Here is a 57,671-nt window from a genome sequence, read left to right as displayed (position 1 = left end):
ATTGAAATCGCCAGAGCCCTCGCTTTTGATTCCAAGTTGATTGTAATGGACGAACCGACTTCATCCCTATCCGCAGGGGAAGTTGAAAAGCTTTATAAAGTTATACAAAAATTAAAGGATCGCGGAATTTCCATAATCTTTGTCAGCCACAAGTTAAAAGAGTTATTTACTGTTTCCGATCGATTTACAATATTGCGAGATGGGAAATATGTAGGCACTTATGAAACTGAAGAACTTGATGAAGATAAATTAATCACACTAATGGTGGGACGTCAGATTTTATATAACAAGAATATGGTTAAAGGAAAAACAGGAAAAACTCTTTTGGAACTGAATGGTTTATCAAAAGAAGGTAACTTTAAAGATATTTCCTTTGAATTGAAAGCTGGAGAGGTCCTTGGGATTACAGGACTTGTCGGATCAGGAAGAACAGAGCTTGCACAGGCGATATTCGGGGTCAACAGGCCCTACGATGGAAGTATGAAAATAAATGGGGTTTCTACTAAAATCAAGTCTTCTGAACATGCTGTAAAGCAAGGGATTGCATATATTCCAGAAAGCAGAAAAACGCAAGGACTCATCCTTCGCCAGTCCATAATCAATAATATTTCATTACCTGTTTTGAAACAATTGAGAAATAAATTCAAATTGATTAAGCGAAAGGAAGAAGTTAAGCTGGCTGATCATTATATGAAAACGCTAGATGTTAGACCCGCTTTGCCTAAAAGGGCAGCTGGTGACCTGTCAGGCGGAAATCAACAGAAAGTCGTGATCGGCAAGTGGCTTTCTACTAAACCACAAATCCTAATTATTGATGAACCGACGAATGGGATTGATATTGGGGCGAAGTCAGAAATTCATAAGTTAATGAGGGAACTGGCAGCTGAAGGAATGGGCATTATTGTGATTTCTTCAGAGCTTCCAGAAGTACTTGCTGTCAGTGATCGGATTTTGGTCATGAGACATGGAAGAATAGCCGGAGAGCTTGGTATAGAAGAAGCGACACAGGAAAATATCATGAATTATGCTCTGCTTGGTTCTCAATCTCCTTCCAAAAAAGGGCTTCCGCTAAAAGAGGAGGTACGTGCATGAACGCCATTTTGAAGTCGAAGGAAATCAGCATCGCAATGATTGTTTTGCTTCTATGTATTACATTGACATTCTTAAGCCCGTATTTTTTAACTGTAGACAATTTGCTGGATGTACTAAAAGGGAATGCTGTACTTGGAATTCTGGCGGTGGGTATGACACTTGTAATCATCACTGGCGGGATTGACGTATCGGTGGCCGCTGTTACAAGCGCTGTCTGTGTCATCGTTGGAAAAGTAATGATGCTCATGCCTGACCATCCCATCTCTATACTATTACTCTTTTTGATTGGGCCATTTCTTGGGGTTTGTTTAGGTGCACTGAATGGACTGCTTGTTGCAAAGGTTCAAATTCCAGCTATTGTCGTGACACTTGGAATGATGAGTATCATTAATGGGCTCGTGTTGTACATTACGAATGGACAGTATTTGAACAGCAGCAGTTTTCCAACCGTATTCATCAAGTTTGCCAGTTTTGAGATGTTTGGTATATCTATCATCATTCTAATTTTTATCGCCGTAGCACTGTTTACTTGGTATATTTTGAAATACACATTAATCGGTCGCGAAGTATTGGCGATTGGCGGTAATAAAGATTCAGCCATTCGGGTTGGGATAAATTTTGACAAAGTTCAAATATTTGTTTTCTCCTATATGGGGTTTCTTGCAGGAATAGCAGCCATTGCTCAAACAGCATATACAAAGGCTGTGGATCCTAATGGAATGCTTGGTCTGGAGCTGATGGTCATAGCAGCCGTTGTTTTGGGCGGTGCGAACATCATGGGGGGGCGCGGTACCATTTTGGGAACGGTTTTGGGCGTTCTTCTGCTAGGCATTGTACAAAATGGACTTATCTTGGCAAAAATTGATACCTTCTGGCAAAAAGTATTCACTGGATTGATTATATTACTGGCTGTGTCATACGACCACATTCAATATAAGCGCTCAAAAGATAAGTTAGCGAAAATTGAAGTGGAAGCGTAAGAAAGAGGTGAAAAAATGAAACGGCTTTCAATATCAAAAGAAAATACTTTAGGTGTAATTACAGCAGGCTTGTTTGTGTTAATGAGTTTTTCAATACCTGGATTCTTTTCTTCAAATAATTTAACCAATATGATGTTCCAGCTCCCGGAGTTTGGTTTAATCGCATTAGCAATGATGGTCGTGATTGTAACTGGAGGGATTGACCTATCGATTACGTATACAGCTGCCTTGTCTGGCGTGACAATCGCACTTATGGCAAGCAGCGGATACCCAATGCTAGGCGCAATCTTAATCGGTGTTTTAGTCGGGCTGAGCTGCGGATTGATTAACGGCGTACTCATCTCAAAAATCGGTGTTTCGCCAATACTGGTAACACTCGGAACGATGGTGCTTTTTGAAGGTTTGATCTTAAGCATTACGAAAGGAAATTCAATTTCAGGATTCAGTGAGGGTTATAGCTTAATTGGAAACGGCTACTATATGGGGATCGTTCCTCTTTCCATCATTATTTTTGTACTATTTGCAATAATAACAGCTATATTGCTGTCAAAAACCAAATGGGGCAGAAGTGTTTATATGGTGGGTAGCAATCCGATCGCTACATTATTTTCAGGTGTAAATAATAGCAAGGTATTAATGAGAGTTTACTTATATGCGGCACTTCTTGCCACAATTGCTTCCATTATTATGACATCCCGTTACAATACTGCAAAAGTGGATCTGGGATCTTCTTATTTATTACAAAGTGTAGCGGCAGCCGTGCTTGGCGGAACTGAAATTCAAGGTGGTTATGGCAAAGTTATCGGCACAGTTTACGCAGTGGTCATTTTCCAAATGTTATCAAGTGGATTGAACTTAATGGGTGTACCACGATCGATCGTAACTGTAATGATGGGGGTTATTTTAATCACGGTATTGGTCATAAACTTCGTGAAAACGAAATTAGACGAAAAAAGTCAAAAGAAGTTACCTTCAAACTCTGTAGCGTAATTTACATGACCATGTAATCTCTGAAAATACTTTAGTGAAAAACTAGAAAAATTGTAAGGGGGATCATTATGAAGAAAATGACGGGGATATTGGCAACAGCTATTTTAGCTGGGGGACTGTTAGCAGGCTGTGTATCACAAGAAGGAGCATCGGGGAACAGTGAAAAAGAAACAAGTGGCGGAGGTGGTAATGAGAAGTTGAAAATTGCCGTAGTTCCAAAATTAATGGGGATACCATATTTCAATGCTTCTGAAAAAGGAGCGATTCAAGCAGGTAAAGATCTTGGTGTGGAAACCATTTACACAGGACCTACGGAACCGGATGCTGCACAGCAAGTAAAAGTCATTGAAGACTTAATTAGTCAAGATGTGGATGTAATCGCAGTAGCACCAAATGACGCTGCATCACTTTCACCAGTCCTTCAAAAGGCGAAGGATGAAGGAATAATTGTAATGGATTGGGATACACCAGCTGATCAATCCCTTGTAGAATTATCCGTCCACCAAATAGACGATGAAGCATACGGCCGCCATATCGCTAAATCACTCGTAAAACAAATGGGTGTTGAAAAAGGGCAAATCGCTATATTAACTGGAGGGCTTTCAGCTGCAAACTTAAACACCTGGATTGATGCAGCAAAAAAAGAACTGGAAGAGAATTATCCAGGTATTGAATTAGTATCGGATAAAATCGCGACAGATGAAAAACAACAGGTGGCATACCAAAAAACACTGGATTTAATAAAATCAAATCCTGAATTAAAAGGAATCATGGCTTTTTCTACTCCGGCACCTCTTGGGGCAGCCCAAGCTGTTCAGGAAAAAGGACTGCAAGATGATATAACAGTCGTTGGAACTGCTCTACCGAAAGACTCTTCACCATATTTAAATGATGGATCTCTAGATGTAGCCATTCTTTGGGAGCCAGACAAACTAGGTTATTTAACAGTTGCCCTCGCCAAACGTCTAGCTGAAGGGGAGAAACCAGAAGATGGTTTGAAAGTTGAAAATGTAGGTGAAATTGACGTGTGGGAGGATGGAAAAACAATCATCATGGGACCACCGACAGATTTTACGAAAGACAATGCAGCTGATTTTAATTTTTAAGGTTAGATAGACAGAAAAGTCCCCTCTCAACTATCTAGAGGGGCCTTTTTATTAAATATCATTGCGTGACTTGCATGTTAGGAGATGATGAAGGGATGAATGAGAGATATACAATCGGAATTGATTTTGGCACTGAATCAGGAAGAGTGCTGCTAGTAGATATAGAGAACGGAAATGAAATGGCTACACATGTTACACCTTATCGTCATGGAGTATTGTCTAATAGGCTTCCAGACGGATGTAAACTTGAAAAAGATTGGGCTCTCCAGCATCCAGGTGATTATTTGGACGTTTTATACACTTCTGTTCCTGAAGTGATTCGGTTAAGCGGAGTAGATGCGAATGATGTGATAGGCATTGGAATCGATTTTACCTCATGTACCATTTTGCCTGTTGATAAGAAAGGAAATCCCCTTTGTTTTGATGAGAAGTGGAAAAGGGACCCTCACAGTTGGGTCAAATTATGGAAGCATCATGCCGCACAAAAAGAAGCGGATGATATTACACGCATTGCACAGGCAACGAATCAACCATTCCTGCAACGATATGGCGGGAAAATTTCTTCTGAATGGATGTTCCCTAAGATTTTACAAGTGTTACGTGAATCACCTGATATCTATGAAGAAACGGATCTATTTATGGAAGCCGGAGATTGGATTACCTTCCGTCTGACGAATGAGCTGGTACGCAGCAGTAATATGAGCGGTTATAAAGCATTTTGGGATAAAAAAGATGGATATCCGGACCCTGCTTTTTTAGCGGCTATTGATGAACGTCTTCTGGATATACTGGATACAAAAATGCGTGGTGAAGTATTACCCATCGCTGGACGGTCGGGTGGTTTAACAGAAGGGATGGCTAAGAAGATGGGGTTGAAATCTGGTACGGCTGTTTCTGTATCCATAATCGATGCCCATGCAGGTGTTCCAGCTGTAGGAGCTGTCCATCCAGGCCAATTTGTGATGACGATGGGAACCTCTACTTGCCACATGTTAATTTCTGAGAAAAAACAAACAGTAGAAGGTATTTGTGGAGTAGTGGAGGATGGAATAATTCCCGGATCATTCAGTTATGAAACGGGACAGGTGGCTGTTGGCGATTCGTTTGCATGGTATATTGAGCAAACTGCTCCTGAGTATGTAAAGAAAGAAGCTGAGCAAGAAGGTGTCAATCTACATAGCTTACTGGAAAAAAAGGCTTCTTGCTTAAGGCCTGGTCAATCTGGGTTAGTGGCGTTAGATTGGTGGAATGGCAACCGAACAGTCCTTGTAGATGCGAACTTGTCAGGTGTGATAGCAGGGATTACTCTTTCTACGAAGCCGGAAGAAATATACCGTGCACTTTTAGAATCAACAGCCTTTGGAACAAGGAAAATCCTTGAAACCTTTGAGAATGATGGTATAGAGATAAACGATTTGTTTGCCTGTGGCGGATTACCTCAAAAAAATAAACTGTTAATGCAGATATATGCCGATATTTTAAATCGTGAAATTAAAATCGCGGATGGGGAACAAGTTGTTGCATTAGGAGCAGCCATATACGCTGCCACGGCTGCCGGCCGTATAAATGGTGGGTATGATTCCATAGAGGAGGCATCCTCTAAGATGGCAAAAGTAAAAGAAGATACTTTTATACCGGTTAAAGAAAATGTAAGGATTTATCAACAACTGTATGCTTATTATTTAGAACTGCATGACTTCTTTGGCCGCGATCATATTTCCATAATGCATGGTTTAAAGAAATTGAGGAGTGTGGACTAATGATACATATTGCGGTGGATATTGGTGCTTCAAGTGGCCGGCTGGTCTTAGGGAAAATGGAGAACGGGAAATTAGTAATTGAAGAAATCCATCGATTTGCGAATGGTTTCACCACCCAAAATGAAACCTGTTTTTGGGATATTGATCATTTATTGAATGAAATCTTAAAGGGGTTAGAATCAGCAAAAAAGCTTGGATACGACCACTGTACACTTGGAATTGATACGTGGGGAACGGATTACGTATTGTTGGATGATAATGGACACAGAGTGCAAGAAGTTATCTCTTATCGTGATAAGCGCACCGAAAATACAATCGAAAAGGTCACAAGAACACTACCTAAAGAAATCATTTATCAAAAAACGGGGATTCAATTCTTATCATTTAACACGTTATACCAATTGTACGAAGAAGATATAAAGAACCTGAAAGTCACTAGGAATGTCATGACTGTGCCAGATTATTTAGGTTACTGCCTAACGGGGAAAAAGGTCACAGAAGTTACAAGTGCTTCTTCGATGCAATTATTGAATGTAAACACGAAGAAGTTTGATGAAGAGTTACTAAACCTGATTGCATTGTCAAAAGATCAATTCCCGCCTTTTGCTAATCCGGGAGAACGATTAGGGAAACTGATGAAAGAACGTTTTTCTACTTTCGATCTTCCCAATACAGAAGTGATTATCGTTGCTTCACATGATACTGCTTCCGCCATAGTCGGTTCACCTGGTAATGGAGAGAAATGGGCCTATATTAGTAGCGGAACGTGGTCGTTGCTTGGGATTGAAAGCGATAAACCGATAGTGAATGAGTTAGCTCTTAAAAACAATTATACAAATGAATGGGGTGCATACGGAACCTACCGCTTTCTGAAAAATATCATTGGTATGTGGGTTATTCAAGAGGTCAGAAGACATTTAAAGGAAGACTATAACTTCGAGCAGTTTGTATATGAGGCAGAGAAAATAAAGGTGTGCAGGCAGTTCATCAACTTTAATGATAAACGATTTTTAAATCCAGAAAATATGATTCAAGAAATTCAGCAGTATTGTCGGGAGACGAATCAGGAGATTCCACATACAGTGGGCGAATTAGCGAACTGTATATTTACAAATATGTCTATTATTTATGCGATGTCCATTCGGCAAATAGAAGAGATAACCGGGAAAAGTATCGAGCAACTTCATATTGTCGGAGGAGGGGCGAAAAATGAATTCGTTAATCAACTTACGGCAGACCTTAGCGGGAAAACCATATACGCTGGACCAACAGAGGCTACGGCGATTGGGAATATACTAGTACAAATGATTTCAGGCAATGAAATAAGCGATTTACAAACGGCACGTCAGTTAATAGAACACTCGTTCCTTATAAAAAAATATGAGCCAAAAGAAAAAATTGAATCATCATCCCTGATTGAAAAATTCAAACAAGCAATTTCCATGAAAGAAGAATGTAAATAATAGGAGTGATAAAGTATGAATGAAAATCTGCATCCAGCCGAACAAATTGTTTTGATCATGGAACGTGTCTATAAATATGGCATGACAACAATTTCAGGAGGAAACCTTTCTATTCTAGATGAAAATGGTGACCTTTGGATTACTCCATCGGGAATTGATAAAGGGACATTAACCATGGATGATATCATGTGCGTCAAAAAGGACGGTACATTCATAGGGAAACATAAACCATCGGTAGAGCTTCCTTTTCATCAAGGAATTTATGAAGCAAGGCCCGATATAAAAGCTATCGTACATGCACATCCCCCGGCTTTGGTTTCCTTTAGCATGGCTCGTAAAGGACCAAACCCAAAGTTGCTTTTACATGCATATAAGAGTGTAGCAGATTCCCTTCAGGTTGCACCCTATGCGATCCCTGGAAGCGACAAATTAAAGGAAAATATTTCGGCTGAATTTGCAAAAGGAGGGGATGCGGTCATATTGGAGAATCATGGTATTGTGGTAGGGAAACCCACTATATTTGATGCCTTTATGTTGTTTGAAACACTTGAAGATACTGCTTGTATGGAAATAAATGCAAGGAATATAGGGAAACCATTTGAACTGACCGAACAAAATTTACAAGAAATAGATTTATATAAAGCGGATAAATTAACACAGATAGAAATGAAGCACCATTCTGTCGAAGAGGTTTCTTGCCGTCAAGAAATGATCAGGTTATTGGAACGGTTATATGATCGTCAGCTTTTTACAAGTATCTCAGGCAGCTTTTCAACCCGCCTTAAAGATGGCTCTATTTTAATCACGCCTTCTCAACAGGACCGTAAATATATTAAGGAAGATGAATTGGTTCTGATTCATCAGGAGTATAGTGAAGCTGGAAAGGAACCATGTGAGTTTTTTGAGCTTCATCAAAAAATATATGAGTTAAACCCGGAGCTTACATCCGTAATCATTGCGAACCCAAGATTTTTAATGGCCTATGCTGTGACAGATGTTAAATATAATACACATATAATTCCAGAGGCCTACATTGTTCTTCGGGATATAGATAAAGTGCCTTTTGGAATGGGGGAAAATCATAATAGAATGATTGCAGATAAACTAGCAGAGGATAATCCTGTCCTATTAATTGAAAATGGGTATGCAGTTGTCTCAGGAAAAAGTTTACTGAGTGTATTTGATAGGCTAGAAGTAGCTGAATATAGTGCAAAAGCATTGGTGTACGCTAAAAGTATTGGCGAAGTAATCGATATTAGTGATGAAGATATTGAAGAAATTATTGAAGGTTTTAAGCTAATTGCCAAATAACCATATCAATGAAAAAAGGCAGTTCCTAAGCTCTCTATTTATATAGAGGGCTTTATATATGTTACAATACAAAAACAAACAAAAGTAAACAAAGATTATATAGATAGGAGAAAGTTGGTATGCTTGTAGCTCAAAGACACCAAAAAATTGTCGAACTCGTAAATGAACGTTCGAGTATTCGTGTTACAGAATTAAGTGAAATCTTTTCAGTAACAGAGGAAACAATCCGACGTGATCTCGAAAAGCTTGAGAAAGAAACAAAACTAAAACGCAGCCACGGCGGTGCCGTTAGCCTGCAAGAAGATGATTCGGAAATCCATTTTTCCGAAAGAGTGATAACAAATGTCAACGAAAAAAAAGTGATAGCATATGAAGCGGCAAAGCGGATAGTGGAAGGTGACAGGATTATTTTAGATGCAAGTACAACTGCCTGGTATATGTCAAAAGCCTTACCAAACATACCGCTTACGGTTATTACCAATTCCACCAAAGTGGTGATGGAATTGAGTAAAAAAGAAAAAATAGAGGTTATTTCAACCGGGGGAAGATTACTGTCAAAGTCTTTATCATTTGTTGGTCCGATAGCAGAGAAATCATTAACGATGTATCATGTCAACAAAACGTTTTTGTCTTGCAAGGGGATTCACTTAGAAGAAGGACTCAGTGATTCTAATGAAGGGCAGGCTTTATTAAAAAAGAAAATGATCGAAAGGTCGGATGCAGTGATCCTGATGGTGGATTCCTCAAAGTTTGGAAAAAAGGCGTTTTCATTAATCGTTCCGCCTAGTGAAGTGGATGAGGTCATTACGGATAGAGAAATAGATGAAGCATCAAGAAAATTGCTTGAAAAAAGAAATGTAAAAGTAACGATTGTAAAATAAAATAGAATCATTAGCGACAGTTGGGAAATGTGTCCTTTAAAGCGAGCAATCTATTATAGAGGTTGGGTATCTTTACGGTACCCAATCTATTTTTATTATTGCCTCGTTTCCCAAAAAAAGGGCTTTCAGTTTAGTAATATGCTTAGGGAAATGCAGGAGACGTACGAGGATGTGAAAATGTTAACCATGTCATTACCAATAGGAAGGGAAAGGGGGGTTTTGTCTTAAGTTTCGCAGAAAAAATACTATTAGGGTAAAGGGCAAACGTGAAACGTTAATTTTTTCTGGAAATTTGCATATAATCGCAGAGAAGTAGATTTATTTGGTCTTTGGTGATAGTTGAAATTGGAAAACCTTTCCGTTAACATATAATAAGAATCATATTTTAGGAGGTTGTGCATTGGCTTTGCAAATTAAAGAAGTTACGAAAAAATTCGGGGAATTCACAGCTGTAAACCAGCTTGATTTAACTATCCCCGAGAAGGAAATGTTCGGCTTTTTAGGCGGGAACGGGGCGGGGAAAACGACCACGTTCCGGATGATACTTGGCCTGCTTGACCCCACTGAAGGGGAAGTTGTCTGGGATGGTAAGAAAATCGATTATACGACCAGTTCAATGATTGGCTATCTTCCTGAGGAACGCGGACTATATCCAAAACTGAAGGTGCGCGATCAAATTGTGTATTTGGCTAGATTAAGAGGGATGAACAAACGAGATGCTTTGAAAGAATTGGAGTATTGGCTGGACCGCTTTATGGTACCCGAGTATATCGATAAGCGAGTTGAAGAGCTTTCAAAGGGAAATCAGCAAAAAATCCAGCTGATCGCCTCGATGATCCATAAACCTGAATTACTTATCCTTGACGAACCCTTCAGCGGACTGGATCCAGTGAATGTGGAAATCCTGAAGAAAGCTGTCATTGACTTAAAGGACAGCGGCACGACGATCGTTTTCTCGAGCCATCGCATGGAGCATGTCGAGGAGATGTGCGAGCATCTTTGCATCATGCATAAAGGTTCGCCTGTTGTGGCTGGAAAGTTAAAAGAAATCAAGCGTTCTTTTGGTAAAAAGAATGTCTCAATTAAAGCAGATTTTGATCTATCTTTCTTGGATAATTATTCAGGTGTAACAAAAGTCAAGAACACGATGGAAGGGAAAATTCTTCAAGTAACTGGTGAAGATGTGGCTGAGAACATGCTACGTGATCTTGTTCCAAGAGGTTTCGTCCGGAAATTCGAATTGGAAGAACCATCGCTGACGGATATTTTCATTGAAAAAGTAGGTGCCGTCTATGAATAAATTTTGGATTGTCCTTTCCCATACATATCTATCAAAATTAAAGACGAAATCCTTTATCATTTCTACAATCATTATGATGGCACTGATTCTCGTTCTTTCGAATCTTTCGAATCTTATTGATAAATTCGACAGTGATGAACAGGAAAAGGTTGCCGTTATCGATCAGACTGAAGGCAGCTTATTTGATCCTTATAAAAAAGCGATAGCAGGTGTGAACGATGACCTATCGATAATATCCGCCCAGGATGAAAAGGAAGCGGAGGAAATGGTTAGCGCGGAAGAAATCGTTGGGTATTTGTTAATCGAAAAGGATGAAACTCTCGGCTTCAAGGGAACGTATAAAGCGAATCAAATTTCAGATTCTGCGGTAAGTAATGATTTGCTTTTAGCGCTAACCCAATTGAAGGGTCAAATAACCGCGAAGGAATTGAATTTGACAGAGCAGCAAATCGCTCAATTGAATACGCCGCCAGCATTTGATACGATTGCGCTTCAGAAAAATGCAAAGACGGAAGAGGATCTCAATCAAGCACGAGGTCTCGTGTATGTTCTCCTATTCGTGATTTACTTCGGTGTGTTGATGTATGCAACGATGATTGCAATGGAAGTAGCTACTGAGAAAACATCACGAGTCATGGAAATCCTGATTTCAAGTGTCCCGCCAGTCACACAGATGTTTGCCAAAATAATGGGTGTTGCTTTACTTAGTCTTACTCAAATGATTTTATTTTTTGGGGTGGGCTATTTCTCGATTAAACAAAACTTGACGGGTATGGACGAAGGATTCTTTTCATTTTTCGGTTTCGGCAGTACCGATATCTCAACGATCATTTATGCAATCATCTTCGCTTTGCTTGGGTATTTTCTGTACGCGACTCTTGCGGCATGTCTGGGGTCCGTTGTCAGCAAAATTGAAGATGTCCAGCAAATGATTTCACCGATGACCATGTTGGTTGTCATCGCCTTTATGATTGCGATGTTTGGACTGGGGAATCCGTCAGCCAGTTATATTACGATCACATCATTCATTCCATTTTTCACGCCGATGATCATGTTCTTGCGTGTGGGGATGCTTGAAGTTCCATTCTGGGAAATCGCCATCAGCATTGCAGTCTTGATCTTAACGATTGTTTTACTTGGAATAATCGGAGCAAAAATCTATCGGGGTGGAGTCTTGATGTATGGAAGCTCAAAATCACTGAAAAGCATCAAGAATGCCTTGCAATTATCCAAGAAAAATTAACATGAAACCTGGATCCTTCATTTGGAGGCATTCAGGTTTTTTTAAGATAATAATATAGGAACGAAAAGTAGCATAGATATAAGGGAACATAAATTTATTCCATTTATGGAACCGCGATTAGGAGTGAATTATTATGAGCAATCTGGTAACGTTGACGATAGCTTCAGAAGCGTTTCTCTTGCTATCCTTCATCATTATTATTTTATCAACCAAGAATCCGAAAAGAAATGTTCTCTGGGTCATCCTGTTCATCATTGGAGCTGCACCGCTTTTATATTTAGCCATAGATCATGTGAAAAACGACTATATGGATGCAAATATCGGATTGGGCCTTGCCTTTATGTTTACCTGGATATATAGTGCAGTAGCCTTTATCATTGCCATCATTCTTTTAGTGAAAAAGAAAAGGAATAATAATATTTCAAAAGAACAGTAATATTCCCATTATCCAATCAAGTTCCGGTTTTAAATTAGCTTTTTTGGATTTGAGGATATATGGGTTCCACATTTACGTTCTTAAGAGTGGAGTCCAAACTTCTCGATCATGGCAATGACTTAAAAATATGGAGGTACCCCTTAAAGAAGTATCACCAAGCCAATACGAAAAAGGGTTGCCCCTAAAAGTCATTTTACTGACTTTTAGGGGCAACCCCTTTTTTTGTTTTTAAATCCTTTTTAAATCAATGAAAATAAATGTAAAGCAGGTGAGGGTTAATGAACACACTATTGTTCGTAACAGGTTTATACTATGAAGCAAAAGGAAGAAATTATTATGAGGAGGTTTGTTCCTTACTTCGAAGCTTAGAGAAGATTTTAAGTTGGGCATTTGTCATCCTGAAGACACTGAAACGTTTGAAAAAGATTTTGACTTAATAGTATTTCGAAATGCTGGTCCAGTAGCGAATTTTAAGGATACGTATCAAGCATTCCGCAATAGAGTAGTTTCTGGATATTCTGAAAACATACAATTCATTTAACGGAAAGGCTGATATGAACGGGAAGGAATACTTAATTGAACTAACGAATGCTCAATTTCCTGTTATTCCAACTATAGAAACTCTTGATTCTTTAGATAAACTCCCTAATGTAGAGACGTATATTGTAAAGCCGAAAGATGGTGCAGATTCAATCGGTTTGGAATTTGTAACGAAAGATGAATTGATAGATAAATTTGATCCAGAATCAAAAAACACATTAGTACAACCATTTATCAACTTTGAGTATGAGGTTTCATTTTATTTTATCGATAAAGAATTTCAGTATGCTCTTTATGCACCAGATAAAGAGCAAAGATGGGAATTAAAAGAATATTCACCTACTGAAGAAGATTTAACTTTTGCTAACAAATTTATTGAATGGAATAATCTTGATTGGGGGATTCAACGAGTTGATGCTTGTCGGAATGAACAAGGTGAACTTTTATTAGTTGAATTAGAAGATTTAAATCCCTATCTTTCCTTGTTAGAATTATCTGATGAAACACTGAAGAACTTTGTAGAGGCAATGAAAAAGTCATTACTGAAAACTCTTCAGCTTAAATTTGAATTTTTCTTATAGAACTATCAGGTGCGTAGTAGTAAAAGAAGGAGCAATCCCAAAAAAATTTTATAAGGAAAAAAGTCGTTCATGAACAAATCTAAAGATATATAAATGTGATTCTTAGCCATACTAATAAAGATTAAAATATAGTTAGGAGGCAATATTATGGGAAGATCAAACAATCAAAAATCATCTAGCAGAAAAAAATCATTAGCTCAAACTCCCAATAACTTAAAAATCGAACCGGATCGTGTGAATGAAGAGTTTTCACGTGAGCTAGGTGAAAGTGCGAAAATAAGAGCTACAAGACCTAAATGATACTACAAAAAAAGTGAAAGATACGGATTGATTACACTCTTTTTTAAAATTTTAGTAAAACAAATCGCGCTGTTTTTTTATAATTTCTATATAACCAACCTTGCGTTTGTTGAAGAAGATGTTTCACAAGGACCCTATTAATATGGTCCTTTTTTCTTTGTGAAAAATCAACAGCATTTAACCAGTGCCTTTAAATAAAAAAATGTGGCTATATTGGTTATTATAATGGAAGTGCAAAAGCTGCCGAGGAGGTAGCTTTTTTTCCTTTCCAATAAGGTCGTTTATGTAATTACTATTTTTGCTAAGGTTCTGATGATTATAGATTTCCATTTCTTCTTTTTACTAAGGATTTGTAAACGGTGATATATCTACTCCATCTCAATTTTCTTTAGTAAACTAAAATATCAAATTAGACTAAGGTTTATAGCAAAAGCTTGTCTCCATTCATAGGATAAAGAAAGGCTGTAATCAATGTTATTGGATTCAGCGTTCCTAAACGGGTTTTAAGTGTGGATTCCCCTCAATGGTTATTACAAAAGGAGGTGTTTCTGCCCGTCTTAGGGTTAATATGAAGGGAGAGGCTAGAATTGCCAAATGTTCAATTAGTACCCTTCCAAGTAGAAGGAATAACAGAAAATACCTTGGAAGTTCCACGAGGTATTAGAATGATTCGTGCACGCTCTATTTGGAGAGAAGGGTTTAAGGGTGAGAACATAGTAGTAGCCGTAATCGATACAGGATGCCAGTCAGATCACCCTGATTTGATTGATCAAATTATTGGTGGATATAATTTCACGGACGACTATTATGGTAATCCTGTCAAATTTGCCGATAATAACGGACATGGGACTCATGTTTGCGGAACCATTGCATCAGCAGAAAATGGTTTTGGAGTTGTAGGTGCAGCACCTAAAGCGAAGTTGCTGGTACTTAAGGTTTTAAATGGATCAGGAGAAGGAACAACAGAAAACATTGCGTCAGCTATTAATTACGCTGTCAATTGGACAGGTCCTAATGGCGAAAAAGTACGGGTTATCTCGATGTCATTAGGGGGACCGGATAATGATCCGGCCTTACATTCGTCGATTATAAACGCCGTTCAATCTAATATAATGGTCGTGTGTGCCGCGGGAAATGAAGGCGATGGTAAGTCCGAAACAAACGAGTACAGTTATCCAGCTGCATATCCGGAAGTTGTGGCAGTAGGCTCAGTTGACCGGCGTGAACGAATTTCCAGATTTAGTAATTCTAATGGTGAGGTGGATTTAGTGGCCCCTGGGGAGAAAGTTGTATCAACCTTTCCTGGTAACCAATTTGCCGTCTTATCAGGTACATCCATGGCTGCCCCACATGTGTCAGGGGCTGTTGCGCTTTTGATAAATAAATTTGAAACAATACTTGGCCGTAAATTAACAGAGTTAGAAGAATTTAATGAACTCATAAATAATACAGTTTCGCTGGGCAAACCAAAGACTCAAGAAGGGCATGGAATGCTGAAACTAAATCACCAGAAATTAGAAAATATAAAAAAAGTTTTAAGGGAGTTTAGGTTGCCTTAAGATAGAGAACAGAAAAGTATATGATCCTAATTTCATTGCATATTGTGTTAGGAACTCGGATACAAAGTGATACAAACCCTCTGGGAGTTAAAGGTTTTTTTTTGTAAATTTATTGCTTATTAAACTACTATGAAAATAAAACTCTAGGTCTAACAAGCTGAAATATTATTAAACCCAAAAAGCTTCTTCAAAGTTTGAACTCTGCAGTAGCCGCCTACTTATAACTTTCTATATTTCTCTGGCACTCTGGAATCGAATAAAGGAACGCAGTGGCAGTTACGTATCTCACCACTTTTGCCAATTTCAGTACAGTTGGCATGATTTGATTTATGGTACGTTCAATTCTATCTTCGATGATGAAAAATCGCACATTATCGGAAGGAATGTTTGGAAGCTGTTGCTTAGCGGCATGGCTGTCTCCTTGTTAAGTGCTATGATTGTTGGATTATTTGTTTGATAACCAATAAAAAATATATTACTTTTTTGTGTATTCAACTAAAAGGTGTGGAGTAAGAACATCCTTTATTTGAAAACAAACATATCTATTAATTTCGGTGTGTTAACTATGCAATTTTAAAACAGACAACCAACTAAAAAATTGAAATCCGTTAAACTTTATCGGGATTATGCCAGCGTAGGGCATTAAGATCCAAAAACACTCATTTCTCCGGAGATGAGTGTTTTTATTTGCATCCTTAGTAGACTCATGTAGTTCATCCTTTTTTGTTTAGCTTCGCATGGGGTATTTTGTGTGTAGTTTTGTTAAACAGACTAAGGAATAGATATACTTAAAAAGCAAAGAATAAAGAAATATTGACACAATAGCTTTTCTCTTTTCATAGGATAGGAGGGTATGGTATATTAATTTCAAGGAGGGATGGGAAATGGATGAAATGTTGAATGATAAAGATTCTGTGAATGAAGAAGAATGCTGTACGACCTCTTCCCACGGCCGAAGAAGTCATCACTCAGAAGCAGTAAAAAAGAATTTAACGACCCGGTTAAATCGAATTGAAGGTCAAATTCGCGGTATAAAGGGTCTTATTGAAAAAGATACGTATTGTGATGATGTGATTACCCAAATAGCAGCTACACAAAGCGCGATGAATAGTGTAGCCAAGATATTATTGGAAGGGCATCTTAGGAATTGTGTGGTCGAACGCCTGAATGAAGGGGATACAGAAGTTATAGATGAAGTGCTTGTAACGATACAAAAATTAATGAAAAAATAAAGGAGTAGATGTTGAAATGGAAAATGTAACATTGAGTGTAAGTGGAATGTCTTGTGGTCATTGTGTGAATGCAGTTGAAGGGAATGTAGGAAAACTTGCAGGTGTTGAAAGCGTAAAAGTACATTTGGACGCAGGAAAAGTAGATGTAGCGTTTGATAAGGAAAAAGTATCACTTGAGAAAATAAAAGAAACAATCGATGATCAAGGCTACGATGTCGAATAAGTCATGGGAGTGCTGTTAAGCACTTTTTTACAAAAAAATATACCCCATAGCGGTATGGGAAGGCGGGGATGATGTGAGCGGCCAAATAAAAGAAACAACAATGCAGATTACCGGAATGACTTGCGCTGCCTGTGCTAACCGAATTGAAAAAGGGTTAAACAAAATGGAAGGCGTTGAGGAAGCCACCGTTAATTTGGCTCTTGAGAAATCGGTCATTAAATATGATACGGAAAAATTAAGCAACAAGGACTTTGAAAAGAAAATTCAAGATCTTGGCTATGATGTAGTAAAAGAGAAAAAGGAATTTACGATTACGGGCATGACCTGTGCTGCCTGTGCTAACCGAATTGAAAAAGGGTTAAATAAGCTGGATGGAGTAAGCATGGCCAATGTGAACCTTGCGCTTGAAAATGCGACAGTCGAATATGATCCTTCCGAAGCCTCCCCAGTTGACATCATTCAACGGGTGGAGAAGTTAGGGTATGGGGCGATCATCAAGGAAGATAACACGGAATCCGTGGATTTCCGTCAAAAAGAAATTCAAAAACAAAAGAATACATTCATTCTTTCGGTCATATTATCATTTCCATTGTTATGGGCGATGGTAAGTCATTTTAGTTTTACTTCGTTTATTTATATGCCTGATTTCCTCATGAATCCTTGGGTGCAAATGGCATTCGCCACCCCAGTGCAATTTCTGATTGGAAAGCAGTTTTATGTTGGGGCTTATAAAGCCTTGAAAAATAAAAGTGCCAATATGGATGTATTAGTCGCAATGGGAACATCCGCTGCCTATTTTTACAGTGTTTATCAGGCGATCATATCGATGGGATCCCATCACAATACGGCACAGCTTTATTTCGAAACTAGTTCGATTCTTATCACCCTCATTCTATTAGGGAAGCTTTTTGAAGCAAAAGCAAAAGGACGTTCTTCCGAGGCCATCAAAAAATTAATGGGACTTCAGGCCAAAACGGCACTGGTGTTAAGGAACGGGGAAGAACGCGAAATACCACTTGAGGAAGTCATCGTGGGAGATACGATATTGGTGAAGCCGGGTGAAAAGATCCCTGTCGATGGAGAAGTAGTCGAAGGGAACTCTGCCGTTGATGAATCCATGTTAACGGGTGAGAGCATTCCGGTGGATAAAACAAACGGGGATACTGTGATCGGTTCAACATTGAATAAGAATGGTTTTCTCAAAATGAAAGCGACAAAGATCGGAAGGGATACAGCTCTTTCTCAAATCATAAAAGTGGTTGAAGATGCTCAAGGGTCCAAAGCCCCGATTCAACGTCTTTCTGACCAAATTTCCGGTGTCTTCGTTCCCATTGTTGTCGGAATCGCCCTTTTAACTTTTCTGGTTTGGATGATATGGGTTAACCCTGGAGAATTCACCCCGGCTTTTGAAGCGATGATTGCAGTGCTAGTCATAGCCTGTCCATGTGCTTTAGGTCTGGCCACTCCAACATCCATCATGGCAGGATCAGGTCGGGCCGCTGAATTCGGTATTTTATTTAAAGGCGGGGAACACTTGGAAACCACACACCATATAGATACGGTCATTTTGGATAAAACGGGAACAGTGACAAATGGTACCCCAGTGTTGACCGATGTTCTCATCGAGAACGGTATGGAAGAAGAACAGTTTTTATCTCTAATCGGCGCAGCTGAAAAACAATCTGAACACCCTCTTGCGCAATCAATCGTTCAAGGAATTCAAGCAAGACAGATATCACTTGCTGCGATTGAGGAATTTGAAGCGATTCCTGGATACGGCGTGAGAGCTGTAGTGGATCAAAAAGTGTTATACGTCGGAACGCGTAAATTGATGAAGCAAAATAACGTGGATATTACTAATGCCCTAACAGCGATGGAAGCTTTTGAAGAGCAAGGGAAGACAGCAATGCTCGCTAGCATTGAAGGTGAATATGCAGGCCTCATTGCCGTTGCCGATACGATAAAAGATACCTCGCTAACGGCGATTAAAAGGTTGAAAGCAATGGATATCCAGGTCATCATGATAACCGGGGATAATCAAAGGACAGCAAATGCCATCGGCAATCAAGTGGGCATTGACCAAGTGATTGCAGAAGTCCTTCCTGAAGGGAAAGCGGAAGAAGTGAAAAAACTGCAGGCAGCCGGTAAAAGAGTGGCAATGGTCGGAGATGGTATAAATGATGCTCCCGCGCTGGCACTAGCCGATATAGGAATGGCCATAGGAACCGGGACGGACGTAGCCATGGAAGCTGCCGATATCACTTTGATCCGGGGTGATTTGAACAGTATTGCAGATGCAATCCTCATGAGCAGGAAAACGATGCGGAATATCAAACAAAACCTATTCTGGGCTTTTGCCTACAACGTAATCGGGATACCAATTGCGGCAATCGGACTGCTTGCCCCCTGGTTAGCTGGTGCTGCCATGGCTTTCAGCTCTGTATCAGTCGTATTGAATGCACTTCGCCTTCAACGGGTAAAGCTCTGAAGATCATGTAACATATAATGAAGGCTATGGTACTGACTGAATATGAACATATCACGAACGTTTGGATTTTCATATAATAAAAGCCGATGATTCCTTGGCAAGAGGATCATCGGCTTTCATCTGGAATGAGCGGTGCTTTAGTATGTTTACAGAGATCATGTTCCGTCGAGCTTGCCATGCCGAGTTTATTTTAAACAGTAAAATACATAATCTGTAGGTGCGCCACGCTCGCCTTGTTGATGGAGCATCGCTGACACGTTACCGCGATGATAGGTCCCATGATTCACTACATGATGGATGAGGTCGGCAAGTACAAACTCACAAGCCCCCATTTTGGGATGTTCGGTTACAATGGTCCGTTCAAAATCAGGCTGTGAAGTAAAAAAAATATCATAATCCTTTGCAAGTTCATCATAGGAGGATTCAAGTTCACTTATTGAGACTCCGTCCACTTCTTTCCGCCGCTGTTCAACTTTCTTAAAAGTATCTTGAATTGTGCATCCTTTCATTATTTCCAACCAGGTAATATCTGTTGCGTAAAGGTGAACAAGGACTTCCTTGATGGATGGAAAGACACTTTTTATCGTGTCGCCATAGACTCCGTCCGGTAATTGTTTTAGGTTTTGGAACACTTGCTGATTAGCCCACACGTGGTAATCATACATTTTCCTTGCACGGTTCATTTCCATTTTTTCACTCCTTCAATTGTTACATATCCTTTTCGACATAATTTAAAGAATACCTTTTTCAAAAGTTGCTTCCTAATCTGATAATTTGTCCATGCAAAACTTCGTTTTAGACATACCATGTTAATAGATGCTATCCTACTATTGTTTTTACGTTTATTACCATCAAAGTTGCGTTAAGGGAGTCTAACACCTTTTAATAATATTGCAGTAGAGCCTGTGTAAATGATTAATGGTTTCTCAAGTAGAGAGTCCAAAGACATGTAATAATAAAAGTTGTAAAAAAAAGTAAAAATGATAGATATGCAACCAATTGATCGAGGTTGAAGAGCATAAACATAGACTAGAAGTGCGGTTAATCATGCGAACAACCTGAAAAGCTGGCAAGGTCAAAGAACATGATATTACGGAAGTTGTGTTGGAGATTGAAAAACACAACCATGAGAATCTAGATACTGTTAGCAAATTAATTTATTAGAAAAATAGAACCGTCTTCCATCGATGTCAAGCACTTTTAATCTTCAACTGACGGGGATGATTTTTGGATTTCAAGAGTGTGAAAATTCGCTTTATTTGAAAGTATTGTTAATAATTATAATAACTCTTATCGAGGGGTGGAAAAAAATGAAAGCAGATGCCGTTTTTGAAGGTGGGGGGGTCAGGGGAATTGCTTTTATTGGAGCGATTCAAGCAATGGAAGAGGAAAAAGTAGAATGGGAAAGACTCGCTGGGACATCAGCAGGAGCAGTAATCGCAGCTCTTTTGGCCAGTGGCTATAAAAGCCATGAAATTAGAGAACGGTATAGTGAAATCAACTACTCAAAGATGCGAGGCAGGACAATTCTAAATCGAATTCCCGTTTTTGGCTCCTTTTTGGAACTTATGGTTCACCTTGGGATTTATAAAAACGACTATTTGGAAACGTGGGTGGATTCTCTTCTTTCAGAAAAAGGGATTAGGACATTCGCGGATCTTCCAGATGGAAAGTTGAAGATAATTGCGTCTGATGTTTCGAATGGTCAGATGCTTATTTTGCCAGATGATTTGGAACGCTATGGGATGTCTCCTGCTGATTTAAAAGTTTCAACTGCCGTAATGATGAGTGCCTCTCTACCATTTTTCTTCCGTCCGGTTATTTGGAAATCAAAAGACCGGAAAAAATCCTACATTTTAGATGGTGGTTTACTTAGTAACTTCCCAATTTGGATTTTCGATACAGACAATCCTCGCTTTCCAACATTCGGATTCCATTTTGTGAAAGATGAAGTTAACATAGATCCGGTAATACCAACGCCAATCCACCTTTTCAAAAATATATTTAAAACGATGCTTCAAGCCCATGATTTACGACATATGAACGAAGAAACGATTGAACGCACGATTCAAATTCCTACTGGCGGCATCAACGCAACGGACTTTGAACTGAATGAGGATGAAATCGACTTTCTCTATAAATCAGGCTATACTTCTGCAAAAGAATTTTTGTCTGAGTGGGATTTTGAACAATATAAGCAAAAACGGATGCAAAGAGTAAAAAATAAGTAGGAGAAACATTACCCTATCGTTTCAAAAGGGTGAAAGAGTGGGACAAGGAGCTGTTACAACGGCTCTTTTTCTTATTGAACTAACGATCAATAGTTTAATATTATTCTTTTATTTCCGTTTATTCATTTAAAAAATTCAAAAATAATATCACATGTTAATCTTTTATGATTTCGTATTTCCACTTATTTCTTTTAAGCTCAAGACAGCTATGACTCGATCCTAAAAGGAGAAGAGATAGGTGTAACCTAATGTCACTGTAAGGAACGGATGATGAGCCAAGTCTTTCAGTCCTCTTTTAAAAATGCTGTTAAAAAATATAGTAGTAGTAAATGTGCATAGAGATGGAATCTTCACAATAAATGAAAACATTATTCCGGTGCTTATCAGTAAGTTGTGGAAACTCCATTAACCATCCCAGCTTCCATTAAGATTTAATACTAATAGAAAAGTGAATACAGCAAGGCTAAGCGAACAATTAATGTCCCACTTATCTGGTAAACTACATACTTCTTTATCAGGTAAGTCTATGGACGTACCGCATGTATCAGGAGCGCTTGCTTACCTTATAGAAAAATAATAAAAAACGTTTCTAAGCCTGTCCGGAGAGATGGAAATGGATCTAGCGCTAAAAGTTGTTATGATTTTTATTCTAAAAAAAAGCGGTCTATCAATTTTCCCCACTTGGCATAAAACGTTTCCTAGGAATATAATCCCAAAAATAAGAATAAAGATTGACAATCCCACATCCTCATAATACGATACTTTACAGAATAAATAGAATTTTCTATTTATTTTTTTACCACAAAACAAAAACCGAGTTTTATATTATAAAACAATAGCCTCCTTGTATATACATATTCTTCAAGCGTAACTCTGTCTTTTTCTTATTTTGGAAGCGCTGCCAATTATGGCGTTTTATATAACAAGGGGGGATAAGGTATGGAAGCAAGAATGGAAACAAAGCAAGAAAAGCCATTAAATATTGGCCGGAAATTTCGCTGGACCGTCGTCATCTGGTTATTGATTGGGGGTATAATCAACTATCTAGATCGGGCCAACCTCTCCATTGCAGCTCCCGAAATGATGAAGGATCTCGGACTGAGCGTGACCGAAATCGGATTATTGGGAACCTTTTTTTCTTGGAGTTATGCATTAATGCAGCTTCCTTCCGGCTGGCTGATTGATCGGTTCGGGACCAAAAAGGTGTATACAATTGCGCTTATTTGGTGGAGTGGTGCGACCATTTTAACCGGAGCCGTTCATAAAATGAGTTCATTTATTGCTGCACGGATTTTACTTGGAGTGGGAGAAGCACCGTGTTTTCCGACAATGGCTAAGATCACTTCGTATTGGTTTCCTAAAAAGGAACGAGGCTTGGCAACTGGAATTTGGGATTCTTCGTCCAAATGGGGACCAGCCATTGCACCGCCAATACTCGTTTTCATCATGGTGACTTTTGGATGGAGAGCGCTGTTTTATATAACGGGTGTGATCGGCATCATCTTCGCAATCGGTTTTGTTATTTTTTATAAAAATCCTGAAAAAAGCCAAAAACTTTCCAAGGAGGAATTTGATTACATTAAGTCGGAAGGTGGTGGAGTGGAGCAAGGCATTCAATCATCAAAAATAAAATGGGGTTCGTTATTTAAATATCGAAGCGTGTGGGGGATGATTTTGGGCTTCTTCTGTACCATTTGGATCTGGAACATTTTCCTTGTCTTCCTTCCCCTTTATTTGTTTGATGTCCATCATGTTTCAATTAAAGAAATGGGTATATATGCTGGTATTCCTTGGCTTGGCGGAATCTTTGGCAATATTTTCGGAGGATATCTTACTAAAAAATGGGTTGACAAGGGAATTACTACACCTATTAAAGCAAAGCGAGCTTTAATTAGTATATGTGCCATCTCGGCCGCTATTGTTGTATGTGCAGTTCCACTTGCCAAAGGGCTCGCAATTACCTTAACATTACTGACTCTTGCACTTTGTTTTATTTCTGCCATTACTGGAAGCGCGTGGGCACTTGCCGGTGACATTGCTCCTCCTTCCATGGTTGCTTCCGTAGGTGCAATTCAGAATTTTGGCGGTTATTTTGGTGGAGCCTTTTCCCCTGTCGTGGCAGGCATGATAGTGGATGCAACTGGTTCTTACTCTCTTGCCTTTATATCTGGTGGTTTAATCGCCGGATGCGCCGCAATCTGTTATTGGTTTATTGTAAAACATCCTATTCAAGAATAGGATAATCGAGGAGGACATAAATTGAAGCCAAAAGTGTATATAGCAAGACCAGTACCGGCCGAGGTAAAGGCATTTATTTCGAAGTATTGCCAGTATGAAAAATGGAACGGCCCTGAACCCATTACCAGAAGTAAACTATTAAAGCAAATTTCTGATGCGGAGGGACTGCTCATCACCGGAGAAAAAATAGATGATGAATTTCTGGACCATGCACCACGTCTAAAGGCTGTCAGCAATATCTCGGTAGGCTACAACAACTTTGATCTAGAGGCAATGAAAAAGAGAAGCATAATCGGTACAAATACACCTGGTGTTCTCGATGAAACCGTGGCAGATTTAGCTTTAGCCTTAATGCTCTCAGCAGCCCGTCGTATACCGGAAATGGACAAGCTTGTAAAGGATGGCAAGTGGGGAAATAAAGGCGATGAACCCCTCTACGGCGTTGATGTTCATGGGAAAACATTGGGCATCATCGGTATGGGGAGAATTGGGGAGTCAATTGCAAGACGAGGAAAATTCGGTTTTAACATGGAAGTTTTGTATCATAATCGGCGAAGAAAATCCGAAGTGGAGGAAACGCTCAATACAACCTACTCCTCTTTAGAGCACCTTTTACGAGAATCAGATTTTGTTCTATTAATGGTCCCGTATACTCCGGAGACGAGGCATCTTATGGGACGGGAGCAATTCGCGCTGATGAAAAAATCTGCGATCTTTATCAATACATCCCGCGGTCAGACGGTGGATGAAAAGGCCCTCATTGAAGCATTGCGAAATAAGGAAATCCTTGCAGCCGGTTTGGATGTATTTGAAGAGGAACCCGTATCGCCTGACAATCCGCTTTTAGCCATGCCGAACGTGGTTACCCTGCCGCATATAGGTTCGGCTACTCACCAAACAAGATTTGATATGGCCATGCTTGCGGCGGAGAATCTCGTTGCAGCGGTTACCGGAAGGAAGGTAAGCAATGTTGTCCCTGAATTGAAAGGCCTTAAGACACTAAAATATTAGGTTGTCCATGACAATTTAAAAGAATCGTTGATAAAAAAGGCATCCATTTATTTTGGATGCTTTTTAATGGGGAGAAAGAAAACGAGTTGTTTAAGTAATAGAAATATGCTGCATGACCTACAAAGTGACGATTATCTGCAGTTGTAATGATTCCCTGAAGTATTACTAGAAGTATCAAATCAGGTTTTATTCCTGTTTTTAAACATATTCTAAACCAATCGGTTCTTTTTGAACCCCGAGTAAATTCAACAGTTTATCTAATTCCTGGCTTTTATGTAATGTTTTTGGGGTAGTAAATCCATAGATCAATCCAGTGGTTATTAGTTCTTTCCTCAAAATCTCAATTTTTTCATATAATGCTTCCATACTTTCCAATCCAGAATCCCTCAAGTACTTTCATATTTTGTTATGAAACTATTATTACATAAATTAGGATGTTTTTAAACAAAAAGTGAGTATTCACTTATAAATTTTTATTCAAGCATTCGAACAAGTTGGGAATTTAAGTTCCCGGAGAATGTATAAGGAATCATAAATGATGATTGGCTTTCTATAAGATTATTAAAATTTTTTTAATTGTAAAAATAGCCCATGGAAGTTATTTGTAACGATTAAATAAATGATTCATTAAGAGAACTAGGCTGAAAGACTGTCGTTATATGTAAATCTTTGTAGGGCTATGTAAATGTATGAGTGAATTTAAACTTTCTTTGTTTTCAATATGTGCCATTAGTTCTGCTTAAAAATTCCTAATTGGAAATTTATTGATTTACACATCTTCATACACCTTTAAAAATGGCCTTCTATACTTGAACCAGATTCAAATAATAGGAGGGAAAGATCAATGAATAATGAAAGAGCAATGGATGATTTAATTAAGAATTGGAGCGAATTAGGTAAGAATATGGACCGCCGAAACTTTATCCAGGGAGCAAGTAAGCTTGCCGGACTTTCATTAGGTCTTGCCCTTGCCCAATCAATGGGCGGGATTGAAGTGAATGCTGCCCCGAAATTCAGTGATTATCCATTTACTCTCGGTGTAGCTTCAGGTGATCCACTCTCGGACAGTGTAGTTTTATGGACAAGGTTGGCACCTGACCCGTTGAATGGCGGAGGAATGCCAAACGAAGCCATTTCCGTTAAATGGGAAGTGGCAAAGGATGAGAATTTCCGAAAGATTGTCCAGCAAGGCAAGGAAATAGCCAGGCCGGAACTTGGCCATTCCGTTCATGTGGAAGTAAGCGGGTTGAAACCTGATAAGGTTTATTTTTACCGTTTTAAAAGCGGAGGGGAAGTAAGTCAGACTGGGAAAACGAAAACTCTTCCCCCAGTAGGTTCAAGTGTTTCGAGCTTGTCATTCGCGTTTGTTTCATGCCAGCAATTTGAGCATGGGTATTATACGGCCTATAAACATTTGGCAAAAGAAGATCTGGATATTGTCTTTCACCTTGGCGATTACATATATGAATATGGACCAAATGAATATGTTTCTTCTTCAGGTAATGTCCGTGTACATAGTGGTCCGGAAATCATCACGCTTGAGGATTATCGAAATAGATACGCACAATACCGCTCTGATACCCATTTAAAGGCGGCACACGCAGCTTTCCCATGGGTAGTGACTTGGGATGACCATGAAGTTGAAAACAATTATGCAAATGTCATCCCGGAAAAAGGACAATCGGTAGAAGCATTCATCAAGAGAAGGGCTGCCGCCTATCAGGCTTATTATGAGCATATGCCCCTTCGTAAATCATCTTTGCCTAAGGGAGCGGATATGCGGTTATACCGAAATTTCACATATGGCGACCTGGCTTCTTTCTTTGTATTGGATTCGCGCCAATACAGGGATGATCAGGCAAACGGTGATGGAAGTTCACCGCAAACGTCTGAATCTCTTGATCCGAAACGGACATTGCTAGGTCCAGAGCAGGAACTGTGGTTAACTGACAATCTATCAAAATCAAAAACGAAGTGGAACGTTCTGCCTCAGCAGATTTTCTTTGCACAAAGGAATTATGGAACACCAGCAGCTCCCAAATTCAGCATGGATTCCTGGGATGGTTACCCGGCTGCACGCGATCGTTTAATTGAAGTAATCAAAAGAAGCAATCTGGAAAATCTAGTCGTGTTGACTGGTGATGTACACGCAAGCTGGGCAGCCAATTTAAAGGCGGATTTCGATGATCCAAATTCAAAGATTTTCGGTGTGGAGTTTGTCGGCACATCCATCACATCTGGTGGAAATGGAGCGGATAAGCGTGCGGATACGGATAAAATACTAAGTCAGAATCCACATATAAAGTTCTTTAATGATTACCGGGGATATGTCCGATGCAAAGTAACACCAGAACAATGGAAGGCTGACTATCGTGTAGTCCCATTCGTGACAGAACCAGGTGCGGATATATCGACAAGAGCATCCTTTGTTTTTGATAAAGATCAATCAGGGTTGCGAAAGGTTGCATCAGCAGCGGTTATGGAAGGTGTACAAAAAACGAACGAAGTCGAGGAAGATCGGACACGTGCCCATAATCGCGCACATGAAAAACAAAGAATGAAAAGTCAGGGGAAAGTGACTAATTGATAGGGAACCATTATGATGCTTGAAAAGGATATAGCTAAGAAAAATGAGAAGATCAGAGGAGTGAATAAGAATGCTTTCAAATATAGGAATACCTGGTTTGGTGATTGTACTCGTGATTGCACTGATTATTTTTGGACCGTCCAAACTGCCGGAAATAGGCCGTGCATTTGGCCGGACATTGTCCGAATTCAAAAGTGCAACAAAAGGATTAGTGAATGATACAGAAAAAGAGGATGAAAACGAGAATAAAGCTGCGTTAAGAGCTGTTAAAAAAGAGGGATGAAGTAAATGAGATATAGCGGGCGGAAAGACTCGCCTGCTTCTTTTCATGAAAAGAGTTCGAGGGGAAGTGCCTTTTGCTATAGTGCAAGAAAATGTCTTAGAAGGAGGAGTGAAAGTGGAGAGTAAGGATTTACACGTTATTGAGCATATGGAGGAACTCCGAAGCAGAATCATTAAAACACTGATAGGTTTTGTGGCTTTTTTCATAGTGAGTTTCATATTCGTACAGGATATTTATGAACTGCTCATTAAGGATTTGGAAGGAAAGCTTGCCGTGCTCGGTCCGAGTGAGATCCTATGGGTTTATATGATAATCGCTGGGGTTTGCGCAATAGCTGCAACGATTCCGCTGGCAGCCTATCAGTTATGGCGCTTTGTGGCTCCAGCTTTGAAACCGGAAGAAAGAAGAGTTACATTTCGTTTCATACCTGGGCTGTTCATTTTATTCATCACAGGTATCTCATTTGGATATTTTGTGTTGTTTCCAATAGTGTTGGGTTTCCTCACTTCCCTATCGGCCGGGCAGTTCGAGATGATGTTCACTGCGGAAAAGTATTTTCGGTTCATGATTAATTTGATCTTACCTTTCGGAATTTTATTCGAGATGCCGCTTGTGGTCATGTTCCTGACCAGATTAGGGATCATCAATCCAGCCGTGTTGAAAAAGTCTCGTAAGATTTCTTATTTCGTCCTGGTCATAATCTCGATCCTGATTACGCCTCCAGATATAATTTCGGACATTTTGGTTATCGTCCCTTTGCTTGTGCTTTATGAAGTGAGTGTACAGCTGTCCAATATGGTTTATCGAAAAAGGCTTATGAAAGATGAGTCAGCATTACCTGTAACATGAAAATGATAATCACGACCTATTGAATAAATCATTTCTTAGGAAATAGTTAATGGAACACTAAAAAGTTGAGGGGCATATCCCTCAACTTTTTTATTGCGGAATAATATTTGTTGGAAATAATCGGGAAATTTTCTTTTCATTTGCCTCCTTACATTAATGCTTTTCCTATCTATTTTGTTAGGATTTTTGGGGTGTCATCTTCGAACTATGTCCATTGAAGCGAGCATTATAAGATGACTTCTCGATGTACTACCTGTGCAAATTTAGTTCATTCATTCAGATAACTTTGTACAGAACCTCTACAATGTCTAAATGGTGTTGTGGTGAACAAGGAAATCTTCAACTTTTAAGGGGGATGTTTTATTTTATTTATTAGAAGGAGAGAGGATTCTGGTTAGCGAATTCTTCTAATCACTTGAACAAAAATATGCACCCTACGTAAAATCATTCAAAAAATATCGAAAGGGATAAGGGTCGAACAAATTGGTGTAAGAGATGAATGTGTATCTTATGGTTCAAGTATAAATATATATTTAGGGGGGAAAGCATTATCAAAAAACAAATGGGATGGTGAGAAGTTTATGAAGGATTTGATGAAAATCATCGCAGGAAACATTTCCATGACCTTTGCCTATGCTTATTTAATCGTTCCAAATGAAATTATCAATGGCGGGGTAACTAGTTCGGCATTATTATTGAATGCATTATCGGGTTATAACATTGCCATGCTAGCCAATTTCGTTACAGGGCTACTGTTAATCATTTGTTTAGTTTTTCTAGGGAAAGAGTACTTTTTTAAGTCGATCGTAAGTTCCCTTAGCTATATGGTTTTTTTTAATTTTTTTTATTCATTGAAGATTAATTTCGATATGAATATCGCTTTAGTGATTATCATTTCGTCGATTTTGATAGCGATAGGATATTATTTATGTATAACAGCAAATGCCTCCACTGTTGGTTTTGACGTGATCGCCTTAATTTTGCATCATAAAAATGAAAAAATTGATATTGCAGCGACAATCAGGATCATTAATCTTATAGTACTCATACTGGGCCTTCTTGTTTACGGATTTACTTCGATTGTTAAGGGAATAGCGTTTACATTGTTTTTTTCATTTCTTCTAAAGAAAATGCTGGATAGAAAGCAGAAGGCCGTAAAGTCAGCAGTGGAAAGTGTGTTGGATGAAACCTCCAAGGTTAAAGAATTAAAATGAAAAAAGTGCCGACTAACTGGAGACCGTTTGTTGTATTTAATAATTTTCATTTTGTTATCTAAATATTCTGATTTTTAAATTGACTTTAAAAAAATGAGAGTGTATTATACACATAGAAAGTGGTACTAACATCATGACGTAGTGATGTTATATCTGCTTCGAATTTCAAAATAGCACTAAGGAAGGAGGAACAGTGATATAGAATCTTAATTTCATAGTCATCTCCTGTGTTGTTTTTAAAATGCCATGTTTCCAAGTTCCCACTATCTTTGTGAAATTGTAAAGGACAGGCAGCAGAAAAGCCTTGTTTTTACATTCAAGTAGCGATTATGTTAGTTGATTCCCCAAAATATTGAAAGTTGGGTGAGGGTATGAAACATCAACAGGAAGAACTGAAACCAGGTCTGAAACAAAGACATTTAACGATGATATCTTTGAGTGGAGTCATAGGCGCTGGTTTATTCGTAGGAAGCGGTATCATAATTGGTCAAACGGGCCCCGGGGCGATATTATCATATGTTTTGGCGGGCTTGATCGTTGTTTTAGTCATGAGGATGCTTGGGGAAATGGCCACAGTTAATCCCAATACTGGATCTTTTGCCGTTTATGCAAGAGAGGGGATAGGTGAATGGGCCGGTTTTACAACAGGTTGGTTATATTGGTTCTTTTGGGTTATCGTAATTGCTTTGGAAGCAACAGCTGGAGCAGCAATCATACACAGCTGGCTTCCTTCCGTCCCCGTCTGGGTCATAAGTCTATCATTGATCATCCTATTGAAAATGACGAATATTTTTTCCGTAAAATCGTTTGGTGAATTCGAATACTGGTTTTCAATCATTAAAATAATCAGTATCATACTATTTTTGTGCCTGGGTGTGGCAGTGATATTAGGGTTTATTCCAACGATAAAACCACCTGGCACTTCGAATCTTTTAAATTTTGGCGGTTTTATTCCGAACGGGCTAAGTTCTGTGCTTGTTGGCGTTGCCATTGTTTTTCATGCATTTGTTGGAGTGGAGATTCCAGCGATTGCCGCGGGTGAGACCAGTGACCCGGTAAAATCAGTTAGAAGTGCATTGAATAGTGTCGTTTGGCGAATCCTGATTTTCTATATTGGATCCATCGCGATACTAGTGACGCTATTACCCTGGAATTCGGCTTCTTTGCTGAAAAGTCCATTTGTTGCCGTCCTTGAATTACTGGGAATCCCTTCTGCTGCACTGATCATGAATATAGTGATTCTCATTGCATTGCTATCCTGTTTGAATTCGGGATTATATACGAGTTCACGCATGTTATTTTCACTTGCACAAAAGGGCGACGCTCCAAAGGTATTTTCAAAAGTGAGCAAGAACGGCGTTCCTATATTTGCTGTAGTCGGCTCTACTTTATTTGCCTTTATCAGCACCATTTTCAGTTATGTTTCACCTGATAAAATCTTTTTCTTTTTAGTGAATTCCTCAGGTGGAGTCGGAATTCTTGTTTATCTGGCCATTGCGGTTTCCCATCTCCGATTAAGGAAGAGAATGGAGAAAGAGAATCCCGGAATTTTCAAGATCAAGATGTGGTTATTCCCTTATTTGACTTATGCAACCATAATTTCCATGATCTCCGTGTTGATATTAATGGCCTTTATCGATTCGCAGCGCCCACAGTTTATCTTTACCATGCTATTTAGCTTGATCGTTATCTGTTCATTCTTTTTCATTCGAAGAAAAAAAGCGAAGTCCATGGAGAATGAATTGAATATTGTTTCTGGTTCCCCTAATTCTGAAAAGTTATAGATTTGGCTCTATACATTATAAGGCAATTCTTCTTTTGCTTCTAAGGAACTCCTCAGACAGAATTCTTCAATCACTAATCAGCTAGAATATGATTCCCATAGAAAAAGAGAGTTGTGCCATTAAGTGCTTGGTGCCATCTGTCCTTTAAATCGTGAAGGAGGGATTATGTTGAATGGTTTCCGTGTAATAACTTATGGGGCTGTCCTTGGAGCCATATTGCTGTCAGGCTGCAACAATTCGGCTGAACCGGACGAGGCTCAACAGGAAAATAGTCCAGTCATGAATGAAAATCCCGATTCAAATACGGGTGAAACCCAGGTTATTAAAAATGGTGTCGGCGATGTGATTCGATCCATAAAAGGATTGGATTCTGAAATAAGTATGGAGGCGGATTCAGAGAAAATTCAAGAATTGGGAAAAGAGATCAGTTCTAATTGGGATTCGATAGAAAAGCAAGTGGAGGATGAATACCCAAATTGGTATGAACGGATTGAGAAAAACCTTTACCCATTAATTGGGGAGTCAGGGAATCCGGATAAGGACCTTGAAAAGATGAAACGACTCTCTGAAGCTACTAAAAAAGATCTTCAGTTATTTTTGGAAGAAGTTAACTGAATTTTTTCTATAGCCGGGTTTAGCATGTTTGGTGATTTTTGAGGAGGTAAGGATAAGGAGGGGAGCATAGATTGGAAATTGCAAAAGAATGCAAAGAGGTTCAGGCAGTCATATTTGATTGGGCAGGAACGACGGTGGATTATGGTTGTTTTGCGCCGGTCCAAGCATTTGTCGAGATATTCAGGATAAGGGGGATAGATATTACCATTAGGGAAGCAAGGGAACCTATGGGTTTATTGAAAATGGATCATATAATGGAACTCCTGAAAATGAAACGAATCTCCAATTTATGGATTGCTAAATTCGGGAAAGAACCGGACGAAAGAGATCTAAAATCATTATATAAGGACTTTGAGGCTTTGCTTTTTAAGGTTCTCAAGGAGAACGCCAAGCCAATACCAGGCGTAATTGAATTAGTCAGCCGATTAAGGAAGCAAGGAATAAAAATCGGTTCGACAACAGGGTATACTAGTGAAATGATTGATGTTGTTAAAGAAGAGGCAGAAAAATGGGGCTATCAACCAGATTCCATCGTTGCGTCTACCGAAGTGCCGGCAGGAAGGCCTGCCCCTTGGATGTGCTTTAAGACGGCGATGAATCTCCAAGTGTATCCACTCAGCAAAATCGTTAAAGTCGGCGATACGATCAGTGACATCAAAGAAGGCATTTCTGCGGGAATGTGGACTGTTGCCGTATTGAAGGGCGGCAGTGAAATCGGCCTTTCAGAAGCAGAAATCAACGAAATGGACCCATATGATCTGCAAAAACGGATGAAGCATGCAGAAAATCGTTTTTGGAATGCAGGTGCCGATTTCGTAATTGATGAAATAGGTGATTTATTGGAAATCATCGATAGGATCAACTACAGATTGACAGAAAAAAAGGATACATTCATTGGTTAAAAAGATTCTTATATATGAGTTAGTGACTATAATGGTAAGATACTTTAAATAAATTCAAAATATTCAATTTATTTATTGACTGTTTCATCCAATGGTAGTATTATACATCTTATAACTGGTACGGACGTCGCAACGTCATTATCAGAAATAACTATAATTAAGGAGAATGTGCTATGGTCGAAACAAAAATGTTAAGAGGTACGAAAGTTAAAATGACACCAAGTGAAGCCATCGTTGAGACATTAGTGGCCGAGGGAGTTAAACATATCTCGGGAATTCTGGGATCTGCTTTCATGGATATGCTTGATTTATTGCCAACTGCAGGCATTCGTTTCATTGGTGTCCGCCATGAACAAAGTGCAGCACATATGGAAGATGCATATTGTCGTGTCTCCGGGGTTGCAGGAGTTGTCATCGGGCAAAACGGGCCTGGAATGACGAATATGGTCACCTCTGTTGCAGCGGCCAATCAAGCTCATACTCCTATGGTGGTCATATCACCTTCAGCTGGTACACCAACGGTTGGATGGGATGGTTTTCAAGAATGTGATCAGGTTTCCATCTTCAAGGCCATCACGAAAGAAACGGTTAGAGTGACACACCCTGGCCGGGTCGCTGATTGCCTCAGGACAGCATTTCGGATTGCCTATGCCGAGAGGGGGCCGGTTTTATTCGATATTCCCCGTGATTACTTCTATGGTGAAGTGGAAGATCAAATACTTCAACCACATCAATATCGCGTAGATGAACGGGGATGCGGATCATCTGCATCATTGGATAGAGCAGCTGAAATTTTAGCTGAAGCTGAGTATCCTGTCATCATTTCCGGTAGGGGAACAGTTGATTCGGATGGCATTGAAGAAATTAAGAATATTGCAGAATATTTAACAGCTCCAGTAGCTGTCTCCTATATGCATAATGATGCCTTTCCTGCTGATCATCCATTATCAGTCGGCCCAATCGGTTACATGGGTTCAAAGGCTGCCATGAATACGCTTAAGAAGGCGGACGTCATATTGGCGGTCGGTACTAGATTATCGGTATTTGGAACGCTACCATGCTATGACATTGATTATTTCCCTAAAGATGCGCAAATCATCCAAATAGATATTAACCCGAGGCAAATAGCGAGGACGCACCCTGTGGAAGTTGGGATCATCGGAGATGCCCGTGAAGCTAGCCATGAAATCTTGAAACGGTTGAAGGCTAGTAAACCTAACCTGAAACAAGAAAAAAAGCGGATGGTCGAAGTAACGAATGAAAAACAAAAATGGGAAGAAGAATTGGTGAGACTTGCGATGATCGATGGAACGCCAATCAATCCGCGTCGAGCCCTATTGGAATTGACTAAAGTGTTGCCTGAAAATGCCATCGTTACTACAGATATCGGTAATGTATCGTCAACTGCAAACGCTTACTTAAAGTTCAACCAGAGCCGCAGGCATATCGCTGCCCTTACATTCGGGAACACGGGATTTGCTTACCCATCCGCACTTGGTGCCAAGTTAGCTGAGCCGAATACGCCTGTTTTAGCCATTGTTGGAGATGGAGCGTGGGGCATGAGCTTACATGAAGTGAGTACGGCCGTTGAAGAAAATATACCGGTCATAGCATGTGTCTTCAATAATAATGCATGGTGTGCAGAGAAAAAGAATCAGGTCGACTTTTATAATAACCGTTTTGTAGGGGCGGATATCCAAAATCCTGATTTCGCAGAAGTTGCCCGATCAATGGGTGCTGTTGGTATAAGAGTCGAAAAAGCTGACGAGTTAGGGGCTGTCATTGAAGAAGCAATAAAATCAAATAAACCGACTGTCATTGATATACAAGTCGATGGAACACAATTAGCTCCGCCATTTAGAAAAGATGCATTAAAAATGCCTACTAGATTATTAGAAAAGTATTCTCATTTAGATCATAAAAACTGGGATAAATAATGGTATGAAAATAGAGTGATATGACAGGTGCGATGACTTGAATTTTGGGTCATTGCACCATCACCCATTCGCTCTATAAAGGTCAGTAACAACATGGGAACTCAACTTAATTGCATTCGATGAATAATAAGGGGGTTTCAAAAGTGAAGATGGAAACTGAAACGAAAGACCTTGTTCAAATGGATAAAGACCATTTATGGCATGCGATGCATCGCTATAATGAAAAGGATGCTCCCATGATGGCTACAGAAGGCTCCGGCTCATGGTTCACAGATGCTAAAGGGGATAAATATTTAGATGGGGTTTCCGGTTTGTGGTGCTTGAACCTGGGCCATGGAAGAAAAGAGATTGCCCAGGCAGCGTATGAACAAATGGTTAACTTATCTTACTTCCCTTTAACGTTAAGCCATAAGCCGGCAATCGAATTATCTGCAAAAATAAGTGAGCATTTAAAGGGCTCCTATACAACGTTTTTTACGAACAGCGGCTCTGAGGCGAATGAGACAGCTTTTAAAATAGCCAGGCAATATCATTCCCAAAATGGCAATCAGGGTAAATACAAATTCATCTCTAGGTACAGAGCTTATCATGGCAATACTTTTGGCGCGCTAAGCGCGACCGCACAGGCAAACCGGAGAGTGAAATATGATCCGGCGGTTCCAGGCTTCCTGCATGTGCCACCGCCGTACAATTATCGAAGCCCATTTGGGGAAAACGTTGAAAACTCCGATTTGCTTGCAGCTGAATATATCGATCAGGTCATTAATTTTGAAGGAGCTGAAACGGTAGCGGGTGTTATTCTTGAACCATTCATCTCTGGTGGCGGGGTCCTTATTCCTTCAAAAGAATACTTAACGAGGGTTTCGGAAATCTGTAAGAAGCATGATGTTCTTTTAATTGTGGATGAAGTGGTTTCAGGTTTTGGAAGAACCGGAAAAATGTTTGGGTTCATGCACTCCGATGGCGTTCAACCGGATATTGTAACAATGGCAAAGGGTTTGACCAGCGGTTATCTTCCACTTGGAGCAACGGCAGTGAATTCAAGGATTTATGAGAAATTCAAAGAGAACGGAAAATTAAATCATTTCAGGCATGTGTCAACATATGGAGGTCACCCTGCATCTTGCGCAGTTGCCCTTAAGAACATTGAAATCTTGGAAAATGAAAAAATCGTTCAGCGAGTATCTGAACTTAGTGAGTCGACACTAAGTGAGCTATTTGAATTGACAGCCCTTGATAAAGTAGGGGAAGTTCGGGGAGTAGGGTTTTTATACGGCATTGAATTAGTGGAAGATAAAAAGGCAAAAACACCAGTTTCCGATGAGTTCATGGGTAAAATAATCGGAGCTTGCAAGGAAAAGGGCCTTATCATCGGCCGGAATGGTGATACAGTTCCTGGATATGGCAATGTACTGATCATTGCGCCGCCTTTATCTTCGACCGTTGAAGATTTACGCTTTGTCATAGAAACCGTTAAAACCGTTTTATATGAATTATGCTAACAAAAAAGATGATTAACTTTAGGGTGCTATATTTATAGACAAAAATGAAGATGGGCATGATATGTCTAGCAGCTTTGACATCCATGTCCATTTTTTCATATTGGGTCTAACAGTGTGGGAAAACTGGAGAATCCGGAGTGGGAGGAAATATGCAATCACAACAAAGATTATTGGTGGTTCTGGCACATCCCGATGATGAGTCATTCCTGTGTGGCGGAACCATTGCTAAAATGTCTGAGCAAGGTGTTCATATAACCTTACTATGTGCGACAAAAGGCGAAATGGGCAGGCGCATGGGAAATCCCATTCTTACAACAAGGGAGGCATTGCCTGGACTAAGGGTAAAGGAGTTAAAAAACGCTTGTGAAGAATTGGGGATCAGCGACCTGCGATTTTTAAACGTGAGGGATAAAACGATAGAATTTGAGAGCTTCGATCTATTGGCGGAGAGAATCGTAAAGGTGATACGTGAAGTTCAGCCAGAGGCACTAGTAACATTCCATGAGAAATATGGGGGGCATCCAGACCATTGTGCGATTGGCCGTGCTGCCGAATTTGCTTATCTAAATTCCGGTGATCCCGATTTTTATCCAGATCCAGTATTTCCAGCTTTTAAGGTTCATAGTCTGTACTTTGTCCTTTGGCATGCTTTTTATGATGAATGGTTTAAGGAATACGGGCTGAGCAGGATCACAGAAGTGGATATAGCAGGGACTTTACAGAAAAAGATCCGTGCCTTAAGGGCCCATCGCTCCCAGACTCTAGCAGTTCCTGAATTATGGGGGAATCAAAATCCAAGCTTGCCTTTTTTAAAGGAATCCGAGTATTTTATCAAAGGGAATTCGCCTACCAATATAGAAGAAATCGATTTTTTTAAAACGATTGAAAGGTTGGGATGATTCGTAATTTGGGCATTAGTTTATCTGGAAAGGGGGAAGGAATGTATGGAATTAGAAAAATATGAGCCACTGGAAGAAATACCTCAGGCACAGCAAAAACCGCTTCAAAATAAGGTGCTTTTGTGGCTGAGCGGTATCGCTTTCACCTTTTTTATTGCCCTCTTAGGCTTGGGGCTGTCCAAGATTTCGGGATTCAATCGAATCGGCCCTCTTGCATGCTCGATCATCATTGCCGTGATTTATCGTCAAATTGCGGGATATCCAGAAAAGTTCCGGACGGGAATTGAATTTTCCGCAAAAAAACTTTTGCGTTTTGCCATCATTTTATACGGGTTGAAATTAAATATCGATGTTATTTTCAATCAAGGACTGCCATTGTTGGTACGTGACATAGGGACAGTAACATTTGCCATAGTCGTGATGGTCCTGATTGCAAAGTGGTTTAAGGCAGATGCTTCCATTTCGCTTCTTCTTGCTGTAGGAACCGGTATATGCGGGGCAGCAGCCATCGCAGCCATATCTCCAATCGTGAAAGCGAAGGAAGAGGATACAGCCATCGGCGTTGGGATAATCGCTTTAATGGGAACACTTTTCTCGATTATATATACCCTTTTACGTCCGATTCTTCCGCTGTCTGCTTTGGATTATGGAATCTGGTCTGGGATCAGCCTTCATGAAATCGCCCATGTTGCATTGGCAGGAGCACCGGCTGGTGAAGATGCGCTAGCGATTGCACTACTCGCAAAATTAGGCCGTGTCTTTTTACTTATCCCATTATGTTTCATTTTTATGTATTGGATGAAAAAACGCACATCCGGGAAGATGGGCCATGATGCTAAAATCGATTTTCCATGGTTCCTCGTTGGTTTTATAATCATGAGTTTAATAGGAAGTTATGTGTTTGGAACTTATATTACGGTGTCTCCTCTTGTAATGGATGGCATTTCCAAAACGACTACATTTATATTGACAATGGCAATGATAGGTCTTGGACTGAATGTAAGCCTGCAGGCACTGCGGACAAAAGCCATGCGTCCTCTTTTAGCCATGACCATTACCTCTTTGCTGCTTTCCATCATCTCGTACTTTATCGTTTAATATATAAGCTTTCCATTGATGTCCCAGTTAGATAAGCCTGAAAATGTGATGAATAATGCATATGGATAGCCCTGAATATATTAATCTATTCAGGTTTTTTTTATTCGTCGAAGAAAACGTTTTTGGAAATGTAGGAGTGGAAATTTGATAAAATCCTAATTTAAGGAAAAAAATAAGTGTTGACATGTTTGAATATTATAACTATTTGGTTTACAATATAAGAAATATAAGAACTGATACGAACATTACGATGTCTTTTTCTGTTTGGAGGAAATTTTATGGAGTTAGACTTTAAAAATCCAATCCCTTTACATGCTCAATTGAAAACCATATTGGAAAATCAGATTTTGGAAGGTTATTATAAAGACAAAATCCCTAGTGAAAGGGAACTCATGGATATGTATTCTGTCAGCAGGAGTACTGTACGGGAAGCCGTATCCATCCTGGTTCGTGAGGGAATATTGGAAAAGAGGCATGGAAAGGGAACGTTCGTTTCCCTTAAACCTGTACAAGAATGGCTAAAGATGATAAGTTTCACTGAAACCACTAAAAGCATGGGAATTAAATTACTAGATCATGGCCGTGTAATGACACCTGAAAATATTGCTGATGCAAATGGGTTCGAAGATGAATCTTACCATATTAAAAGGCTGCGGTTACAGGGGGATGTCCCCATAGCCATTGAATTGCATTATTATTCTTTGGACCTAGGAAAAAAATTGACGAAATTCGATTTAAGTACAACCGTATTGTATGATGCACTCGAAGGTGATCTAAACATTGACTTTTGTGAGGCGGAACAAATCATAACCTGCGGCTTTCCAACAAAAGAAGATGCAGAACATTTAGGTATAGCCGAAACGATGTGCTTGTTGATTACAGAACGAATGATTTTTGATTCTGATGGTAATTTAGTAGAGTATTATAAAGGATTATTCCGATCTGATATGTACTCATTCGCAATGAAAATGTCCCGGAAGAATTGATTTTGGGGACATGATATAACCTAAGCCTTTCTAAGAAGTAGAGAGGCTTAGGTTATTTTCGGTTCTAAAGTCATTGTTTTAGTCGGTTTTGAACCGTTTAAAAACTCTAGTCAAAATATTCTAATAAACCCTATTAGCTACAAAATGATGTCCAACGGGTTCAACGTAGTTTTAAGGTAGAAAAATGGCTGATTTTTAACTTAGTAGAGACAATATCTAAGTAATATAGTATTCAACGTACACATTGATAGGACTTTATTTGAAGAAGTGGTTATACACATAACACCACAAAGGAAATGTTCACGAATGAAAAGTTTAGAGATAAAATTAAAGAAATAATCCAGGCGAAAAATGCGAACTAAATGAAGAGGTAATTTTAGATTAACAATAGTATATAAGGGTGAAAGGAGTTAATTCCTTGAAAGAGCAATCAAATTATAAAAACACTGCTTCAATAAGTGAAAATAGCATAGGCTGGTTGAAAGCAATTTTAGAGTCAATCAATGACGGTGTTCTAGTAATTGATCATTATGGGTATGTAAAAATGATAAATCCTGAATATACACGTATTACTGGTGTTACCGCTGATATCATAGGGAAGCCACTGGTTAAATATCGGCCCGGAGCGCAACTTACAAAAACACTAAAAGATTGTCAGTGTCGTGTTGGGGTCTACCGAAAGACAAAAGATCGGGAATATGTGGTCGATATGGCTCCAATTATTCTCAATGAACAGGTGGTTGGCGCTGTGTCCGTCTGTAAAAGCTTAACTGAAGTTCATAAATTGTCACTTGAACTTCAAAAACAAAACGAGAAAGTCCGGCAGCTTAAAAAGCAGATGAGTGCGCTATATAAAGTAAAATACACTTTTGATGACATTATTGGAAAAGATGGCGGGTTGAAGGACGTTGTGTATGTGGCAAAACGGGTATCCGATTCCAACTTTCCAGTTTTAATTATCGGGGAGAGTGGGACAGGAAAAGAATTATTCGCGCAGGCTATTCATCATGAAAGCCATCGTGGTAATAAGCCTTTTATTCCAGTTAATTGTGCATCTATTCCACCTTCTTTATTAGAAAGTGAGTTATTCGGTTATGGAGATGGGGCTTTTACCAATGCAAAAAAGGGCGGTAAAATCGGTTTATTTGAAATGGCAGACCAGGGTACGCTCTTTTTGGATGAAATTGGTGATATGTCATATGATCTCCAAGCTAAGTTACTCAGGGTGTTACAAGAAAGTAAGATCAGAAGAGTAGGAGAAACAGAAGAGCGAGATATTGATGTCAGGATTATTGCCGCTACACACCGTGATTTACAACAGCTTGTAAATAAAAATCATTTTCGCGGAGATTTGTTTTATAGACTTAATGTTATAAGCTTAAAGATAGCACCTCTTCGGGAACGAAGAGAGGATATCCCTGAACTGGTTCATTCATTGCTTCGTTCGTCATTAACTCCATCAGCAAGGGATGGTTCTATGTACACGATTGACGAACAAACTTTAGAATTTATACGGTCATATGATTGGCCTGGCAATGTTCGAGAATTGAGGAATGTTATCGACTATGCAACTTGTATGGCGGAAGGAATGGAAATTAAGTTCCACCACTTACCCGATGTAATGATGAAGCTTGAATTGAATGGCTTAGATTTTTCTTTAAAACCAAACGGTCATACACTAAAAGACATAACAGAAGAAGCAGAATCAAAATACATTCAAGAAATTTTGGGGAAGTTCGGAAATGATATGGAAGGAAGAAAAAAAACAGCAAATTCTTTAGGGGTGTCTTTGGCCACCTTATATAATAAAATGAAAAAATACCATATTATTTAAAGGGATTTCTAAAAAATTAGAATAATATCAATAGGTTTCTAAAAAATTAGAAATCCACCAAGGCCATAGAATCAGGGGATAAAATAATTTATTTGAGAATGATTAGTTATAATTTCTAAAAAATTAGAAATTGAATTAACTATAAAGGAAAGCGCTATCAATAAAGTGCTTTCTTTTTTTGTTTTTTAATTTTCTTAGTGAGTATATAAATAACTGATAAATCAGCTTAGCGTGAACAAACATCTAAGAAAATCTAACTTAATTCAATCAAACTTTCTTTGTTTAGGCATGGTTCTTGCAATGAGTAAGGTACACAGCAAAATTCTTATAGAAAGGGCAATGGAATCTTTAGTAAATATGCCTCGTGGGGGATTTTTTTCAGCTGAAGTATATAAGTAAACATTCAGTTCACGACACAGTGGGGGGATTTTATGTTAGCTATTTTAGGTTGCTTGACAATAGGAGTTTTCCTGTACCTTATTATGACAAAACGTTTATCGGTCTTAATTGCTCTGGTGTTGGTGCCGATCGTATTTGCTTTGATTGGCGGATTTGGCTTGGGGATAGGAGAAATGATGCTAGCGGGTATCGAAAAGGTTGCTCCTACCGGAATTATGGTGGCTTTTGCTGTTTTATATTTTGGTCTGATGATGGACACGGGTTTGTTTGATCCAATCGTATCTAAGATGCTTCTTATCGTGAAAGGAGATCCCTTAAAAGTGGTGGTGGGCACGGCTGTTATCACGATGCTTGTATCGTTAGATGGGGATGGTGCTTCAACTTTTATGATTACTGTTTCGGCCTTACTACCTCTCTATAAGAGATTGAAGATGAACCCTCTGATTTTAGCAGGTGTAGTGGCTCTGGGAGCCGGTGTCATGAATCTTGCACCATGGGGCGGTCCAACAGCAAGGGCGATGGCAACATTAAATGTCACTTCTGCTCAACTATTTAATCCTATTCTACCTGCTATGGTTGCAGGTATCCTATGGGTGTTGTTTTCATCCTATTTGCTTGGAAAAAGAGAAAGGGAAAGATTAGGGATTATAGATTTGGAGGAAAAGGACAACATAGCTTTTCAAGAATTAGCGGTAACGACATTAGAATTTAAACGCCCCCAACTTTTTTGGTTCAATCTTATTTTGACACTGATTCTTCTCATCGCTTTAATCAAAGTATGGCTGCCACTTCCTACCTTGTTTATTATTGCTTTTACAATTGCTTTATTGGTGAATTACCCAAACCAAAAACAACAGCTGGAGCGTATTACAAGTCACGCAAATAACGTTGTTATGGTTTCGACCATGATTTTTGCGGCGGGGATTTTTACCGGTATTTTGACCGGGACAAAAATGATTGATGCTATGGCGCTTTCAATGGTTTCGGTTATTCCTGAAGCGATGGCGGGCTACTTACCAATTTTGACAGCGATCACAAGCATGCCACTTAGTTTAGTTTTTACACCGGATGCTTACTATTTTGGAGTTTTACCTATCATAAGTCAAACCGCTTCTACTTTTGGAATTGATCCCATTGAAGTTGGCCGGGCAGCTATATTGGGGCAAATGACAACCGGCTTCCCATTAAGTCCATTAACTGCCTCTACGTTTATTCTTATCGGAATGACAGGCGTTGATTTAGGGGATCATCAGCGTTTTATTTTTAAATGGGCATTTGGAACAACGATTATCATGACTATCGTAGCCCTGCTAACAGGAGCTATTACTATTATTTGAGGTGATTATGTTGATTAGAATAGGTTCAGGTGCAGGATTTTCAGGTGATCGGTTGGAACCCGCATTACTTCTTGCAGAAAAAGGGAATTTGGATTATCTAGTTTTGGAATGTTTGGCTGAACGGACAATCGCGCTGGCACACAAGCGAAAAAAAGAGAATTCTTCATTAGGATATGATCCGCTGCTTGAAAAGAGGATGGAGATATTACTTCCAACACTCATTCAAAATGGTGTGCGGTTAATTACAAATATGGGAGCAGCCAACCCGGTCAGTGGCGCTGAAAAGGTAATTGAAATTGCCCAACGACTAGGTCTTTCTATTAAAGTCGCGGCTGTGACAGGAGATGATGTATCGTCATTCCTAGATACAGATGCACTGTCTATGGAAACAAATATGCCTCTACATTCATGTGGCCCAATTTTATCGGCAAATGCCTATCTCGGTGTGGAAGCTATTTTACCTGCGTTAGAAAAAGAAGCAGACATTATTCTGACGGGGAGAGTGGCGGATCCATCCTTATTTTTAGCTCCAATGGTTCACCACTTCGGGTGGTCGGTTGACGATACAGATTTGATTGCACAGGGAACCATTATTGGCCACCTTTTGGAATGCGGTGGTCAAATTGCTGGAGGTTATTACGCAGATCCGGGAAAAAAGGATGTTCCACACCTGGAGAACTTAGGATTTCCGTATGCGGAGGTACGAGCAGACGGTTCTGCCTTGATTACAAAAATTTCAAATACAGGTGGAGTTATCAATCTAATGACGGCGAAAGAACAGCTTTTATATGAAGTCACAAATCCGAACGAATACATTACACCTGATGTAATTGCCGACTTTATGTCAGTAAAGCTTCGCGAGGCAGGGAAGGATCGAATTGAAGTAACAGGAGGGAAAGGAAAGAAACGGCCGGAAACGTTAAAAGTAAGCGTCGGTTACCATGCAGGGTTTATTGGAGAAGGAGAAATTTCATATGCAGGTTCAAATGCATGGGGACGAGCCCAACTAGCTGGAGACGTTATGAGAAAGAGACTTGAGAAGAGTTTTGATGAGTTGCGGATTGATTATATCGGTGTTTCATCCACACACCGGAATACCTTTGGACGATGGAATGAACCATACGAAGTCCGTCTAAGGGTAGCAGCTAAAGCACAAAGTCTAAGCGAAGCCGCTAAAATTGGTGAAGAGGTTGAATCTCTTTACACAAACGGGCCAGCCGGTGGAGGAGGAGCAAGAAAGTATACACACGAAGTTTTAGGAATTGTTTCTTCACTGCTTCCTCGTGAAGAAATTGAAGTGAGTGTTGTAATAAAGGAGAGTGTACTGCATGAAGAAAAAACTATATGAGCTTGCCCACAGTCGCGCTGGTGATAAAGGGAATATTTTGATGCTTTCGCTTATTCCATATCAGGAAAAAGACTATTCCCTTTTATGCAAAGAAGTAACAATAGACAGAGTAAAACAACATTTTAAGGACATTGTTGATGGTGAAATTTTTCGATACGAGGTTCCAAATATCGCTGCTCTTCAGTTCGTTTGCCATCAAGCTTTGCTTGGCGGAGTTACAATATCACTCGGTATGGATACGCATGGGAAAAGTTTGAGTTACGCCTTATTGGAGATGGAAATAGAGGTACAGGAAGCTTTATAGAAGGAGGATGAAAAAATGGCGAAATTTATAAATAGTATTTTGATGTTACTGCTTATTTTAACATTATTTACTGTGCCTGTTTTTGCAAAAAGCAATCATATAAACAGTAAAGTGGCAGAACCAACGGCTTCTTCTGAATCGGGTAACTATTATGGGGAACAAAAGGTAGTCTTGAATTCAACGTCGCCTGGAGCAAAGATTTATTACTCGACAGATGGAAGTATTCCTACAGATAAAAGCACTTTATATATAGAGGCGATTCGCATTAATAACGATTCGATAATTAAAGCTATCGCGATAAGGGGAAAAGTAAAAAGTAAAGGGTCAACTGTAAAGACTAAGAAACATCAAAGCGATGTCGCTGAGTTTACTTACACATTCGAGACCAGGGGCTCGATCGCTGAAAAGTTTTTAGAATTCACCTATAAATCGATGCCGTACCGTCTATACGTACCTGAAAATTATAATCCAAATACATCTTATCCGCTCGTTTTGTTCTTACACGGGGGTGGGGAACGAGGAAATGATAATGAGAAGCAATTGATGGCTAACGACGGTGCCGTTATCTGGGCGGCACCTGAAAATCAAGCTAAGCATCCATCTTTTATTTTAGCTCCTCAATCGCGTAATGTTCCTGATGGTGGATTCACGATTACCAGAGATGTTAATAACATTGTTAATTTAAGCAGAGTATTCGAAGTGTCCGAGGATCTTAAAATGGCATACGAAGTTTTGCAACACGTAAGAGGAGAATATAATATCGATCCAAACCGACTTTATTCCACAGGGGTGTCTCAGGGTGGTTTTGGTACATTCAATATGAATATGGAACATCCTGATACATTTGCAGCGATGGTCCCAATAGCGGGAGGGGCTGATCCTGCTAAGGCCCATCTAATCAAACACGTACCAATCTGGGCATTTCATGCAAAAGACGATTCAGTCATCCCTGTTTCATATTCAAGAAATATTATAGATGCTATTAAAAGTAATGGAGGAGAACCAATATACACTGAATATAAATCAAAAATGAATTATGACCATGCATCATGGATACCCGCCTATGAAAATGAAAAAATGATAGAGTGGGTATTCCAGCAGGTAAAGTCTTCGAATTGAATTTTGTGTAAAAAGGATTTAATAACTATCTACAAATGATTAAAGTTAACGAAAAAGCCTCTAACACTTAGAGGTTTTTCTGTTTTAACGGCCGCAAGAAGGACAAGATATGACGCGTTTTTTATTGATTTATCGAATTAATAAAAATGATGTCGTCTAGTTTTCTGCAAAAAACCTTCAAGTTATCTTAAGAAATCGATTTTATAGTTAATGCAAAAAGGATCTTCGATGTGGAGATCCTTTTATACTGCTTCTTCAACGTTAATTTTAGTAGTTGAAGAAACAGCGTTACTTTAATAAATATCATAGTACATCTATGAGAGCTTAGTTGACACTCCTATTCGTTAAGCAGGTTAAATTATTAGTAATGTCTATGTTAATAACCTAGACATTTTTTTTTATTTTCATGCTAAAAATATCTATATATGTTGGAAATTTAAAAATCTTGACGATCTTTTTTTTTAGACTCTTCCTTATCTTGTACCTTACATACCTTATTTCAAGATCTAGAATATCTATGCTTGCCCAACGTTTTCAGCCGTTTGGTTTTTGAGGGCTTGTCATCCTCCAATTTAGCTGAGATAAGCCCAAGTACCACTCCAAGCAACGCACCTGCCCCCACTTCCACAGGCTGATGTCCGAGCAGTTCATTCAGTTCCTTCTCACGCTCCACAAACTCAAAGCTCGGAAACTCTCCCGAAAATTTCGCCATATTATCTTCAAGATCATTCACAAGCTTAGCAATTTCACCTGTATGGCGCCGAATCCCCTGAGCATCATACATCACAATCACGCCAAACACTGTCGCAAGAGCTGTTTCCGTATGCAGCCATCCTTTATTAGCTGCCACATAGGATGCCAGTGCGGCCACACCGGCAGAGTGCGAACTAGGCATGCCACCTGTTGTGAAAGCCTGCTTCAAGTCCCACTTTCCCGTCAGCTTATAATGCGTTAAAATTTTCAGTCCTTGCGCAATGCCGATCGCCGAAAGCGCCGTTAAAATTCCCCGATTCATCTTTTCCATGAGCAACTCCTCCACTCCAGACCAGTCCAACCCAATCCAGGATTTTATCTTCCCTCTTTTGATACCCCAATAATAATTTTTATATGCAGCAGTTCCATGATTATCGGCATTTAATAACAGCCTGCTTAATTTCCGACCTAGGGGGTTCTGACTTGCTTTTTTCGGAGAAGGTCACCATTTTATAATAATATTTATAGGATGGGTCACTTAAGGAAAATATATAACGGAAGATTATTAACAGGTGTTAAGGTGGCAATGGGATGAACAAGATCAAGGATATGAATCCGGAAGAGTTAAAAAAGATCATGACGGTAACCGAGCGAATGTCTTTCACAAAAAACTTCAGGTCTGCTACTGCTGAAGAATGGTTTGTTTTCATTCCCGGCTTTAATGATCCAGTTACTGGAGGAGCTGCTGGAAAGGCTATAGTTCACTACAATCTATATGGAAACAAAGATATGTTCATTAACACGACGGTCATTCTGGATGACCCTGTTTTATTTGAGGTGAAAAACTTTCAGCTGGTTTACTCTATTTGTGATGAACTTATAAATCGTCTCGTGGGATACGCTGATACTTTACTTTCCGTTCACGCAGGTTCAAATTCTTACAATGCTGAGTATAAACGATAATGTTCGTAAGAGAACAAGGAGGAAAAACAGTGCATCATAATCTGGTTCAGTCAATAATCGAACAATCAGTCATGCTTAAAAGTGAAGCGGATTGGGATAAACTCGTTGAACAAGTCAATAAATCCAAATTTGTTTTGCTGGGTGAGGCATCACATGGAACATCCGAGTTTTACACGGCCCGAGTTGAAATTACAAAAAAACTGATTCAAGAAAAAGGGTTCACCTTTGTAGCCGTTGAAGGCGATTGGCCCGCATGCCAGGCAATCAATAGGTATGTTAAAGGCTATGACCTAGTGACTAAATCGGCAAGGGATGTGCTTAAAAGTTTTAACCGCTGGCCGACATGGATGTGGGCAAACGAGGAAATGATCGACCTGATTGAATGGATGAAAGAATACAATGAGTCCGGACAAAATCAAACGAAAGTTGGATTTTATGGGATAGATATTTATAGTCTTTGGGAATCCATGGATGAAGTTATCCATTACTTAAAACAAATTGATTCACCTGACCTCGAGGCTGCCAGACAGGCGTTCACATGTTTTGAGCCATTCAATCGGAATAATGAGGAGTACGCAGTTTCCGCAGGCATTTTTTCAGAAGACTGTATAGATGAGGTTGCCAAATTGCTGACGACTATTCAACGAAAAAAAGAAAAATACCCTCATCATGAAGAATTGAATTTGAACCTTCAAGTGAATGCATTGGTAGCGTATAATGCAGAAAATTATTACAGGACGATGGTGGTTCATGATGATAAATCATGGAATATTCGAGATATGCATATGGTGGATGCGCTTAATGAAATTATGGATTTTTACGGTTCTGAAGGCAAGGCGATTGTATGGGAACATAATACCCATGTTGGCGATGCCAGCGCTACAGATATGAGAGATTCCGGGATGATTAACGTCGGCCAGGTCATTCGTGAACAAAACTCAACTGAAGATGTATTTATCACAGGTTTCGGAACCTATAGGGGAACCGTTATTGCAGCAGATGAATGGGGCAAGGATTTTGAAATAAAAACAGTACCACCGGCTATGAATGGAAGTTGGGAGGAGGCTATGCACCTTTCAGGCGCGTATGATAAGTTGCTCATTTTCACCGATGAAAATCGTCAGCTATTCCAAGATAGAATTGGACATCGGGCTATCGGGGTTGTATACCGACCGGAATATGAACAATACGGAAACTATGTACCTTCTGTAATGTCAGATAGATATGATGCTTTTGTTTACATTGATGAAACGCAGGCCCTTCACCCGCTTGTTCATGAAAAAGCACCCGTTATGTAAAATAGACAAAGCCATATATAACTTTCGTGTTATAAATGGCTTTATCTTTTGTTCGTGCTTATTCTTAACAACGCTGCCTTTTATTTTAAGACTTATGAAAAGCTAATGAAATCGTTGCGTGCAAAGCGATTTAATATTTAAATTAAAAACCATTCTTTTAAGGAAGGTTTTTAACTTGATATCTATTTGCAGAAGGGCATCCTAAACAGACGGTGTAATAAAGAAAGAGGTAAAATGACAAAGACAGTGCGAGATGACTACACCTGAAAAGACTGATACATCAGCTTTTTTTCTTTGTTTGAAAATTAACTAGTACCAATTATGTAGAAAACAATTGACCTAGACCATATTAAATGGAACAGGTGTGCCAGACTCCTGCGGGAAAAGCGCGTCAAAGGGGAGACCCAGCAGGCGCAAAGGCGCCGAGGAGGCCCCGGTTTTACGAACACATAAAACTGTAGACAAACTTGATTTTCATCGAGTTTGTCTACAGATTGAGAAGACTAAAAATAGTCTTTTTTTATATTTACAAATTATTCAACGTAAGTATATTTTATGGTTAAAGAACATCCAAGTGTAAATAATATGATCCCAATCAAATTAGGTTAATGTTTGTTTTACCCACATTTAGCACACTTTTCATTCATTAATTCTTTTTATCATTAAAAGATGTGGACCGCCATCTTCCATAAAGACATCGGATGAAGTCTGATAGCCGAGTTTTTTATAAAAACCCTCTGCCTGTGTTTGCCCATGTAATTTCACCTGGGATATTTCCTTTTTCTTTGCGATTTCTTCCAACGTTTTAATTATTATTTTTCCAAGACCAAACTTACGGTAGGGCTCTAAGATGCAAATTCTCTCCAATTTTCCTAAACCATCAACAACTCTTAACCTACCAGTTCCGACTGGTTTTTCATTATAATAGACTAATATGTGTTCAGATAAAGCATTAAGTGTATCGTATTCATCAAATTCACTTTCTAAAGCGAAGCCTTGTTCCTCAACAAATACCTCTTTTCTGATTTGAAAGGCTACTTTTAAATCACTTTCTGTAGTTATTCTCTTTGAATCCAATGTTCTTCATCCCTTTTCTAGATTTATTCAGTAAGACAAGTCATAATATATGTATAACTTTTTTATAGTATATACGAAATTAATTTTGTTGTAAATACAACAAAAAAAGTCAGGGGCTTTTTGAATGAAGGAAATACTCCGTGAAATTGGAATGATAGCAAGGGCATTGGACTCTATAAGTAATATCGAATTTAAAGAATTTGACCTAACAAAAGGGCAGTATTTGTATCTTGTTCGAATATGTGAAAATCCAGGAATCATTCAGGAAAAGTTAGCAGAGATGATTAAGGTTGACCGGACGACAGCAGCTCGGGCCATTAAAAAACTTGAAATTCAAGGGTTTATTGAAAAGAAAAATGATGAGGAAAACAAAAAAATTAAAAAGTTATATGCTACCGATAAAGGTGAGAAGGTTTATCCCTTTTTGAAAAAAGAAGGAGAGTACACCGACAAGGTTGCATTATCGGGATTTTCTTTGGAAGAGACGGAAACGATGTTTCATCTTCTTCAAAGGGTCAGAAAAAATATTGAGGTAGATTGGGAATTTGTGAAAAAGGGCAATAAAAGGGGGTATTGATACGCTTATAAGTTATTACAGATTCATGAATGGAATGGTATTGGATAAGAATTTTATAAAGAGAGGCTCGATTCCGATTGGGAAATGAGCCTCTTTCTAATTATCCAGCTACATTTTCAGTGAACTGACTATTGTATAGCTCTGCATAGAAACCATTCTCCCTTAAAAGGTCTGAATGCGTTCCCTTCTCTATCACTTTCCCTTGATCCATAACAAGAATCAAATCTGCATCCTTAATTGTTGAGAGACGATGGGCAATGACAAAGCTAGTTCGTCCTTCCATGAGTCGGTTCATGGCCTTTTGGATAAAGACTTCTGTCCGAGTGTCCACACTAGACGTCGCTTCATCCAATATCATGATTGGTGGATCTGCTAGAACCGCTCGGGCGATTGTCAAAAGCTGCTTTTGGCCTTGTGATATGTTCGAAGCTTCTTCGTTTAAGATTGTCTCATAACCATCTGGCAGTGTCCGAATGAAATGGTCGGCATGTGCCGTTCGAGCAGCTGCAAAAATTTCTTCATCAGTTGCTCCATTTTTGCCATAAGCGATATTTTCTTTAATCGTACCATTAAAGAGCCAGGTATCTTGAAGTACCATTCCAAAATTCTTTCGAAGGTCATTCCGTGACATATTCCGTGTATCAAGACCATCAATATTAATTTTTCCGCCATTGAGTTCATAAAATCTCATCAATAGATTTATCATAGTTGTTTTTCCAGCACCAGTCGGTCCAACAATTGCGACCGTTTGTCCAGGTAAGACATCGATGTTCATATCTTCAATTAACATTTCTTCCCCATATCCAAAGTCCACATGTTCGAAAGAGACAGCACCATTTGCCCTTTTAATATTAGCTGTGGTTTGTTCTTTCATTTCCTCTTCTTCATCTAGTAGTTCAAAAACACGCTCAGCTGCTGCCACCGTCGACTGAATAATGTTAGCGATGTTAGCCGTTTGTGTGATTGGCTGGGTGAACTGCTTTGAATAAGTGATGAATGCTTGAATGTCACCAATTGAAATCGAACGTTGCGTTACTAATATTCCCCCGACAACGCTGATGAGGACATAGCTCAAATTTCCGATAAAGAACATTATGGGCATGATGATACCCGATATAAACTGGGCTTTGCTTCCCGCTTTATACAATTCTTCATTAACCGCAGTAAACTGGGCACTCGCCTTTTTTTCATATCCGAATGCTTTAACGACTTGATGGCCGGTATATATCTCTTCAATGTGACCATTTAATTGTCCGAGTTTACGCTGTTGATCGGCAAAATATTTTTGGGATCTTTTTAAAATAGGCCGGATTGCAAATATTGACAAAGGTAAGCTGACTATCGAGATTAATGTCAATAACGGGCTTATCGAAAGCATCATGATGATAATCCCCAAAATCGTTACGATTGATGTGATGAACTGCGTTAAGCTTTGCTGAAGGGTGCTACCGATTGTATCAATATCATTTGTCATTCGGCTAAGTGTTTCTCCGTTTGGACGTCCTTCAAAATATTTGAGTGGAAGTTTCTCGAGCTTTTCGTTCACATCTTGTCGAAGATCATATACCGTTTCTTGAGCAACACTTGACATAATGTATTGTTGTACATAGTTGAAAAGGCTGCTTAAAGCATAAAGTCCGGCAAGGAGTAGAAGGATCTGGCCAATTTTATCAAAGTTAATAGCTGCTCCTGGTATTCCCTGGAATTTCCCGTAAGCTCCTTCGAATAATTCTGTAATTGCATTTCCAATGATCTTTGGTCCAACAATCATAAAAATCGTACTCATGATTGCAGCGAAAAACACGGAAATCAATTTGTTGCGCCGCGGTTTTAAATAGGTTAATAGACGTTTTAGAGTTCCTTTAAAATCTTTTGCTTTTTGACCCATCATCATCATGTTACCGCCACCAGGACCATGCCCAACCTGACCGCCGCCTTGAGGTTTTTTTTGATTACTCATGCGATTTCCTCCTCTGTGAGCTGTGATAAGGCGATTTCACGGTAAATGTCGTTTGTACTAAGCAACTCTTGGTGTGTTCCCATACCTACAATGTGGCCTTCGTCCAACACGATGATTCGATCAGCGTCCACGACCGTACTGACACGCTGTGCAACGAGTAGTACCGTCGAATTTTTCGTTTCATCTTTCAGGGCTGCGCGAAGGTTGGCATCCGTCTTGTAGTCAAGTGCAGAAAAACTATCGTCGAATATATATATATCCGGTTTTCGAATTAGTGCCCGTGCAATCGAAAGCCGTTGTTTTTGCCCTCCTGATAGGTTTGAACCGCCTTGATCGATTTCTGCCTCATAGCCGCCTTTCATGTTGCTGATAAAATCCTCCGCTTGCGCGATCCGAGCCGCATGCTCAACTTCATTTTGTGTGGCTGTTTGTTTTCCAAAGCGAATGTTTTCAGCGATAGTACCTGTAAAGAGGAAGGCCTTTTGTGGTACAAAGCCAATTTTTGAACGAACTTCATCTTGTGATGACTTACGAATATCAACACCATTGACGCGAATCGTTCCACTTGAAATATCATAGAAGCGAGGGATCAAATTGACGAGCGTCGTTTTCCCTGAACCTGTTCCACCAATTATTGCGGTGATTTCACCAGGACTTGCAGTAAAACTAATATCCGATAATGCAGGTTCTTCTGCTCCTGGGTAACTGAACGTCACATGTTCAAATTCAAGAGTACCGTGTACACGATCTGCCTTTTCTGTACCCTCATCCAGGAATGATGGTTTCATGTCAAGGACTTCGTTTATCCTTGTTGCCGACACGGCCGCTCGTGGAACCATAACGAACATCATGGATGCCATAACGAGAGCGAACATGATTTGCATAACATATTGGATAAATGCCATTAAGTCCCCGATCTGCATACCACCGTTATCAATACGAACTCCACCAAACCAAATGATGCCAACAACCGTCAAGTTCATTACAAGCATCATTACAGGCATCATGAAGGCCATGATTTTATTGACTTTGATTGAGACATCCGTCAATTCCTTATTCGCTTTCTTTAGACGTTCTTTCTCTTGTGTTTCACGATTGAAGGCACGAATGACGCGAATACCAGTTAAATTTTCCCGTAATACAAGGTTCAACCGGTCTAATCGTTTTTGCACCGTTTGAAAGAGAGGGACACCTTTATATAGAATAAGCAAGATCGAGCCAATCAACAAAGGCATTGTGACAACAATGACAAGGGATAATTTTGCATCCATGGATACAGCCATGATCACGCCGCCGATTAACATGATGGGTGCACTGATAACCATACGAAGCATCATGATAACCACTTGCTGGACTTGTGTTATATCATTGGTCGTCCTTGTAATCAATGACGCCGTACCGACTTCATCAAATTCTTGTAACGAAAATTTTTCAACATGGTTAAAGACTCTCAGGCGGAGATCTCGTCCCATCCCCATTGCCGCTTTGGACGAATAATAGCTTGCGATTATGGATGCACAAGCGCCAAGTGCGGAAACCAACAGCATCAAACCACCGATTTTCCAAATATAAGGAGTGTCTCCTCGAACGACGCCTTTGTCAATAATATCGGCCATTAGTGTAGGCAGAAAGAGGTCGGACATGGACTGAATAAAAACCAGACCGATAACTGCTGAAATAATCCACTTATAAACGGATAAATTTTTCAGTATTTTTATCATTTTGTACACTCTCCCTGTTCGGTTGCTTGTGCTTCTAAAAAGTTTGTAATTTGAAGATGTGTTTCTAGCAACTCTTCAAACTGTTCTTCAGAAAGCATTTCAATGGCCATTTGAAAGACTTGGTGAATGCTTCCTTCGTGAAAATGAATCGTTTTTAATAAATCTTTTCCCTGATCTGTGATTGACAACTGAATCTCACGCCGATTGCCCTCCACATGCTCTCGATGGAGCATGCCTGCGCGAACGAGACCATCGACCGCTTGGCTCAAGGTGCTTTTTGGAAGAAATGTTTTCTCCCCGACATTTTTTTGAGTGGTCTCTTTGTAAAGGGTAATGGTCATCAAAATGGAATATTGAGGAACTGTTAATCCATTTTCTGCGGCAGTCTTTTGAACGAATCGCATTATATTTTTCTGCACGTTCCAAAATGAACGCAATAGTTGTACGGAACGCATTAATTGTTTTTCATTCTCCATTCAGCTTCACCATTCTTTCTGTTTTGAACTGTTCCATTACGAACATTTAATTTTATGAATCAATTTAATTTACAGCTATATATCCGCTTAGTCAACAAAAAAATAACTTCAACCTCCCAGTGTTTAGTCTTTGGTGCATGTATGGAAATGAGTTTTCAAGTCAGGTAAGGCTTTCGCGTGAAAACAACCCATACAAAGTGAAATTAACTTGAAAATGTGAGATGAAAAGTGTTAGGATAATATTGAGTTAGTACCAGGTAATAATACTAGATGATAACGCAAATGAGAATGTACGGGTGTTAAGTGGAAAGCGCATGTATACATATAAGAATTTTTCTTCCGTTGATACATAACAGGATTTAAGTTTGCGAGACAAACTAACAGCTAATTAGAAAGATTGGTATTTGTGATACAGGGCCCCATTAAAACAGGGAAATGTATTAATTATTAGGTATTGGGAGGGATGATGAGATATGGATAAAAATCGTCATCTAAAGGCAGGTCTGAGTGATGAGCAGGTGCTTGAGATGTATAGAGTTATGTTGTTGGCAAGACGAATTGATGAACGTATGTGGCTGTTGAACAGATCTGGAAAAATTCCATTTGTCGTTTCTTGTCAAGGGCAAGAAGCAGCTCAAGTGGGGGCTGCATTTGCATTGAATCGTGAAAAGGATTATGTACTTCCTTATTATCGGGATCTCGGAGTGGTGCTCGCGTTTGGGATGACCGCCAGGGATTTAATGTTATCCAGTTTTGCCAAAGCAGAAGATCCTAATTCAGGCGGGCGTCAAATGCCTGGACATTTTGGGCAAAAAAAGAATCGCATCGTGACGGGATCTTCGCCAGTTACCACTCAAGTGCCACATGCAGTGGGGATTGCACTCGCTGCCAAAATGGAAGGAAAAGATATTGTTTCATTCGTTACATTCGGAGAGGGTTCATCAAACCAGGGTGACTTCCATGAAGGAGCGAATTTTGCAGGTGTACATAAACTTCCGGTTATCTTGATGTGCGAGAATAATCAGTATGCCATTTCCGTCCCTATTGAAAAGCAATTGGCTTGCGGAAAAGTGTCCGACAGGGCCATTGGTTATGGAATGCCCGGGGTGACAGTTGATGGAAATGATCCGATCGAAGTATACCGGGTGGTGAAAGAAGCGGCTGAGAGAGGAAGGCGCGGTGAAGGCCCAAGCTTAATCGAAACGGTTTCATACAGGCTTACACCACACTCAAGCGATGATGATGATAGTCAATACAGGTCGCCTGATGAAGTATCGGAGGCAAAAAAAATAGATTCGATCATTACTTTTGGCGCCTATTTAAAAGCAACAGGAATAATGGATGATCTCATGGAGAAACAAATGAATGAGGAAATAATGAAAGTTGTGAACGAAGCGACGGATTATGCGGAAAATGCTCCATTTGCAAATGAAGACACGCTCTCAAAATATGTTTACGCAGAAAGGTAAGGAGGAAAGAAAATGGCAGTGATATCTTATATAGATGCGGTGATAATGGCGATGCGGGAAGAAATGGAACGTGATTCCCGTGTATTTGTATTAGGTGAGGACGTAGGGATAAAAGGCGGCGTTTTTAAAGCGACCTCAGGGTTATACGAACAATTCGGTGAACAGCGTGTCATTGATACACCGCTTGCTGAATCCGCAATCGCAGGAGTTGGCATCGGCGCGGCCATGTATGGAATGAGGCCGATTGCGGAAATGCAGTTCGCCGATTTTATCATGCCTGCAATCAACCAAATCATTTCAGAAGCTGCAAAAATCCGTTATCGCTCCAATAATGACTGGCATTGCCCCATCGTCATCAGAGCTCCATATGGTGGGGGCGTACATGGGGCGTTATACCATTCACAATCCGTTGAAGCCATTTTTGCCAATCAACCGGGACTTAAAATTGTCATGCCCTCTACACCCTATGACGTGAAAGGTTTATTGAAAGCAGCCATTCGTGATGATGACCCGGTCCTCTTCTTTGAACATAAGCGAGCCTATCGTCTAATTAAAGAAGAAGTGCCGAATGATGATTATGTTTTACCCATTGGTAAAGCGGATATAAAACGTGTAGGCGAGGACGTTACAGTGATTACTTACGGCCTTTGTGTTCATTTTGCGCTTCAGGCAGCTGAAAAGCTGGCCAGTGATGGCATATCTGTTCATATACTTGATTTACGAACCGTTTATCCATTAGATCAAGAAGCCATTATGGAAGCTGCATCTAAAACGGGAAAAGTTCTATTGATTACTGAAGATAATAAGGAAGGGAGCATCATTAGTGAAGTATCGGCGATCATTGCAGAAAACTGCCTTTTCGATCTTGATGCCCCAATCATGAGACTCGCGGGTCCGGATGTTCCAGCAATGCCATATTCACCATCATTAGAGAAATCATTCATGGTGAATCCAGAAAAAGTGGAAAAGGCACTGCGTGACCTGGCTGCCTATTAAATGATCGGCATGGAGGAACGAACCTTGCGCATCCGTATAAATTGTTGTTTATAATGGGAGTGATCTTAAAATAAACTTAAGTCTAGCAACTATAAAAAAGGTTGCCAGGCTTTTTTTTGCGCTAAATAAATCATTTATAGTGAAAAAAACCCGTTGGATTATGATAGAGAGGGCATATAAAACTCAGTGATTTTCAGGGAATTTTCAATTGTAAATATATATTGAATAAATTGCGTGGTATTATATGGTAAAGTGTTCTAGGTAAAGGGGAAATGTCGATAGTCACGTAAAAATTCAATATATTAGCAATAAAGATTGTGAATTTTTAAATGTTGAACGCAATACAGTGATTGGCAAACATTGAAAGTAGCAAGGGGGAACATCATGCTTCGATTATACGGGGCTTTAATCGGCCTTAGTTTGATATGGGGTTTATCGTTTGTTTTTATGAAGTGGCTGCTACCGCCTGCGGGCATTTG

General features: G+C 39.5%; 51 protein-coding genes and 1 pseudogene (2 of these 52 cut by a window edge). 45 read left to right on the top strand and 7 right to left on the bottom strand.

What is annotated here, in order from left to right:
• The 19 genes and pseudogenes from LQ188_RS07810 to LQ188_RS07720 all read left to right on the top strand — a co-directional run.
• Positions 1-1,092, top strand: partial view of a sugar ABC transporter ATP-binding protein gene (locus tag LQ188_RS07810; protein ID WP_230176472.1) — the 3' portion only. It extends 456 nt beyond the left edge of the window; 1,092 of the gene's 1,548 nt are visible here — the last part of the coding sequence; its start codon lies off the left edge, out of view; the stop codon is at positions 1,090-1,092.
• Positions 1,089-2,072: an ABC transporter permease gene (locus tag LQ188_RS07805; protein ID WP_098186552.1), complete on the top strand. Its 984-nt coding sequence runs from the start codon at positions 1,089-1,091 to the stop codon at positions 2,070-2,072. The genes LQ188_RS07810 and LQ188_RS07805 overlap by 4 nt, the downstream gene beginning before the upstream one ends.
• Positions 2,073-2,087: 15 nt before the next feature.
• The gene (locus LQ188_RS07800; protein WP_101221776.1) at positions 2,088-3,062 is read left to right on the top strand and encodes an ABC transporter permease; all 975 of its coding nucleotides are present in this window, start codon (positions 2,088-2,090) and stop codon (positions 3,060-3,062) included.
• A 68-nt stretch (positions 3,063-3,130) separates the two neighbouring features.
• Entirely contained in the window at positions 3,131-4,168 is a 1,038-nt protein-coding gene (locus LQ188_RS07795; protein WP_048677830.1) for an autoinducer 2 ABC transporter substrate-binding protein, read from the top strand.
• Positions 4,169-4,263: 95 nt separating this feature from the next.
• Positions 4,264-5,928 (top strand): ribulokinase, encoded by a 1,665-nt coding sequence (locus LQ188_RS07790; protein WP_230176471.1) that lies wholly within the window; start codon positions 4,264-4,266, stop codon positions 5,926-5,928.
• Positions 5,928-7,391 (top strand): rhamnulokinase, encoded by a 1,464-nt coding sequence (gene rhaB, locus LQ188_RS07785; RefSeq protein WP_101221777.1) that lies wholly within the window; start codon positions 5,928-5,930, stop codon positions 7,389-7,391. Before LQ188_RS07790 ends, rhaB begins: the two co-directional genes overlap by 1 nt.
• Before the next feature lie 15 nt (positions 7,392-7,406).
• Positions 7,407-8,702, top strand: coding sequence for a class II aldolase/adducin family protein (locus LQ188_RS07780; protein ID WP_230176470.1), 1,296 nt, complete (start codon positions 7,407-7,409; stop codon positions 8,700-8,702).
• 119 nt (positions 8,703-8,821) lie between these two features.
• Positions 8,822-9,583 (top strand): DeoR/GlpR family DNA-binding transcription regulator, encoded by a 762-nt coding sequence (locus LQ188_RS07775; protein ID WP_101221779.1) that lies wholly within the window; start codon positions 8,822-8,824, stop codon positions 9,581-9,583.
• A 400-nt stretch (positions 9,584-9,983) separates the two neighbouring features.
• Complete coding sequence (locus LQ188_RS07770) at positions 9,984-10,883, top strand: ABC transporter ATP-binding protein (RefSeq protein WP_230176469.1); 900 nt, start codon at positions 9,984-9,986, stop codon at positions 10,881-10,883.
• On the top strand, positions 10,876-12,126 hold the full coding sequence (locus LQ188_RS07765) for an ABC transporter permease (RefSeq protein ID WP_230176468.1): 1,251 nt from the start codon (positions 10,876-10,878) through the stop codon (positions 12,124-12,126). Before LQ188_RS07770 ends, LQ188_RS07765 begins: the two co-directional genes overlap by 8 nt.
• 133 nt (positions 12,127-12,259) lie before the next feature.
• A complete protein-coding gene (locus LQ188_RS07760) occupies positions 12,260-12,562 on the top strand; it encodes a hypothetical protein (RefSeq protein WP_101221782.1) in 303 nt (100 codons plus the stop codon).
• A gap of 278 nt (positions 12,563-12,840) precedes the next feature.
• Positions 12,841-12,999: a hypothetical protein gene (locus tag LQ188_RS07755; RefSeq protein WP_230176467.1), complete on the top strand. Its 159-nt coding sequence runs from the start codon at positions 12,841-12,843 to the stop codon at positions 12,997-12,999.
• A gap of 117 nt (positions 13,000-13,116) precedes the next feature.
• Positions 13,117-13,683 carry a hypothetical protein gene (locus LQ188_RS07750; protein ID WP_230176466.1) on the top strand — a complete coding sequence of 189 codons (567 nt, stop codon included), beginning with the start codon at positions 13,117-13,119 and terminating at the stop codon, positions 13,681-13,683.
• A 147-nt stretch (positions 13,684-13,830) separates the two neighbouring features.
• Complete coding sequence (locus LQ188_RS07745) at positions 13,831-13,983, top strand: YfhD family protein (protein WP_098373080.1); 153 nt, start codon at positions 13,831-13,833, stop codon at positions 13,981-13,983.
• Between the two features lie 587 nt (positions 13,984-14,570).
• A complete protein-coding gene (locus LQ188_RS07740; protein ID WP_230176465.1) occupies positions 14,571-15,542 on the top strand; it encodes a S8 family peptidase in 972 nt (323 codons plus the stop codon).
• A 266-nt stretch (positions 15,543-15,808) separates the two neighbouring features.
• Positions 15,809-15,999: pseudogene (locus LQ188_RS07735) on the top strand (nucleoside transporter C-terminal domain-containing protein); the annotation flags it as partial.
• Between the two features lie 436 nt (positions 16,000-16,435).
• Positions 16,436-16,774, top strand: a complete 339-nt coding sequence (locus tag LQ188_RS07730; RefSeq protein ID WP_230176591.1) for a metal-sensitive transcriptional regulator — start codon at positions 16,436-16,438, stop codon at positions 16,772-16,774.
• Positions 16,775-16,790: 16 nt separating this feature from the next.
• Positions 16,791-16,997 (top strand): copper chaperone CopZ, encoded by a 207-nt coding sequence (gene copZ, locus LQ188_RS07725; protein ID WP_076368959.1) that lies wholly within the window; start codon positions 16,791-16,793, stop codon positions 16,995-16,997.
• A gap of 73 nt (positions 16,998-17,070) precedes the next feature.
• Positions 17,071-19,485, top strand: a complete 2,415-nt coding sequence (locus tag LQ188_RS07720; RefSeq protein WP_290370105.1) for a heavy metal translocating P-type ATPase — start codon at positions 17,071-17,073, stop codon at positions 19,483-19,485.
• Positions 19,486-19,670: 185 nt separating this feature from the next.
• Here LQ188_RS07720 and LQ188_RS07715 read toward each other — a convergent pair whose 3' ends face one another.
• Positions 19,671-20,174 carry a DinB family protein gene (locus tag LQ188_RS07715; protein WP_230176464.1) on the bottom strand — a complete coding sequence of 168 codons (504 nt, stop codon included), beginning with the start codon at positions 20,172-20,174 and terminating at the stop codon, positions 19,671-19,673.
• A 621-nt stretch (positions 20,175-20,795) separates the two neighbouring features.
• Between LQ188_RS07715 and LQ188_RS07710 the strand changes: the two genes are divergently transcribed.
• From LQ188_RS07710 to LQ188_RS07700, 3 genes are all read left to right on the top strand, one after another.
• Entirely contained in the window at positions 20,796-21,716 is a 921-nt protein-coding gene (locus LQ188_RS07710; protein WP_230176463.1) for a patatin-like phospholipase family protein, read from the top strand.
• A gap of 939 nt (positions 21,717-22,655) precedes the next feature.
• Positions 22,656-23,954 carry an MFS transporter gene (locus LQ188_RS07705; protein ID WP_101221786.1) on the top strand — a complete coding sequence of 433 codons (1,299 nt, stop codon included), beginning with the start codon at positions 22,656-22,658 and terminating at the stop codon, positions 23,952-23,954.
• A gap of 21 nt (positions 23,955-23,975) precedes the next feature.
• Complete coding sequence (locus LQ188_RS07700) at positions 23,976-24,965, top strand: D-glycerate dehydrogenase (protein ID WP_230176462.1); 990 nt, start codon at positions 23,976-23,978, stop codon at positions 24,963-24,965.
• Between the two features lie 198 nt (positions 24,966-25,163).
• Here the strand turns inward: LQ188_RS07700 and LQ188_RS07695 are convergent, their stop codons facing one another.
• Complete coding sequence (locus tag LQ188_RS07695) at positions 25,164-25,331, bottom strand: aspartyl-phosphate phosphatase Spo0E family protein (protein ID WP_230176461.1); 168 nt, start codon at positions 25,329-25,331, stop codon at positions 25,164-25,166.
• 478 nt (positions 25,332-25,809) lie between these two features.
• Between LQ188_RS07695 and LQ188_RS07690 the strand changes: the two genes are divergently transcribed.
• From LQ188_RS07690 to LQ188_RS07610, 17 genes are all read left to right on the top strand, one after another.
• Positions 25,810-27,552 carry an alkaline phosphatase gene (locus LQ188_RS07690; RefSeq protein ID WP_101221789.1) on the top strand — a complete coding sequence of 581 codons (1,743 nt, stop codon included), beginning with the start codon at positions 25,810-25,812 and terminating at the stop codon, positions 27,550-27,552.
• Positions 27,553-27,622: 70 nt separating this feature from the next.
• On the top strand, positions 27,623-27,835 hold the full coding sequence (locus LQ188_RS07685) for a twin-arginine translocase TatA/TatE family subunit (protein ID WP_096338675.1): 213 nt from the start codon (positions 27,623-27,625) through the stop codon (positions 27,833-27,835).
• 114 nt (positions 27,836-27,949) lie between these two features.
• Complete coding sequence (gene tatC, locus LQ188_RS07680) at positions 27,950-28,684, top strand: twin-arginine translocase subunit TatC (protein WP_101221790.1); 735 nt, start codon at positions 27,950-27,952, stop codon at positions 28,682-28,684.
• A 581-nt stretch (positions 28,685-29,265) separates the two neighbouring features.
• Positions 29,266-29,898, top strand: a complete 633-nt coding sequence (locus LQ188_RS07675) for a YitT family protein (protein WP_202190545.1) — start codon at positions 29,266-29,268, stop codon at positions 29,896-29,898.
• Between the two features lie 371 nt (positions 29,899-30,269).
• On the top strand, positions 30,270-31,682 hold the full coding sequence (locus tag LQ188_RS07670; RefSeq protein ID WP_101221791.1) for an amino acid permease: 1,413 nt from the start codon (positions 30,270-30,272) through the stop codon (positions 31,680-31,682).
• 165 nt (positions 31,683-31,847) lie between these two features.
• The gene (locus LQ188_RS07665) at positions 31,848-32,297 is read left to right on the top strand and encodes a hypothetical protein (RefSeq protein ID WP_230176460.1); all 450 of its coding nucleotides are present in this window, start codon (positions 31,848-31,850) and stop codon (positions 32,295-32,297) included.
• A gap of 71 nt (positions 32,298-32,368) precedes the next feature.
• Positions 32,369-33,199, top strand: coding sequence for a phosphonoacetaldehyde hydrolase (phnX, locus tag LQ188_RS07660; RefSeq protein ID WP_290370104.1), 831 nt, complete (start codon positions 32,369-32,371; stop codon positions 33,197-33,199).
• Between the two features lie 173 nt (positions 33,200-33,372).
• A complete protein-coding gene (xsc, locus tag LQ188_RS07655; protein WP_101221794.1) occupies positions 33,373-35,136 on the top strand; it encodes a sulfoacetaldehyde acetyltransferase in 1,764 nt (587 codons plus the stop codon).
• A gap of 149 nt (positions 35,137-35,285) precedes the next feature.
• Positions 35,286-36,638, top strand: coding sequence for an aminotransferase (locus tag LQ188_RS07650; protein WP_230176587.1), 1,353 nt, complete (start codon positions 35,286-35,288; stop codon positions 36,636-36,638).
• A gap of 149 nt (positions 36,639-36,787) precedes the next feature.
• Positions 36,788-37,537, top strand: coding sequence for a PIG-L family deacetylase (locus LQ188_RS07645; protein WP_230176459.1), 750 nt, complete (start codon positions 36,788-36,790; stop codon positions 37,535-37,537).
• A 45-nt stretch (positions 37,538-37,582) separates the two neighbouring features.
• Entirely contained in the window at positions 37,583-38,635 is a 1,053-nt protein-coding gene (locus LQ188_RS07640; protein WP_101221796.1) for a putative sulfate exporter family transporter, read from the top strand.
• Positions 38,636-38,913: 278 nt separating this feature from the next.
• On the top strand, positions 38,914-39,621 hold the full coding sequence (locus LQ188_RS07635; protein ID WP_101221797.1) for a GntR family transcriptional regulator: 708 nt from the start codon (positions 38,914-38,916) through the stop codon (positions 39,619-39,621).
• A gap of 418 nt (positions 39,622-40,039) precedes the next feature.
• Positions 40,040-41,455 carry a sigma 54-interacting transcriptional regulator gene (locus LQ188_RS07630; protein WP_230176458.1) on the top strand — a complete coding sequence of 472 codons (1,416 nt, stop codon included), beginning with the start codon at positions 40,040-40,042 and terminating at the stop codon, positions 41,453-41,455.
• A gap of 431 nt (positions 41,456-41,886) precedes the next feature.
• Positions 41,887-43,191: a citrate:proton symporter gene (locus LQ188_RS07625; protein WP_101221799.1), complete on the top strand. Its 1,305-nt coding sequence runs from the start codon at positions 41,887-41,889 to the stop codon at positions 43,189-43,191.
• A gap of 7 nt (positions 43,192-43,198) precedes the next feature.
• A complete protein-coding gene (locus LQ188_RS07620) occupies positions 43,199-44,539 on the top strand; it encodes an acyclic terpene utilization AtuA family protein (protein ID WP_311735931.1) in 1,341 nt (446 codons plus the stop codon).
• Entirely contained in the window at positions 44,520-44,843 is a 324-nt protein-coding gene (locus LQ188_RS07615) for a hypothetical protein (RefSeq protein ID WP_101221800.1), read from the top strand. Before LQ188_RS07620 ends, LQ188_RS07615 begins: the two co-directional genes overlap by 20 nt.
• 15 nt (positions 44,844-44,858) lie before the next feature.
• Positions 44,859-45,962 carry a chitobiase/beta-hexosaminidase C-terminal domain-containing protein gene (locus LQ188_RS07610; protein ID WP_230176457.1) on the top strand — a complete coding sequence of 368 codons (1,104 nt, stop codon included), beginning with the start codon at positions 44,859-44,861 and terminating at the stop codon, positions 45,960-45,962.
• 499 nt (positions 45,963-46,461) lie between these two features.
• On the opposite strand, the gene LQ188_RS07605 is transcribed toward LQ188_RS07610, so the two are convergent.
• Entirely contained in the window at positions 46,462-46,986 is a 525-nt protein-coding gene (locus tag LQ188_RS07605) for a divergent PAP2 family protein (protein ID WP_230176586.1), read from the bottom strand.
• A gap of 278 nt (positions 46,987-47,264) precedes the next feature.
• Between LQ188_RS07605 and LQ188_RS07600 the strand changes: the two genes are divergently transcribed.
• Complete coding sequence (locus LQ188_RS07600) at positions 47,265-47,618, top strand: hypothetical protein (RefSeq protein ID WP_230176585.1); 354 nt, start codon at positions 47,265-47,267, stop codon at positions 47,616-47,618.
• A gap of 29 nt (positions 47,619-47,647) precedes the next feature.
• The gene (locus LQ188_RS07595) at positions 47,648-48,916 is read left to right on the top strand and encodes an erythromycin esterase family protein (protein WP_230176456.1); all 1,269 of its coding nucleotides are present in this window, start codon (positions 47,648-47,650) and stop codon (positions 48,914-48,916) included.
• A 639-nt stretch (positions 48,917-49,555) separates the two neighbouring features.
• Here LQ188_RS07595 and LQ188_RS07590 read toward each other — a convergent pair.
• Positions 49,556-49,993, bottom strand: a complete 438-nt coding sequence (locus tag LQ188_RS07590) for a GNAT family N-acetyltransferase (RefSeq protein WP_101221805.1) — start codon at positions 49,991-49,993, stop codon at positions 49,556-49,558.
• A gap of 124 nt (positions 49,994-50,117) precedes the next feature.
• Between LQ188_RS07590 and LQ188_RS07585 the strand changes: the two genes are divergently transcribed.
• Positions 50,118-50,570 carry a MarR family transcriptional regulator gene (locus LQ188_RS07585; RefSeq protein ID WP_063233436.1) on the top strand — a complete coding sequence of 151 codons (453 nt, stop codon included), beginning with the start codon at positions 50,118-50,120 and terminating at the stop codon, positions 50,568-50,570.
• 100 nt (positions 50,571-50,670) lie between these two features.
• On the opposite strand, the gene LQ188_RS07580 is transcribed toward LQ188_RS07585, so the two are convergent.
• Genes LQ188_RS07580 through LQ188_RS07570 form a run of 3 tightly spaced genes read right to left on the bottom strand, consistent with a single transcriptional unit; the run spans position 50,671 to position 54,727 of the window.
• Positions 50,671-52,530 carry an ABC transporter ATP-binding protein gene (locus LQ188_RS07580; RefSeq protein ID WP_230176455.1) on the bottom strand — a complete coding sequence of 620 codons (1,860 nt, stop codon included), beginning with the start codon at positions 52,528-52,530 and terminating at the stop codon, positions 50,671-50,673.
• Positions 52,527-54,251, bottom strand: a complete 1,725-nt coding sequence (locus LQ188_RS07575; protein ID WP_230176454.1) for an ABC transporter ATP-binding protein — start codon at positions 54,249-54,251, stop codon at positions 52,527-52,529. Before LQ188_RS07575 ends, LQ188_RS07580 begins: the two co-directional genes overlap by 4 nt.
• Positions 54,248-54,727: a MarR family winged helix-turn-helix transcriptional regulator gene (locus LQ188_RS07570; protein WP_101221808.1), complete on the bottom strand. Its 480-nt coding sequence runs from the start codon at positions 54,725-54,727 to the stop codon at positions 54,248-54,250. The genes LQ188_RS07575 and LQ188_RS07570 overlap by 4 nt, the downstream gene beginning before the upstream one ends.
• A gap of 473 nt (positions 54,728-55,200) precedes the next feature.
• On the opposite strand from LQ188_RS07570, the gene LQ188_RS07565 reads away from it, so the two are divergent.
• The 3 genes from LQ188_RS07565 to LQ188_RS07555 all read left to right on the top strand — a co-directional run.
• Positions 55,201-56,196: a thiamine pyrophosphate-dependent dehydrogenase E1 component subunit alpha gene (locus LQ188_RS07565; protein ID WP_101221809.1), complete on the top strand. Its 996-nt coding sequence runs from the start codon at positions 55,201-55,203 to the stop codon at positions 56,194-56,196.
• Positions 56,197-56,208: 12 nt separating this feature from the next.
• Positions 56,209-57,192, top strand: coding sequence for an alpha-ketoacid dehydrogenase subunit beta (locus tag LQ188_RS07560; RefSeq protein ID WP_101221810.1), 984 nt, complete (start codon positions 56,209-56,211; stop codon positions 57,190-57,192).
• Between the two features lie 384 nt (positions 57,193-57,576).
• Positions 57,577-57,671, top strand: partial view of an EamA family transporter gene (locus LQ188_RS07555; RefSeq protein ID WP_101221811.1) — the start only. It continues 829 nt past the right edge of the window; only the first 95 of its 924 coding nucleotides appear in the window; it begins with the start codon at positions 57,577-57,579; its stop codon lies off the right edge, out of view.

Source organism: Peribacillus sp. Bi134 (genome assembly GCF_918698065.1).
GTDB lineage: Bacteria > Bacillota > Bacilli > Bacillales > DSM-1321 > Peribacillus.
The sequence above is the reverse complement of the archived record's forward strand: the minus strand, read 5'-3'. Positions and strand labels throughout refer to the sequence as shown.

Coding starts and splice junctions, on each gene's coding strand:
- LQ188_RS07805 (WP_098186552.1), top strand. CDS start 1,089: ATGAACGCCATTTTGAAGTCGAAGGAAATCAGCATCGCAATGATTGTT.
- LQ188_RS07800 (WP_101221776.1), top strand. CDS start 2,088: ATGAAACGGCTTTCAATATCAAAAGAAAATACTTTAGGTGTAATTACA.
- LQ188_RS07795 (WP_048677830.1), top strand. CDS start 3,131: ATGAAGAAAATGACGGGGATATTGGCAACAGCTATTTTAGCTGGGGGA.
- LQ188_RS07790 (WP_230176471.1), top strand. CDS start 4,264: ATGAATGAGAGATATACAATCGGAATTGATTTTGGCACTGAATCAGGA.
- rhaB (WP_101221777.1), top strand. CDS start 5,928: ATGATACATATTGCGGTGGATATTGGTGCTTCAAGTGGCCGGCTGGTC.
- LQ188_RS07780 (WP_230176470.1), top strand. CDS start 7,407: ATGAATGAAAATCTGCATCCAGCCGAACAAATTGTTTTGATCATGGAA.
- LQ188_RS07775 (WP_101221779.1), top strand. CDS start 8,822: ATGCTTGTAGCTCAAAGACACCAAAAAATTGTCGAACTCGTAAATGAA.
- LQ188_RS07765 (WP_230176468.1), top strand. CDS start 10,876: ATGAATAAATTTTGGATTGTCCTTTCCCATACATATCTATCAAAATTA.
- LQ188_RS07760 (WP_101221782.1), top strand. CDS start 12,260: ATGAGCAATCTGGTAACGTTGACGATAGCTTCAGAAGCGTTTCTCTTG.
- LQ188_RS07755 (WP_230176467.1), top strand. CDS start 12,841: ATGAACACACTATTGTTCGTAACAGGTTTATACTATGAAGCAAAAGGA.
- LQ188_RS07750 (WP_230176466.1), top strand. CDS start 13,117: ATGAACGGGAAGGAATACTTAATTGAACTAACGAATGCTCAATTTCCT.
- LQ188_RS07745 (WP_098373080.1), top strand. CDS start 13,831: ATGGGAAGATCAAACAATCAAAAATCATCTAGCAGAAAAAAATCATTA.
- LQ188_RS07730 (WP_230176591.1), top strand. CDS start 16,436: ATGTTGAATGATAAAGATTCTGTGAATGAAGAAGAATGCTGTACGACC.
- copZ (WP_076368959.1), top strand. CDS start 16,791: ATGGAAAATGTAACATTGAGTGTAAGTGGAATGTCTTGTGGTCATTGT.
- LQ188_RS07715 (WP_230176464.1), bottom strand. CDS start 20,174: ATGGAAATGAACCGTGCAAGGAAAATGTATGATTACCACGTGTGGGCT.
- LQ188_RS07710 (WP_230176463.1), top strand. CDS start 20,796: ATGAAAGCAGATGCCGTTTTTGAAGGTGGGGGGGTCAGGGGAATTGCT.
- LQ188_RS07705 (WP_101221786.1), top strand. CDS start 22,656: ATGGAAGCAAGAATGGAAACAAAGCAAGAAAAGCCATTAAATATTGGC.
- LQ188_RS07695 (WP_230176461.1), bottom strand. CDS start 25,331: ATGGAAGCATTATATGAAAAAATTGAGATTTTGAGGAAAGAACTAATA.
- LQ188_RS07690 (WP_101221789.1), top strand. CDS start 25,810: ATGAATAATGAAAGAGCAATGGATGATTTAATTAAGAATTGGAGCGAA.
- LQ188_RS07685 (WP_096338675.1), top strand. CDS start 27,623: ATGCTTTCAAATATAGGAATACCTGGTTTGGTGATTGTACTCGTGATT.
- LQ188_RS07675 (WP_202190545.1), top strand. CDS start 29,266: ATGAAGGATTTGATGAAAATCATCGCAGGAAACATTTCCATGACCTTT.
- LQ188_RS07670 (WP_101221791.1), top strand. CDS start 30,270: ATGAAACATCAACAGGAAGAACTGAAACCAGGTCTGAAACAAAGACAT.
- LQ188_RS07665 (WP_230176460.1), top strand. CDS start 31,848: ATGTTGAATGGTTTCCGTGTAATAACTTATGGGGCTGTCCTTGGAGCC.
- xsc (WP_101221794.1), top strand. CDS start 33,373: ATGGTCGAAACAAAAATGTTAAGAGGTACGAAAGTTAAAATGACACCA.
- LQ188_RS07650 (WP_230176587.1), top strand. CDS start 35,286: ATGGAAACTGAAACGAAAGACCTTGTTCAAATGGATAAAGACCATTTA.
- LQ188_RS07645 (WP_230176459.1), top strand. CDS start 36,788: ATGCAATCACAACAAAGATTATTGGTGGTTCTGGCACATCCCGATGAT.
- LQ188_RS07640 (WP_101221796.1), top strand. CDS start 37,583: ATGGAATTAGAAAAATATGAGCCACTGGAAGAAATACCTCAGGCACAG.
- LQ188_RS07635 (WP_101221797.1), top strand. CDS start 38,914: ATGGAGTTAGACTTTAAAAATCCAATCCCTTTACATGCTCAATTGAAA.
- LQ188_RS07625 (WP_101221799.1), top strand. CDS start 41,887: ATGTTAGCTATTTTAGGTTGCTTGACAATAGGAGTTTTCCTGTACCTT.
- LQ188_RS07620 (WP_311735931.1), top strand. CDS start 43,199: ATGTTGATTAGAATAGGTTCAGGTGCAGGATTTTCAGGTGATCGGTTG.
- LQ188_RS07615 (WP_101221800.1), top strand. CDS start 44,520: ATGAAGAAAAAACTATATGAGCTTGCCCACAGTCGCGCTGGTGATAAA.
- LQ188_RS07610 (WP_230176457.1), top strand. CDS start 44,859: ATGGCGAAATTTATAAATAGTATTTTGATGTTACTGCTTATTTTAACA.
- LQ188_RS07605 (WP_230176586.1), bottom strand. CDS start 46,986: ATGGAAAAGATGAATCGGGGAATTTTAACGGCGCTTTCGGCGATCGGC.
- LQ188_RS07600 (WP_230176585.1), top strand. CDS start 47,265: ATGAATCCGGAAGAGTTAAAAAAGATCATGACGGTAACCGAGCGAATG.
- LQ188_RS07585 (WP_063233436.1), top strand. CDS start 50,118: ATGAAGGAAATACTCCGTGAAATTGGAATGATAGCAAGGGCATTGGAC.
- LQ188_RS07580 (WP_230176455.1), bottom strand. CDS start 52,530: ATGAGTAATCAAAAAAAACCTCAAGGCGGCGGTCAGGTTGGGCATGGT.
- LQ188_RS07575 (WP_230176454.1), bottom strand. CDS start 54,251: ATGATAAAAATACTGAAAAATTTATCCGTTTATAAGTGGATTATTTCA.
- LQ188_RS07570 (WP_101221808.1), bottom strand. CDS start 54,727: ATGGAGAATGAAAAACAATTAATGCGTTCCGTACAACTATTGCGTTCA.
- LQ188_RS07565 (WP_101221809.1), top strand. CDS start 55,201: ATGGATAAAAATCGTCATCTAAAGGCAGGTCTGAGTGATGAGCAGGTG.
- LQ188_RS07560 (WP_101221810.1), top strand. CDS start 56,209: ATGGCAGTGATATCTTATATAGATGCGGTGATAATGGCGATGCGGGAA.